Below are 57,671 nucleotides of genomic sequence, written 5' to 3' on the forward strand. Positions count from 1 at the left end.
CACCAGCCCGACACCCCCCACACCGTCGCCCTCACCTGGGACCACCACGGCCCGGCCCCGCTGTCCCAGACCGAACGCATCCTCACCGCCGACGACCGCCAGACCGAGATCGACCGCCGCTTCTTCGCCATCGCCACCGACCTCATCGGCACCCCCACCGAACTCATCGACGAAACCGGCCACACCGCCTGGCGCGCCCGCGCCACCCTCTGGGGCACCACCGCCTGGCCCCGCACCAGCACCACGTACACCCCCCTCCGCTTCCCCGGCCAGTACTACGACCCGGAATCCGGCCTCCACTACAACGTCTTCCGCCACTACGACCCGGAGACCGGCCGCTACGCCTCCCCGGACCCGCTGGGGCTGGCGCCGGCGCCCAACCCCGTCACATACGTGGACAACCCCTGCACCTGGGCCGACTCCTTGGGCTTGGCGCCGGACTACCCGGGCGACGGTCCGGCCGTTGGCGAGTACACATCCAAGGGTGAGGGACAGGACCTCAAACGCTCGGCGATGGTCGGCGACGACCAATGGCACTTCAATACCGGTCACGGCTATGCCCGTGAGCACACTGGGCCGGGCGGGATTACAAACACTCCGAGCTCCACCAACTTGGGCCCGGACCGGATCGAACGAGCGATCGTTTCCGATGTGTACGCGTACATGAGAGACGGCGGGAGCGTCCCTCGTCCCGGCACCCCCGAGTTCACCGGCCCGCTCGACAGGTCCGTGCAGTTGGACGGACACAACTTCGGCTATCGGGTCATTCACCGGCCCGACGGTGCCTATCAGCTGTCCACCTACTGGCTGAACCCGTAGTGAGCGGTTCATCGAGTTGCAAACTGACTGCTAAGGTCTGGGCGCCTGTCCCGCCAACGGACGCCGCCGCCGTCCGGAACATCGGTGAAACCCGTTAGGAGAAGCGCACAGTGCCCGACCCGACCCTCGCTGCCAGGAGCCTCAGCCGGGCCATCGACAGCGCCGACAGCCGGCAGATCAACGAAGCCACCCGCGATTTCGTCGAGAAGCTCACCTTCGCGACGGCCGACGAGATCCTCACCATGCTTCGAGAGCTCCTGGCCGAGGACTGGATGGCGCTGCCGCCCTGGGCGCGGAATCTCGCCTACCGCCTGGCCTGCCTGCAACGTCCCGATGACCCGCGACTGCTCCGGGAAGCGGCCGCCGACCTGCTGTGCTTCGGACCCGACTGGGACGCGTTCGCCGAGGAACTCAAGGAACGCGCGGCGGAACTGGAACAGTGACCGTCCCGCAGAGATCCCAGGGACTGTCCGTTGGGTGAGCGGGGAAGGCCCTGACGGCGCTGGAAGAAGCGATCGCGCTTCAAAGCAGGTCCCCGTCGGCCGAGGAGGGCTGCCGCCCGAGGTCTTCCGCGCAGCGCTCTGATTCGCACAAGAGGTGGGCCGAGTCGCGGCCTCGGGTCAGACCTTGATTACGCGGACGCTGGGGCCGCAGAGCATCAGGAGGTCTTCGGGATCCGATGTCAGGACGGTCGCAGGGGCCGCCGAGGTGAGTGCGGTGGCGGCCACGATGGCGTCGAGGGCGTACTTGTGGCCGTGCAGCCCGGCCGTGGCCAGGAGCTTGCTCGCATGGCGGGCGATGGCTTCGGTGGGCGGGATGATGTTCACGCGGGAGACTGCGTAGTCGAAGCGGGCCTGGTTGACCCTGGGGTCTTGTGCCTCGACGAGGGTGACGGAGCTGATGACGACGCGGATGTCCTCGGCTTCGGCCGCGGCCAGCCACTCGGTGATCTCGGGCGTGCGTCGAACCAGTCTGGACAGGCCTTCGCAGTCCAGGACGAGCGTGCCGTTCACGCAGCGTCCACCGAGCCCGCGGCGTCGCCGCGGAGAATGGCACGTTTGGCGTCGGCCGCCGCCTGATCGACCGGGCCGTGTTCCGCTTCAGCGTCTTCGATGAGCTCGCGGAGTCGGTCCCGTTCCAGTTGGCGCTGGATGAGGGTCTCGACGTAGGCGGACATGCCTCGTTTGCCCGTACGTGCCTTGAGGGCAGCGATGGTGCCTTCGTGGAGAGAGACCGATACGGGCCGGACGGGCCCTGCGCCGGGCGCCTGATAGGTAGCCATGGGGCCGAGTTTAATAAAACTCTTGTTAATGGATGGGGGTGATACTCCGAGCGGGTGTGCCGGAGGGGGTATCCATCGCTGCGCAAGTGTCGCCAACTTCAGGCCCTGACAGTGCTGGAAGAAGCGAACGCGCTGGTCAGGGCCTGTGCGGTCAGCACTCGATGATGTTCACCGCGAGCCCGCCGCGGGCGGTCTCCTTGTACTTGACGGACATGTCCGCCCCGGTCTCCTTCATGGTCTTGATGACCTTGTCGAGGGAGACCTTGTGGTTGCCGTCGCCGCGCAGCGCCATCTTCGCCGCGGTGACGGCCTTGACCGCGGCCATGCCGTTGCGCTCGATGCACGGGATCTGGACGAGGCCGCCGACCGGGTCGCAGGTCAGGCCCAGGTTGTGCTCCATACCGATCTCGGCGGCGTTCTCGACCTGCTCGGGGGAGCCGCCCAGGACCTCGGCGAGGGCGCCGGCGGCCATGGAGCAGGCGGAGCCGACCTCGCCCTGGCAGCCGACCTCGGCGCCGGAGATGGAGGCGTTCTCCTTGAACAGCATGCCGATCGCGCCGGCCGCCAGCAGGAAGCGGACGATGCCGTCCTCCTTCTCGGCCTCCGTGCAGCCGCCCGCGGCGAAGTTCATCCAGTAGTGCAGGACGGCCGGGATGATGCCGGCCGCGCCGTTCGTCGGGGCGGTGACCACACGGCCGCCCGCCGCGTTCTCCTCGTTGACCGCCATCGCGTAGAGGGTGATCCACTCCATGGCGTGCGTCTGCGGATCGCCCTCCGCGCGCAGCTGGCGGGCGGTCTTCGCGGCGCGGCGGTGGACCTTGAGGCCGCCGGGCAGGATGCCCTCGCGGGACATGCCGCGCGAGACGCACGCCTGCATGGCGCGCCAGATGTCCAGGAGGCCGGAGCGGATCTCGTCCTCGGTGCGCCAGGCGCGCTCGTTCTCCAGCATGAGCGAGGAGATCGACAGGCCGGTCTCGCGGGCGAGGCGCAGCAGCTCGTCACCGGTGCGGAAGGGGTGCTTGAGGACCGTGTCGTCGAGCACGATCCGGTCCTCGCCCACGGCGTCCTCGTCCACGACGAAGCCGCCGCCGACCGAGTAGTACGTCTTCTCCAGGAGCGGGGCGCCCTCGGCGTCGTACGCGAAGACGGTCATGCCGTTCGCGTGGTACGGGAGCGCCTTGCGGCGGTGCAGGATCAGCTGCTCGTCCGCGTCGAAGTCGATCTCGTGCATCCCGAGGAGGCTGAGCCGGCCGGTGGAACGGATCGCCTCGACCCGGGCGTCGGCCGTCTCGACGTCGACCGTACGGGGGGACTCGCCCTCCAGGCCGAGCAGGACCGCCTTGGGGGTGCCGTGGCCGTGGCCGGTGGCGCCGAGGGAGCCGAACAGCTCGGCGCGGACCGAGGCGGTGTGGGCGAGCAGGCCCTCGTTCTTCAGCCGGCGCGCGAACATACGGGCCGCGCGCATGGGGCCGACCGTATGGGAGCTGGACGGGCCGATGCCGATCGAGAACAGGTCGAAGACCGAGATGGCCACGGGTGACTCCTAAGGATGTGGTAGACGCCGTTGTCTGCCGGGTGGTGCGGTACGGGCCGGATCGCGGCTCGAAGAGCGGGGACAAGGGATGGGGCACCGCGCTCACTGTTCAGTGTGCGTGGTGCCCCTCCCGGACACGCAAATGTGCTGGTCCGGCTAGTTCAGACCGGGGTACAGCGGGAACTTCTCGGCGAGCTTCGCGACCCGCGCCTTCAGGTCGTCCGCGTCGTAGGACGGCTTGAGGGCGGAGGCGATGATCTCCGCGACCTCGGTGAAGTCCTCCGCCCGGAAACCGCGGGTGGCCAGGGCCGGGGTGCCGATCCGCAGGCCCGAGGTGACCATCGGCGGCCGCGGGTCGTTCGGGATGGCGTTCCGGTTGACCGTGATGCCCAGCTCGTGCAGCCGGTCCTCGGCCTGCTGGCCGTCCAGCTCGGAGTTGCGCAGGTCGACCAGGACCAGGTGCACGTCCGTGCCGCCGGAGAGCACGGAGACGCCCACCTCGGTGACGTCGGGCTGCACCAGGCGCTCGGCCAGGATGCGGGCGCCGTCCAGGGTGCGCTGCTGGCGCTCCTTGAACTCCTCGCCCGCCGCGACCTTGAACGAGACCGCCTTGGCCGCGATCACGTGCTCCAGCGGGCCGCCCTGCTGACCCGGGAAGACCGCCGAGTTGATCTTCTTGGCGAGCTCCTGGGTGGAGAGGATCACCCCGCCGCGCGGACCGCCGAGGGTCTTGTGCGTGGTGGTGGTGACGACGTGGGCGTGCGGCACCGGGTTGGGGTGCAGGCCCGCGGCGACCAGACCGGCGAAGTGCGCCATGTCGACCATCAGGTACGCGCCGACCTCGTCCGCGATGCGGCGGAAGGCGGCGAAGTCCAGCTGGCGCGGGTAGGCGGACCAGCCGGCGACGATCAGCCGCGGCTTGGACTCCTTGGCGAGGCGCTCGACCTCGGCCATGTCCACGACACCGGCGTCGTCCACGTGGTACGGGACCACGTTGTAGAGCTTGCCGGAGAAGTTGATCTTCATGCCGTGGGTCAGGTGACCGCCGTGCGCCAGGTTCAGGCCCATGATGGTGTCGCCCGGCTTGAGCAGCGCGAACATCGCGGCGGCGTTGGCCTGCGCACCGGAGTGCGGCTGGACGTTCGCGGCCTCGGCGCCGAAGAGCGCCTTGATGCGGTCGATCGCGATCTGCTCGACGACGTCGACGTGCTCGCAGCCGCCGTAGTAGCGGCGGCCGGGGTAGCCCTCGGCGTACTTGTTGGTCAGGACGGAGCCCTGCGCCTCCATGACGGCGACGGGAGCGAAGTTCTCCGAGGCGATCATTTCGAGCGTGGACTGCTGGCGGAGGAGCTCGGCGTCGACGGCGGCGGCGACGTCCGGGTCCAGCTCGTGGAGGGAGGAGTTGAGAAGCGACATCAGGTGGTCCCTTGGGGTCTTTAGTTGCCGGAGAACTCGGTGTACTCGTCGGCGGAGAGCAGGTCCTTCGGCTCCTCCGCGACGCGTACCTTGAACAGCCAGCCGCCTTCGAACGGAGCGGAGTTCACCAGCGACGGGTCGTCCACGACGTCCTGGTTGGAGGCCGTGACCTCACCGGTCACCGGCGAGTACAGGTCGCTGACCGACTTGGTCGACTCCAGCTCGCCGCAGGTCTCGCCCGCGGTCACCGTGTCACCGACCTCGGGGAGCTGGGCGAAGACGACGTCACCGAGCGCGTTGGCCGCGTGCTCCGTGATGCCGATCGTGGCCACACCGTCCTCGACGGCCGACAGCCACTCGTGCTCCTTGCTGTACCGCAGCTGCTGGGGGTTGCTCATGACCTGAATTCTCCTGTACGCGGGGGAGTGCTGATGAACGTGGTCTTACGGTGTGAGACGGGACTGCGTCACGTCGGGCGGCGCCCGGTGCGCGTCCTACGGTTCTACTTCTGGCGCTTGTAGAACGGGAGCGCCACGACCTCGTACGGCTCGTGGGTGCCCCGGATGTCCACGGCGACGCCCGCGGTGCCCGGTGCGGCGTGCGCGGCGTCGACGTACGCCATGGCGATCGGCTTGCCCAGGGTGGGCGACGGGGCGCCCGAGGTGACCTCGCCGACGACCTGGCCGTCCGCGACGACCGGGAAGCCGGCGCGCGGCACCCGGCGGCCCTCGGCGACCAGGCCGACGAGCTTGCGGGGCGGGGCGGTCTCGGCGCGCTCGGCGGCGGCCTCCAGCGCCTTGCGGCCGACGAAGTCGCCCTCCTTCTCGAACTTCACGACCCGGCCGAGCCCGGCGTCGAACGGGGTCAGCGAGGTCGTCAGCTCGTGCCCGTACAGCGGCATGCCCGCCTCCAGGCGCAGCGTGTCGCGGCAGGAGAGCCCGCACGGGATCAGACCGCGCGAGGCACCGGCCTCGGTGAGCGCCTTCCACAGCTCCTCGGCCTGGGCGGGGGCGACGAACAGCTCGAAGCCGTCCTCGCCGGTGTAGCCCGTCCGGGCGATCAGCGCGGGCACCCCGGCGACCGTGCCGGGCAGCCCGGCGTAGTACTTCAGGCCGTCCAGGTCCGCGTCGGTCACGGAGGCGAGGATCGCGGCGGACTCGGGGCCCTGGACGGCGAGCAGCGCGTACGCGTCGCGGTCGTCGCGCACCTCGGCGTCGAAGCCGGCGGCGCGCTCGGTGATCGTGTCGAGGACGAGCTGCGCGTTGCCGGCGTTGGCGACGACCATGTACTCCTCCTCCTGGAGGCGGTACACGATCAGGTCGTCCAGGATGCCGCCGTCCTCGGCGCAGATCATCGTGTAGCGGGCCCGGCCCACCGAGACGGTGCCGATGTTGCCGACCAGCGCGTGGTTCAGCAGCGCCACGGCGCCGGGCCCGGTGACCGTGATCTCGCCCATGTGGGAGAGGTCGAAGAGGCCGGCCCTCGTCCGCACGGCGTTGTGCTCGTCGCGCTCACTGGCGTAGCGCAGCGGCATGTCCCAGCCCGCGAAGTCGGTCATCGTGGCGCCCAGCGAGCGATGCAATACGTCGAGGGCGGTGAGGCGAGGGGTGGTGCTCATGGACGGGGCTCCCAGGGCATGACGACGAGGACGATCCTCCCCATCTGTCATCGGAACCTGAGAGGTTCGCCGAGAGACCCCACAGGGGTTCGGTTCGGCTTGCACCTTGGGTGGAGCCGCTGGGCGGCTCGCTTTTCAGATCTGCCTCATCCACGCGGTACGGGGCCTGAGAGATTCAAGGGAGGATCTTGCTCCTTCGGCGCCCGGCACGGTGACCGGGACTCTCCCGCGCGGATTCAAGCGGCCTGTATGCAGTTGGCGGGGTCATCATCGCACGCGTCCGGGAGGAACGGGGCGCCGGGACCGATGCCGTTTCCCGATGCCTTCCGGCGGGTCGCACGGTTGTGTCGCATTACCTTTTCTTTACACTTCCGGGGTAGGTACCGGCCGTGCACGCGTCGGCCGTTCGGCAGGGGGAGGCGATGACGTTGCGGTACGCGACGACCGCAGGGCTCACGGACGACGCGCTGCCCGCGCAGCCGGGCCCGCACACCCGCCGCGCGGCGGCGTTATGCGCCCCCGTCGTCCGTGATCTGCGCGGCCGGGCCGGGCGCGCCCCGCGCGGCCTGCGCTTTGCCGAAGGGGACATCGTGGTGGTCTCCGGACTGCCCGGCAGCGGCAAGACCACGCTGATCGCCCGCGCCGCCCCGGACCGCGCCGTCGACTCCCAGGACACCCGGGACCGCTGGGCGGCCCGGCTGCCCCGCGCGGTGCCCTACCTCCTCTACCGCCCGCTCGTCCGCCTCGCCCACTACTGGGGCCTGCGCCGGGTGCTGCGCTCGGGGGCATCCGTCGTGGTGCACGACTGCGGCACCCAGGCCTGGGTCCGTGCCCGGCTCGCCCGCCACGCCCGCCGGCGCGGCCGCGCCCTGCACCTGATCCTGCTCGACGTCACCCCGCAGACCGCCCGCGAGGGGCAGCGCGCGCGGGGACGCGGCGTCTCCGGATACGCCTTCGCCCGGCACCGCGGGGCGGTGGGCCGGCTGCTGCGGGACAGCGGGGCCGGTCTGCTGCCGCGCGGCTGCGCCTCCGTCGTGCTGCTGGACCGCGAAGCGGCCCGGCTCCTGACACGGATCACGTTCGCACCTGCACAGAGCGACGGCTGAGCGCGGACCGTCCAAAGGCCGGACAGTAGCCACCCGGCGGGGGGTACGGGACGGCGCGCCCCGGCACAGGCCCTAACCTCGTGCTGCACGGCATCGGGGCGAGAGAGGGAACCAGTGGACATTCCGGCACAGGCGGGGAGCCAGCCGCAGGGCGGATGGCCGGCCAATGAACTCGAAGAGGTCCTGGGCGCCTCGCTCGGCGTCCCGGAGGCGGGCGGCCGCCTCGTGGAGGTGCTCGGGCGCAGCAGCGTCTGGGTGCCCCTGCCGAGCGGCGGCGGGCCCGAATCCCGCGACCTCGACCTGCCCACGCTGGAGATCGACGGCGCCGCGTACGTCCCCGTGTTCAGCTCCGAGCAGCAGTTCCTCGCCTGCGTCGGCGCGCACATGTCGTTCGCCGTGGCCCCGGCCCGCGACTTCGCCCGCGGCCTGCCCCCGCAGCTCGGCATCGCGGTGAACCCGGGCGGCGCCGTCGGCATGCCACTGCCTCCACCCGCGGTCGCCGAACTCTGCAGGGCCGGACGAACCCCGCTCGACGGCCCGGCCGGCGGCGGCAGGGTCCGGCTGTACGAGCCGGACTGGAAGGAGGAGCCCGTCGACTTCCTGGCCGCGGCGGCCGGCGAGTTCGAGGAGAGCGGCGTCGTGCGCACCGCCCGCCGGGCCCTCGCCAGCATCGAGGGCGGCGACCCCGTCCTCTTCGTCGGCGTCGAGTTCTCCACCTGGGAGGGCGCCGGGCAGAGCGCCCCCATGGACGCGCTGGGCCGGGCGCTGGGCCGCGTCGAGGTGCCCTGGCCGGTCAACCTCGTGCTGCTCGACGTGGCGCAGGACCCGGTCGCCGACTGGATGCTCGAAAGGGTGCGGCCCTTCTACACCCGCGCCGGAGCGCCGGAGCCCGGCGCCTTCACGGGATGAGGGAGGGCACGCGGCCCGTGCCGTCAAGCCGGTGACAGTGCGGCCGCATAAGCTGGTTTGATGGCTGAAGGCCGATGTCCGGTGGCCGAGGGCCGGCGACACGGCACCGCGCCGTACCCGAGTGCCCCGGGACGGCAGGCCGAAACAGAGGATCTACGAGGGGCGGGACCCAGGGTGAGTGCGTCAGGCACCGCGGCGGCGGGCCAGTTGGAGCACATGCTGCGCCAAGTCACGCCCGGCCGCTACGACGCGTACGAGGCACTGCTCCAGGCGCTGGCGGCCGGCCGGGTCTGGATGCTCCTCTGGCACGGCCGCCCCGGCGCCCCCGACGCCCAGTACGGCAACATGGAGGTCGACGGCCTCGGCTACGCCCCCTGTGTCACCTCCGGCCAGGAGCTGTCCGCCAGTGGCTGGAACCGGGACCACGAGATCGTCGGCGGCCTCGACATCGCCCGCACTCTCTACCCCGACCACTGGGGCATCTGGCTCAACCCGCACGCACCCGGCGGCGGCGTCGGCATCCCCTGGCTGGACCTGCGCCGCATCGCCACCGGCCTCGACCGGATGCCCGCGGGGCCGCTGCGGATCAGCGAGCCCGCCGTCGAGATCCCGCAGTTCTACGCCCAGCTCGCGCAGAACGCCCACCACACCCCCGCGATCCGCTCGCTGCGCCGCGCCTGGGTGCAGCCCGCGCTCGGCGTCCCGTACCTCGCCATCGGCCTCGACCTGTACGACACGAGCCGGCCGTCCGTCGACGCGGTGCGCGCGATGATGCGGCAGTCGGTCGGCGCCGTCCCGGACGGGCTGCCCGTCTCCACGGTCGCCATGTCCGACGAGTACGACCCGGTCACGATGTGGCTGCGCGCCAACGCCCGGCCGTTCTACGACCGGGAGTCGCACGCGGCGCCCGGCTACGGATACCCCCAGGCCCCGGGCCCGGCCCCGCACGCCTACTGAGCGGCCTCCCGCCCCGTCACCACCCCCGCCTCCGCCCCGCCATGAGCGGACAAAGGCGGCCGCGACCGGACAAGTCACGTCCAGGACCGCCCAAATAGCCACCCCATCACGCCTGTTGGGCGTCATGTCCGTTCTGGTGGATTAGCGGCCGAGTGGTCCGCTCACTCGGCAGGGCTGTCCGGATAACGGAAGCCCGCTGACCGCATCACGGTTGAGCAAACATTCCCCGTCAGGTCTGGCGGGTGATCGCGACGGCATTGAAGACTCCCGGCTAGTGAGGATCGTCGGTCTTTTGTGCAGGGTTGCCCCTGCGGACATCTCGCGGACGAGTCAACGCGTTTACTACGACGCGTCCACCACACCGAACACTTCAGCCGCACCGAGCGCCGCGGCTGACACGCGCCAGGCCGTCACCGCGGCGAGTAGGGGCCGGCCACCGCCGGCGGGAGGGGTCAGAGGCACTGTGACCGCACCGATCGAGACCACCGGACCGGCTGCCGAGGCGCAGCCGGAGGCAGTACTCACGGGAGTCAAGCAGAGCCAGATCGAGGGCCGTTCGCTCGGACAGATCGCCTGGTCGCGCTTCAAGCGCGACAAGGTGGCGGTGGCCGGCGGCATCGTTGTCATCCTGCTGGTCCTGCTCGCCGTGCTCTCCAAGCCGATCCAGGCCCTCTTCGGTCTGGATCCCAACGAGTTCCACCAGGAACTCATCGACCCCGCGCTGCTCGCGCCCAAGGGCGACTGGGGCGGCATCAGCTGGAGCCACCCGCTGGGCGTCGAGCCGCAGTACGGGCGGGACATCATGACCCGCGTCATCGAGGGCTCCTGGGTCTCCCTGGTCGTCGCCGTCGGCGCGACCCTGCTCTCCGTCGTGATCGGCGTCTTCTTCGGCGTCGTCTCCGGCTTCTACGGCGGCTGGGTGGACACCCTCATCAGCCGCATGATGGACACCTTCCTCGCCTTCCCGCTGCTGCTCTTCGCGATCTCCATCTCGGCGGCGCTGCAGGACGGGGCGTTCGGCCTGGAAGGGCTGCCGCTGCGCATCGCGGTCCTCATCTTCGTGATCGGGTTCTTCAGCTGGCCGTACATGGGCCGCATCGTCCGCGCCCAGACCATGAGTCTGCGCAATCGCGAATTCGTGGAAGCGGCGCGGTCGTTGGGCGCCCGCGGGCCCTTCATCCTCTTCCGGGAGCTGCTGCCGAACCTGGTGGCGCCCATCCTCGTGTACTCCACGCTGCTCATCCCCTCGAACATCCTCTTCGAGGCGGGGCTCAGCTATCTCGGTGTCGGTATCGCGCCGCCGCAGGCCTCCTGGGGCGGGATGCTCACCAACGCGATCGACTTCTACCGGAACGACCCGATGTACATGATCGTGCCGGGCGTGGCCATCTTCGTCACGGTCCTGGCGTTCAACCTGCTGGGAGACGGGCTGCGTGATGCCCTCGACCCCCGTAGCAAGTAGGAGAGTCCGGGCGCTCGCCACCACGGCGGGCGACAAGTCACGGCAACCATCGATTGAGGGGAATGTCCTCAGGTGAAGACCAGAAAAACGACAGCGGTGGTCGCCACAGCTGTGGTCCTGATGCTGGGAGCGTCCGCGTGCAACGGCTCCAAGGACGACAACGGCGGCGGCAAGGGCGGCAACGGCGGCTCGGGTGCCACTGACGCCGCGCTGACGTCGATCGTCAACCCGTCGGACAAGGCGGGTGGCACCGTCAAGATCGAGATGTCGGACGAGCCCGACTCCCTCGACCCGGGCAACACGTACTACGGCTGGGTGCAGAACATCTCCCGCCTGTACGGCCGGACCCTGACGGCGTTCAAGCCGGCTGCCGGCAAGGACGGCCTGGAGATCGTCCCGGACCTCGCGGAGGGCCTCGGCAAGCCGAGCGCCGACGCGAAGACGTGGACGTACACGCTGAAGAAGGGGCTCAAGTTCGAGGACGGGACCCCGATCACCTCGAAGGACGTCAAGTACGCCGTCGAGCGCTCCAACTTCGCGCCGGAGGCCCTGTCCAACGGCCCGACGTACTTCAAGGCCCACCTCGCGGGCGGCGACAAGTACAAGGGCCCGTACAAGGACAAGAACCCGGACGGCATCGCCTCCATCGAGACGCCGGACGACTCCACGATCATCTTCAAGCTGAAGGACGCCTTCGCGGACTTCGACTACCTGGCGACCTACTCGCAGACGGCCCCCGTGCCGGCCGCGAAGGACAAGGGCGCCGACTACGTCAAGCACATCGTCTCCTCGGGCCCGTACAAGTTCGAGTCGTACGACGCCGGCCGCGGCGCGACCCTCGTGCGCAACCCGAACTGGGACAAGAAGACCGACCCGATCCGCCCGGCCCTGCCGGACAAGGTCACGCTCCGCTTCAAGGTCAAGCAGGAGACGGTCGACAGCAACCTCATCGCCGACAACATCACCGTCGACGGTGCCGGCACCGGTGTCGCCCCGGCGACCCAGCCGGACGTGCTGACCAAGCCGAACCTGAAGAAGCAGACCGACAACTCGTACGCGGGCGCCACCTCGTACCTCGGTCTGAACGTCAACGTGAAGCCGTTCGACAACATCCACTGCCGCAAGGCCGTGCAGTGGGGCATCGACAAGGCGTCGGTCCAGGCCGCGCAGGGTGGCGACCCCAAGGGTGACGTCGCCACCACGCTGCTGCCGCCGACCGTCAACGGCTACAGCAAGTTCGACCTGTACGAGTCCGCCGGCCACAAGGGCGACGAGGCGAAGGCCAAGGACGAGCTGAAGCAGTGCGGCCACCCGAACGGCTTCGACACCAAGATCTCGGCCCGCTCCGACCGCCCCGCCGAGATGGCCATGGTCACCGCGGTGCAGGCCTCGCTCAAGAAGATCGGCATCAACGCCGACATCAAGAGCTTCCCGGCCGGCAAGTACTTCCAGAACTTCGCGGGCAACCCCAGCTACGTGCACTCCAACAAGCTCGGCATGATCATGATGGCCTGGGGTGCGGACTGGCCGACCGGCTTCGGCTTCCTGGACCAGATCATCAACGGCTCGGCCATCAAGCCGTCCGGTGGTAACAACATCGCCGAACTGAACGACCCGAAGATCAACAAGATGCTCGACGAGGGCATCGCCAACACCGACGCCGCCGCCCGTGAGAAGACGTGGGGCGAGATCGACAAGGCGGTCGCCGAAGGCGCCACCGCGGTGCCGCTGATCTACCGCAAGAACCTGCTGCTGCGCCCGGTCTCCGCGACGAACGTCACGGTCACCCAGGCCTACCTCGGCATGTACGACTACGTGCTGATGGGCTCCGCCAAGTAGGAACGGTCCCGCTCCCCGGGCCGCGCGCACGCACGGCCCGGGGAGCGGCCCCGGACCCCCCAGATTTGTCCCGAAAGGCAGGTGAAGGCACCGTGTCCGACCGCCGGGGTCACCCCCGGCGAGCGGAGACCGGCGCCGGATAGCTGTGGCTGCGTACATCATCCGACGCGTCTTCGGCGCGGTGCTGCTGCTGCTGATCGTCAGCGCAGTCACCTTCGCGATCTTCTTCCTCGTCCCCCGGATCGCCGGGCAGACGATGGATCAACTGGCAGCCCAGTACGTGGGCAAGGACGCCAACCCGCTGTCCATCCAAGCGGTCAAGGAGAACCTCGGCCTGGATCAGCCGCTGTACCTCCAGTACTGGCACTTCCTCAAGCAGATCTTCGTCGGCGCCGACTTCACGTTCGGTCCCGAGGTCTCGCACTGCGGCGTGCCGTGCTTCGGCTACTCCTTCAAGAACCACATCGAGGTCTGGCCCGAGCTGACCGCGCGTATCCCGGTCACCTTCTCGCTGGCCGTCGGCGCGGCCGTGATCTGGCTGCTCAGCGGGGTGGCGATCGGTGTCGTCTCCGCGCTCAAGCGGGGTTCGCTCCTGGACCGCTTCTTCATGGGCGTCGCGCTCGCCGGTGTCTCCCTGCCGATCTTCTTCACCGGAATGCTGGCCCTGGGCGTGTTCACCGTGCAGTGGCCCGTCTGGGAGGGCATCAACTACGTCCCCTTCACGGACAGCCCGCTGGACTGGGCCTGGAACCTGATCGTCCCGTGGTGCTCGCTGGCCTTCCTCTACTCCGCGCTCTACGCCCGCATCACCAGAGCCGGGATGCTGGAGACGATGGGGGAGGACTACATCCGTACGGCCCGCGCCAAGGGCCTCAGGGAGAGCCGGGTCATCGGCAAGCACGGTCTGCGGGCCGCGCTCACCCCGATCGTGACCATCTTCGGCATGGACTTCGGCCTGCTGATCGGCGGCGCCGTCATCACCGAGACCGTGTTCTCCTTCCCCGGGATGGGCCAGTACGCCATCAAGAGCGTGCAGGAGAACGACCTCCCGATCGTCATGGGCGTGACGCTCGTCGCCGCCTTCTTCATCGTCATCTGCAATCTGCTGGTGGATCTGGTGTACGCCGCCATCGACCCCAGGGTGAGGCTCTCGTGACCGAGCTTTCCAAGACCGCGACGCCGGACGGGCAGCCGCCCGCGCCGAGCGCCGGCGACGACGAGGCCTTCCTCTCCGTACGGGATCTGCGCATCCACTTCCAGACCGACGACGGCCTGGTCAAGTCGGTCGACGGCGTCAGCTTCGACGTGAAGCCGGGCCGGACCCTGGGCATCGTCGGCGAGTCCGGCTCCGGCAAGTCCGTCACCTCGCTCGGCATCCTCGGCCTGCACCGCACCGCCCCCAACGCCCGCATCTCCGGCGAGGTCCTGCTGGACGGCGAGGAGCTGCTCGGCGCCTCCGACGACCGGGTGCGCGAGCTGCGCGGCCGCAAGATGGCCATGATCTTCCAGGACCCGCTGTCCGCGATGCACCCGTACTTCACGGTCGGCGCGCAGATCGTGGAGGCCTACCGGGTCCACAACAAGGTCAGCAGGAAGACCGCCCGCACCCGGGCCGTCGAGATGCTGGACCGGGTCGGCATCCCCGAGCCGCACAAGCGGGCCGACGCCTACCCGCACGAGTTCTCCGGCGGCATGCGCCAGCGCGCGATGATCGCGATGGCCCTGGTCAACAACCCGGAGCTGCTCATCGCCGACGAGCCGACCACCGCCCTGGACGTCACCGTCCAGGCGCAGATCCTGGACCTGATCCGGGACCTGCAGAAGGAGTTCGGCTCCGCCGTCATCATGATCACCCACGACCTGGGCGTCGTCGCCGAGATGGCAGACGACCTGCTCGTGATGTATGGCGGCCGGTGCGTGGAGCGCGGCCCGGCGGAGAAGGTCTTCTACGAGGCCCAGCACCCGTACACCTGGGGCCTGCTCACCTCGATGCCGCGCATCGACCGCGAGGAGACCGAGCGGCTGATCCCCGTCAAGGGCCAGCCGCCGTCGCTGATCAACGTCCCCGGCGGCTGCGCCTTCAACCCGCGCTGCCCGTACGCGGACATCCCCAAGGACAACCTCACCCGCACGACGCGTCCCGAGCTGGAGCCGGTCGGCGACGGCCACTTCTCGGCCTGCCACATGGCGCCGGAGGAGCGGACCCGGATCTGGACCGAAGAGATTGCGCCGAAGCTGTGAGCGAGGCGAGTGAGGTGAGCGATGTGAGCGAGAAGAAGGACGCCCCGGTGCTGCAGAAGGACGCGAAGATCCCGGAGCAGCCCACCGGCCCGCGCGAGCCGCTGCTCAGGGTCGAGGGGCTGGTCAAGCACTTCCCGATCCGCAAGGGCCTCTTCCAGCGGCAGACCGGGGCGGTCAAGGCCGTCGACGGCATCGACTTCGAGGTGTACCCGGGGGAGACCCTGGGCGTCGTCGGGGAGTCCGGCTGCGGCAAGTCCACGATGGGCCGGCTCATCACCCGGCTGATCGAACCGACCGGCGGCAAGGTCGAGTTCGAGGGCCGCGACATCACGCACCTGTCCATGGGGCAGATGCGGCCGATGCGCCGCGACGTCCAGATGATCTTCCAGGACCCGTACTCCTCGCTGAACCCGCGCCACACCATCGGCACGATCGTCAGCGCGCCCTTCCGGCTCCAGAAGGTCGAGCCCGAGGGCGGCCTCAAGAACCACGTGCAGGAGCTGCTGTCGCTGGTCGGGCTCAGCCCCGAGCACTACAACCGCTACCCGCACGAGTTCTCCGGCGGGCAGCGCCAGCGCATCGGCATCGCCCGCGCGCTCGCCCTGCGCCCCAAGCTGGTCGTCGCCGACGAGCCGGTCTCCGCGCTGGACGTGTCGATCCAGGCGCAGGTGGTGAACCTGCTGGACGACCTCCAGTCCGAGCTGGGGCTCACCTATGTGATCATCGCGCACGACCTCTCGGTCATCCGCCATGTCTCGGACCGGATCGCGGTGATGTACCTGGGCAAGGTGGTCGAGCTGGCCGACCGCAAGTCGCTGTACTCGGCGCCGATGCACCCGTACACCAAGGCCCTGATGTCCGCGGTGCCGGTGCCGGACCCGCGCCGCCGGGGGCTCAAGAGCGAGCGCATCCTGCTCAAGGGCGATGTGCCCTCGCCGATCTCGCCGCCCTCCGGCTGCCGGTTCCACACCCGGTGCTGGAAGGCCACGGACATCTGCAAGACGCAGGAGCCGCCGCTCCTCACGCTGGGGACCGGCCACCAGGTCGCCTGCCACCACCCGGAGAACGCGCCGGACCAGGCCCCCGGGCAGCAGGTGCTCGCCGAGGCCCCGGATTCGCCCCAGGACGGCCCGAAGGAGTAGTACGGGCACAATTGCCCGGTGCTCAACGAACTGTTCACGCCCTCCGTCCAGCATGCGCTCGACATCGCCGGGATCTTCGTCTTCGCGATCTCCGGCGCTCTGCTCGCCGTACGCAAGAACTTCGATGTCTTCGGCATCGCGGTGCTCGCCGAGGTGACCGCGCTGGGCGGAGGGCTGTTCCGTGATCTGGTCATCGGCGCGGTGCCGCCGGCCGCCTTCACGGACCTGGGTTACTTCACCACCCCGCTGCTCGCCGCCGGCCTGGTCTTCTTCCTGCACCCGCACGTGGAGCGCATCCAGGTCGGCGTCAATGTCTTCGACGCCGCCGGTCTCGGCCTGTTCTGCGTCACCGGCACGGTGAAGGCGTACGACTACGGCCTCGGCCTCACCTCGTCGGCGGCGCTGGGTCTAGCCACCGCGGTCGGCGGCGGCGTGCTGCGGGACGTGCTGGCCAACGAGGTGCCCTCGCTGCTGCGCTGGGACCGTGACCTGTACGCGGTGCCCGCCATCGTCGGGGCCGCCATGATCGCGCTCTGCATCCGCTTCGACACGCTCAACGCCCTGACCAGCGGTGCGGCGGTGATCACCGCGTTCGCGCTGCGGCTGCTGGCACTCCGCTTCCACTGGCGGGCCCCGCGCGCCTACAACCGGCGCTCGGCGCGGGCGGACGAGGCGTGACGACCTCCTGAAACAAAAAGCTACCGGCCGGTAATACAATCGGTGTACGGTGCTTTTCATGGCACAGGCAGCAGACCAGGCGGCGGCGCAGACCGCGCGGGCAACCATCGGGAACAGCGAGTTCGACCGGGACACCACCGTCACGCTTCGCGAAGAGGGCATCTACGACGCCGAGCTCTCGGCCGGCTGGACGATCATCCACGCCGTCAACGGCGGCTATCTGCTGGCGATGCTCGGCCGCGCCCTCGGCGAGGCCCTGCCGCACCCGGACCCCTTCACCGTCTCCGCGCACTACCTGACCGCGTCCGTGCCCGGCCCCGCCGTGATCCGCACCGAGACCGTCCGCACCGGCCGCACCCTGTCCACCGGGCAGGCGTCCCTCTTCCAGTACGCCGAGGACGGCACCGAGGTCGAACGCATCCGGGTCCTCGCCACCTACGGCGACCTGGACACGCTCACCGACGACGTCCGCACCGCCGCCAAGCCTCCGGCCATCCCGCCCCGCGAGCACTGCCTCGGCCCCAGCGACGGCCCCGCCCCCATCCCGGGCAGCTCCGCCATCACCGAGCGGCTCGACATCAAGCTCGACCCGGCGACCATCGGCTGGGCGATCGGGCAGCCCTCCGGCAAGGGCGAGATGCGCGGCTGGTTCGGCCTGGCCGACGGCCGTGACCCCGACCCGCTCTCCCTGCTGCTCACCGTGGACGCGCTGCCGCCGACCTCGTTCGAGCTGGGGCTCAAGGGCTGGACCCCGACCATCGAACTCACCACCCACATCCGCTGCCGCCCGGCCCCCGGACCGCTCCGCGTCTCCATCACCACCCGCAACCTGGCGGGCGGCTTCCTGGAGGAGGACGCGGACGTCTGGGACAGCGCCGACCGCCTGGTCGCCCAGTCGCGCCAGCTGGCCCGCGCCCCGCGCAGCTGACACGGCGGCCCCGCGCAGCCGACACGGCGGCGGTGGTCCGGGGGATGCTGGTGCGGTGAAATCCGACCGGCTGCTCTCGATCCTGCTGCTGCTCCGGACCCGCCGTCTGGTCCCCGCCACCGAGCTGGCCGAGCGCCTCGACGTCTCCGTACGCACCATCTACCGGGACGTCGAGGCGCTCTCCGCGTCAGGCGTCCCCGTGTACGCGGAACGCGGCCGGCACGGCGGCATCGCCCTGCTGCCGGGGTTCCGCACCGATGTGACCGGGCTGACCGCCGACGAGTCGCGCGCCCTGTTCGTGCTGGCCGCCGACGGGGTCCACGCCGCGCTCGGCCTCGACGAGGCGATCGGCTCGGCGCTGCGCAAGGTGATGGCCGCGCTGCCCGCCCCGCACCGGCCCGCCGCCGAACGGACCAGCCGCCGCATCCTGGTGGACCCGGTCCGCTGGCTGAGCGGCCCGCGCACCGCCGTGGACATCGCCGAGTTGTACGAGGCCGTGTTCGCGGACCGGCGCCTGCGGCTGGTCTACCGGCACAGCGGTACGCGGACCGGGCGCACCTACACCGTCGACCCGTACGGCCTGGTGGCGAAGGCCGGCACCTGGTATCTGATCGCCGACCACGAGGGCGAGCCCCGGCTCTACCGCGCCGACCGGGTGCGCGGCGCGACCCTCACCGACGAGCCGGTCGTGCGCAGGCCCGTGGAGCCGGCCCAGGTCTGGGCGGAGCTGCGCCGGCGGGTGGAGGACCGGCGGGGCGGGGTGACCCTGCGGGTCCGCGTGCACCGCTCCCGGCTCGACCTGTTCGTCCGGCTGAACGCGGCGGTGCTCACGGACGAACCGACGCCGGAGGGCGGTGGCGAGGGGGAGTGGCTGCGCGCGGAACTCGACGTGGAGTCGGTGGAGTGGGCCCGCTCCCTGCTCTCGTTCGGCCCGAACGTCGAGATCCTTCGGCCGCCGGAGGCCCGCGCGGTGCTGGCCGCCCACGCGGCGGCGGTCGTGGCGCTGTACGAAGGACGCTAGCTCTGCGGCGCGCGTTCGTCGTCCAGTTCGTCGTCCATCCAGTGCAGGGCGCCGAGCGTGACCAGGCGGAGGCGGCGCCGGGCGACGCGGGCGACCCGCGCGGCGCCGTCCGGGCCCGCGTCCAGCATCGCGGACGCGGTGAGCACCATGTGGTCCACGTACAGGCTGCCCAGCATCAGGAGGTCCTCGTCGGCCCAGCCCCGGGACTCCGGTTCCGTCGCGAGGGCCGCCGCCACCTCGTCGGCGAACAGCCGGAGCTGGGCCGCGATGGCCTCGCGGACCGGGCCGACCCCGCCGTGCTGCTCGCGGGCGATGAATCGGAAGTGGGCGGGCTGCTCCCGCACATGACGGGTGATCAGGTCCACGCTCCGGTCCAGCCGGACCTCGCTGTCGCCCGTCTCGGCGAGTATCGCGCCGATCATGCCGTGCAGGCTGCCCAGTGTCTGTTCGACCAGGGCCACGCCGAGGGCGGGGACGCTCTCGAAGTGCCGGTAGAAGGCGGTGGGGGTGATGCCCACCGCCCGGGTCACCTCACGCAGGCCCAGGCTGCTCAGGCTCTGGTGTTCCAGCAGGACGAGCGCGGCGTCCAGCAGCGCCTGGCGCGTCTTCAGCTTCTGGCTCTGGCGGGTGCCGACGGTGTGACTCACACCATTCAGTAAACAACTGTTCTCCGGGGCGGGGAAGGGTCGTGCGGGTTTAGACTCGTGAGTCAGTGAACACTTGTTCTCCGAAGTATCGCTCTCCGCATGGTCCGGCTCGCACGCGCACACGGAAAGGCCGCACATGATCGTCCTCGTCGCCGCCCTGCTCCTGCTGGGGATCGTGCTCGGCGCGGTGGCCCAGATCCCTCTCCCGCTGACCCTCGTCCTCGGGGCCCTGATCGGCTGCTGGCTGCTCGTCTTCGCCGTACGCGAGCGGACCCGCCGCTCACAGTGACGGCAGCCCCCGGCCCGTACCGCCCCGCACCGCCCCATGCCCGAAGGAGTCCGCAGCATGACGCACACCGCGTACGCCCGTCGCACCACGTCCGAGAACGGGACCGAGAGCGAGAACGGGACCGAGAGCGGGACCGGGACCGAGGGCGGGGCCGCGCCCGCGCAGCGCTCCACGCGGGACGCCGACGGGCTCGCCGTCGCCTCCTTCGTGCTGGGCCTCGTCGGGCTGCTGGTGATGAACATCCTGCTCGGCCCCGCGGCGATCGTCATGGCGCTCGTCGCCCTGGCCCGCTCCACCGCCCGGCGCGGCCGCGCCTTCCTCGGCCTCGCGCTCGGCGTCGCCGACCTGGTGGTCCTGGCCTTCCTGGTCACCGGAAACGGCGTCGTCGCCTGGGACTTCGGCGGCTGACCGGCGCCGCCGCGCCGGGGCGCGAGGCCCCTGGACCCCATGCGCCCGGCGTGCTCCCGCCGTGGGCTCGTAGAATCGAGCCCACCATGGCTTACCTCGACCACGCCGCGACCACGCCGATGCTCCCGGAGGCGATCGCGGCGCTGACCGCGCAGCTCGCCGTCACCGGCAACGCGTCCTCACTCCACGCCGCCGGGCGCCTGGCCCGCCGTACCGTCGAGGAGTCCCGGGAATCCCTCGCCGACGCCCTCGGCGCTCGCCCCAGCGAGGTGGTCTTCACCTCCGGCGGCACCGAGTCGGACAACCTCGCGGTGAAGGGCCTGTACTGGGCCCGCCGCGACGCCGACCCCCGCCGCACCCGGGTCCTGGCCAGCCCCGTCGAGCACCACGCGGTGCTCGACGCGGTCGACTGGCTCGCCACCCACGAGGGCGCGAACGTTGAATACCTTCCCGTGGACGCCTACGGGCGCGTCCACCCCGAGGTGCTGCGCGAGGCGGTCCTGCGCGACCCCGACGACGTCGCGCTGATCACCGTGATGTGGGCCAACAACGAGATCGGCACCGTCCTGCCGGTACGCGAACTGGCGGCGGTGGCCCGCGAGTTCGACGTGCCGATGCACGCGGACGCGGTGCAGGCCTTCGGGCAGCTCGATGTGGACTTCGCCGCCTCCGGGCTGGCCGCCATGACGGTGAGCGCGCACAAGATCGGCGGCCCGACCGGCGTCGGCGCGCTGCTGCTGGGCCGCGAGTACACCCCCGTGCCCGTCCTGCACGGCGGCGGGCAGGAGCGCCACGTCCGCTCCGGCACCCTGGACGTGCCCGGCATCACCGCGTTCGCCGTCGCCGGACGGCTCGCCGCCGACCGGCGCGAGGACTTCGCCCGGGAGATCGGCGGGCTCCGCGACCAGCTGGCCGACGCCGTCCTGGCACAGGTCCCCGACGCCCTGCTGGGCGGCGACCCGGCCCCCGGCGGGCGGCTGCCGGCCAACGCGCACTTCACCTTCCCCGGCTGCGAGGGCGACTCGCTCCTGCTGCTGCTCGACGCTCAGGGCATCGAGTGCTCGACCGGCTCCGCCTGCACCGCCGGGATCGCCCAGCCCAGCCACGTCCTGCTCGCCACCGGCACCGATCCGGACCTGGCCCGGGGCACCCTGCGCTTCTCGCTCGGCCACACCTCCACCAAGCAGGACGTCGAGGACGTGGCCCACGCGATCGGCCCGGCGGTCGCACGGGCCAGGACGGCAGGACTCAGCTAAGACCTGTTCACTCCACGCGCTCCGTCCGCTCCACGCGCTCCGTCCGGTCCACGCGCTCCGTCCGGGCCACGTCTTTTTGCCGGTCTACGCCTTCTCCGACGCCGGTGCCGTCGCCGCGCGCCGGACCAGCTTCAGATAGCGGTCCCAGTCCCAGCCCCGGCCCGGGTCCGTGTGGTCGGCCCCCGGGACCTCCACGTGCCCGATGATGTGCTCGCGGTCCACCGGGATCCCGTACCGCCCGCAGATCGCCGCCGTGAGCCGGGCGGACGCCCCGTACATCGCGGCGGTGAAGTCCTGGGGGCGCTCCACGAAGCCCTCGTGCTCGATGCCCACGCTGCGTTCGTTGTACGAGCGGTTGCCCGCGTGGAACGCCACGTCCAGCTCGCGGATCATCTGCGTCACATGGCCGTCCTTGCGCACCACGTAGTGGGCGGCCGCCCGGTGTCCCGGGTCCTGGAAGGCGCGGACCGCGCTGCTGAAACTGCCCTGCGTGACATGGATGACCACGCGGTCGATGCCGTAGTCGTCGGGGCGGTCGGCGCGACGCCAGTTGGCCTCGGAGGCGGCCGCCCACTCGGCCCGCGCGTAGTCCACGGCGCCGGGTGTGCGCGGCTTCTCCACGCCGGGCAGCCGCCACCAGGCCCGCTTCAGCTGATCCCGCGCCAGCGCCGCCGTACCGACGGCCGTGACGGCGCCGCCGATCAGCACCGAGCGCCGGCTGATGCCGGTCCCGGTGCCGGACCCCGCCGTCCCCTTGGTCCCCATGTCAGGGACAACGCTTATCCGCGAGCTTTCGGTTCCCGCCCCCACGTACCCTGGGGGAGCTATGACTGAGACTCCCCAGCGCCCCCTCCGTGTGCTCGCCGCCATGTCGGGCGGTGTCGACTCCGCCGTCGCCGCGGCCCGTGCCGCCGAGGCGGGCCACGACGTGACCGGTGTGCACCTCGCCCTCTCCGCGAACCCGCAGTCCTTCCGGACCGGCGCTCGCGGCTGTTGCACGATCGAGGACTCCCGGGACGCCCGCCGCGCCGCGGACGTCATCGGCATCCCCTTCTACGTCTGGGACCTGGCGGAACGCTTCCGCGAGGACGTCGTGGAGGATTTCGTCGCCGAGTACGAGGCGGGCCGTACCCCCAACCCGTGCCTGCGCTGCAACGAGAAGATCAAGTTCGCCGCGCTGCTGGACAAGGCCCTCGCGCTCGGCTTCGACGCGGTGTGCACCGGCCACTACGCCACGGTGGTCCCCGGCGCCGACGGCAGCCGCGAGCTGCACCGCGCGTCGGACATGGCCAAGGACCAGAGCTATGTGCTCGGCGTCCTGGACGAGCGCCAGCTCGCCCACGCGATGTTCCCGCTCGGCGACACCCTCACCACCAAGGACGAGATCCGCGCCGAGGCCGAGCGCCGGGGCCTCGCCGTCGCCAAGAAGCCCGACAGCCACGACATCTGCTTCATCGCCGACGGTGACACGCAGGGCTTCCTCGCGGACCGCCTCGGCGGCCGGGCCGAGGGCGACATCCTGGACGAGTCCGGTGCGAAGCTCGGCACCCACGAGGGCGCCTTCGGCTTCACCATCGGCCAGCGCAAGGGCCTGCGCATCGGCCACCCGGCCCCCGACGGCAAGCCGCGCTACGTCCTGGACATCTCCCCGGTGAACAACACGGTGACCGTGGGCCCGGTCGAGGCCCTCGACGTCACCGCGCTCACCGCGATCAAGCCCCGCTGGTGCGGCACCCCGCCCTCCGGCCCGGGGACGTACACCGCCCAGCTGCGCGCCCACGGCGGCGAGACCGAGGTGAGCGCCGAGCTGACCGACGGCACCCTGCACGTCACGTTCACCGAGCCGGTGCGGGGCGTGGCCCCCGGCCAGGCGGTCGTGCTCTACGACGGGACGCGCGTGGTCGGTTCCGCGACCATCGCGACGACGGTGCGACGGGAGACGGCGGGGGCACCCGCCTCCTGACCGGGCGGTCAGGAGGGAAGGCCGCAGGGGCGATGCCGGGGCTGCGGCGAAACGCGCGCCAGGCCCCCGGCTCGGCTGTACGTCGACGGCGGCACGGACGCCGCGATGCGCCCGACCGCCCAGCCCACCGGCCCTGTGCCCCTGACCCCGCGGGGTCCCGGCACGCCCGGACCCCGCACGGCCGCGCCCGACCCCAGTACGGGCGTGGCCGTGCGGGGAGCCCATGGCCCCCGGTCCCGCCGGCGCTCGTCAGGACGCCTGGCGGACGTACACCTCACGGCCGAAGAACTCCGCCAGCACCGGGGCGACCACCTGGGGTGCCGGCTCGCGGGTCTGGCCCGTCAGCGTGCGGTGGCGGCCCCGGGGCAGCGCGTCCGCCAGCTGCCGGGTCGCCGTCCACGGGGCCGCCGGACCGGCACCGCCGCAGACCACCAGGGTCCGCGTCCTGACCGGGGCGAACCGGGTGGCCGGCACCGAGCCGTCGCCCAGCACCGCGTCGTCGTAGGCCAGTGTGTGCGCCACGGATTCCAGGGTCCGCCACAGCGGCGCCCTCCGCATCCTGGCGACCAGGTCGGCCGGGACCCCGGTGGCCGTCAGGAACAGCTCCACCGCCCCGCCCCGGTCCCCGGCGGCCAGCAGCCGGTGCAGCCGGGCCGTGCGGTCGGCCTTGCGCGGCGGCCCGGCAGGACCCGGCGTGTACGGCGGCTCGTACACCGCGAGCCGGGCCGCACCCAGCCCGGCGGCCTGCGCCTCCAGGGCCAGCGCGCCGCCCGCCCCGACACCGAACACCGAGGGCGAGCCGCCCGTCACGGCGGCCAGCGCCGCCAGGTCCTCGATCTCGCGCTCCACCGCGTACCGCGCCCCGTCGCCGCTGGCGCCCCGGCCGCGCCGGTCGTACGTGACGACCTGGAAGCGCGGCGCGAGCAGCCGGGCGAGCGGGGCCTCGGTGTCCGCCGTGGCCAGCGCCCCGCCCACCAGGATCACCGGCGGCCCGTCGCCCCGGCGCCGGTAGGCGATGGGAGTGCCGTCGCGAGAGGGAATCATGTCCATGGGAGGGTGGACCGCCGGGCCGTCGGAAACTCATCGGCGCCCGGGGAAAGACTTATTGACGACCCGTCAGCGGGCGACCAGCTCGGTGTCGTAGAAGCAGAAGTGGTCCTTGACCGCCTCCACTTCGGCCTTCGGCTCCTCGTACGCCCAGACCAGATCGGCCGCGCCCGGCAGCGACCAGTACGAGGCGTCCCCCTTGAACGGGCAGTGCGTGCGGGTGTCCGAAGGCGTCAGCAGCTCCGTACGGACGTCCTCGGGCGGCAGGTAGTAGCGGACCGGACAGCCCGTCTCGCGCAGGACGAGCGGGCGCCGGCTCTCGGCGAGCAGCAGACCGTCGCGGACCACGCGCACATGCTCGGTGCCGGGCTCGACGGTGATGTGGTGTCCTCGGGTGGCAGTCATGTATCTCTCAGCCGTTCCCGGGGCGGGTTTCTTCCCCGGCTGCCGGTCCGCCGGCGGCGGGCTCTACCGTGGCAGCCATGAACATCTGCGTCTTCCTCTCCGCCGCCGACCTCCCCGACCGCTACACCGTGCCCGCCCGTGAATTCGCCGAGCTGATCGGCCGCGGCGGCCACACCCTGGTCTGGGGCGGCTCGGAGAGCGGGCTGATGAAGGTCGTCGCCGACGGCGTCGAGGAGGCGGGCGGGAAGCTCGTCGGCGTTTCGGTCGACTTCCTGGCGGCCAAGGCGCGGACCGGGGCCGACGAGATGGTCATCGCGCGCGACCTCGCCGAGCGCAAGGCCCTCCTCCTGGAGAAGGCCGACGCGGTCGTGATCATGGTCGGCGGCACCGGGACGCTGGACGAGGCCACCGAGATCCTGGAGCTGAAGAAGCATGGCAAGCACACCAAGCCGGTCGTCCTCCTCAACACCGCGGGCTTCTACGACGGGCTGCGCGAGCAGTTCCGGCGGATGGAGGACGAGGGCTTCCTGCCGCTGCCCCTGACCGAGCTGGTGTTCTTCGCCGAGGACGGGGTCGGCGCCATGGCCTACCTGGAGGAGTCGGCCGGCCTGCAGTGACCGGGGCGCCGGGTGCGACGATGGGGCCATGTCCACTCACCTCATCACCGGTGCCGGCTCCGGCATCGGCGCAGCGGTCGCCCGCCGTCTCACCGAGCGCGGGGACGATCTCCTCCTCCTGGCCCGCGACGCGGGCCGCGCCAAGGAGCTGGCCGCGCTCCACCCCGGCGCCCGCACCCTCGTCGGTGACCTGTCCAACCCGGACCGGCTCTCCTGGGCCTTCGCCCAGCAGCCGATGCCGGACCGGCTCGACTCGCTGCTGCACATCGCGGGCGTCGTCGCACTCGGCCCGGTCGGCGAACTCACGCCCAAGGCCTGGCACCTCCACCTCAACGCCAACCTCGTCTCGCCCGCCGAGCTGACCCGCCTCCTGCTGCCCCAGCTGCGCGTCGCCCAGGGGCACGTCCTGTTCGTCAACTCCGGTGCCGGGCTCTCCGCGAGCCCCGAGTGGAGCGCCTACGCCGCGAGCAAGCACGGGCTGAAGGCGCTCGCCGACTCGCTGCGCCACGAGGAGCACGGCAACGGTGTCCGGGTCACGTCCGTGTACCCCGGCCGCACCGCCAGCCCCATGCAGGCCAGGGTCCACCAGCAGGAGGGCAAGGAGTACGACCCCGCCCGCTGGATCGACCCCGAGTCCGTCGCCACCACGATCCTGATGGCGCTCGACCTGCCCCGCGACGCCGAGGTCAACGACCTCACCGTGCGCCCCGGCCGCTGACCCCCGGCGCACGCCCGTAGGCTTCCCGCGTGAGCGAGAAGAGCGAGTTCAGGGACTGCCCGGCCACCGGGATCGGTTCGATGCCCGGAGGGGACGCCCGGGAGGCGGCGAAGACCGTCACCGGCTCCTTCGCGGACGGCGGGGGCATGCCGCACCTGGCGGAACTTCCCGGACGCGGGCCCGGCGCGGACATGATCGGGCGGACCATCGGGCTGCTGGCCGAGATCTACGGGCACGTCGAGCCGAGCGGCTGGCGGATCAGCGACCGGCCGGGCCGCGACACCCGCCGGGCCAGGTCCTGGCTCGGTGAGGACCTGGACGCCCTGGAGGAGTTCACCCAGGGCTACGAGGGCCCGCTCAAGGTGCAGGCCGTCGGGCCCTGGACCCTGGCCGCCGCCCTGGAGCGCCGGGGCGGCGAGGCGTTCCTCGGCGACCCCGGCGCCTGCCGCGACCTGGCGGAGTCGCTCGCCGAGGGGCTGCGCGGCCACCTCGCCGAGGTCCGGCGCCGGGTGCCGGGCGCGCGCCTCGCCCTCCAGCTGGACGAACCCTCCCTCACCGCGGTGCTGCGCGGCCGGGTCAGGACCGCGAGCGGCTACCGCACCTACCGGGCCGTGGACCGCCAGGTCGTGGAGGACACCCTGCGCGAGGTGCTCGCCGTGGCCGGCGGGGCCGCGACGCTCGTGCACACCTGCGCCCCCGAGGTGCCGTTCGCGCTGCTGCGCCGGGCCGGGGCGGGCGGGATCTCGTTCGACTTCTCCCTTCTCACCGAGCGTGAGGAGGAGGCGGTCGGGGAAGCCGTCGAGGGCGGCACCCGGCTGTTCCTCGGGGTGGTGCCGGGCACCGACCCGGCCTCGGGCCAATTGTCAGACCCGGGCGGTAGCGTCATGGGTGTCAGGACGCTGTGGCGCAGGCTGGGGCTGAATCCGGGGACTCTGACCGAGTCCGTGACGGTCACCCCCTCGTGCGGTCTCGCGGGCGCGTCGCCCGCGTACGCACGGGCCGCGCTCGCCCATTGCGGCCGGGCCGCCAAATCGCTTGCGGACAACCCTGAGTAACGGGGCGTTGGGTAACGGGAGGACGGGACGATGGCCGGCGAAGAGCAGACAGCGGTGCCAGTGGAGGCGCGGGATCGGCACGATCTCCTCGCGGAACAGATCGAGGAGCACCGCTTCCGGTATTACGTGAACGACCAGCCGGTCGTCAGCGACGCCGAGTTCGACCGGCTGATGCGCGAGCTGGAGGGCCTGGAGGAGGCCCACCCCTCGCTGCGCTCGCCCGACTCGCCGACCCAGAAGGTCGCCGGCCCCTACCGCACGCAGTTCACCTCCGTCGAGCACCGCGAGCCGATGCTCTCCCTGGACAACGCCTTCGACGACGAGGAGCTGTCCGCCTGGGGCGAGCGCATCGCCCGTGACGTGGGCCGCCCCGGCTACCACTTCCTGTGCGAGCTGAAGATCGACGGCCTCGCCGTCAACCTCACCTACGAGAACGGCGTGCTGACCCGGGCGGCGACCCGGGGCGACGGCCGCACCGGCGAGGACATCACGCCCAACGTCCGCACCATCGCCGACATCCCGCACCGGCTGAAGGGCGACCGGGTCCCGCCGCTGGTCGAGATCCGCGGCGAGGTCTTCTTCCCGATGGAGGGGTTCGAGGAGCTGAACGCCCGGCTGGTCGAGGCCGACGACAAGCCCTTCGCCAACCCGCGCAACGCGGCGGCCGGTTCGCTGCGCCAGAAGGACCCCAAGGTCACCGCCACCCGCCCGCTGCACATGGTGGTGCACGGCATCGGCGCCCGCGAGGGCTTCGACATCGACTGCCTCTCGCACGCCTACGAGCTGCTGCGCGAGTGGGGCCTGCCCACCGCCAAGTACAACAAGGTGGTCGACTCCCTCGCCGGGGTACGGGAGTTCATCGCGTACTTCGGCGAGCACCGGCACTCCGTGGAACACGAGATCGACGGCGTCGTCGTCAAGCTGGACGAGATCCCGCTCCAGGGCCGGCTGGGCTCCACCTCGCGCGCCCCGCGCTGGGCCATCGCCTGGAAGTACGCCCCGGAGGAGGTCAACACCAAGCTGGTCAACATCCGCGTCGGCGTCGGCCGCACCGGCCGCGTCACCCCGTACGCCCAGGTCGAGCCGGTCGTGGTGGCGGGCTCCGAGGTCGAGTTCGCCACCCTCCACAACCAGAACGTGGTCCGTGCCAAGGGCGTGCTCATCGGCGACACGGTGGTGCTGCGCAAGGCCGGCGACGTCATCCCGGAGATCCTCGGGCCCGTCGTCGACCTCCGCGACGGCACGGAGCAGGCGTTCGTCATGCCGACGCACTGCCCCGAGTGCGGGACGGAGCTGAAGCCCATGAAGGAGGCGGACGTCGACGTCCGCTGCCCCAACGCCCGCTCCTGCCCGGCCCAGCTGCGCGAGCGCGTCGCCTACCTCGCCGGCCGCAAGTGCCTGGACATCGACCACTTCGGATACGTGGTCGCCGCGGCCCTCACCCGGCCGCTGGAGCCCGCCGAGCCGCCGCTGCGTGACGAGGGGGACATCTTCGGGCTGACCGTGGAGGAGCTGCTGCCGATCCGCGCCTACGTCCTCGACCAGGACAGCGGGCTGCCCAAGCGCGATCCGAAGACCGGCGAGGAGAAGACGGCCCTGGTCTTCGCCAACCAGCAGGGCGAGCCCAAGAAGAACGCCCTCGCCATGCTGGACGCCATCGCCGCCGCCAAGCAGGCCCCGCTGGCCCGCGTCCTCACCGGGCTCTCCATCCGCCACGTCGGCCCGGTCGCCGCCCGTGAGCTGGCCCGTCAGTTCCGGTCCATCGACCGCATCGAGGAGGCCACCGAGCAGGAGCTGGCCGACGCGGACGGGGTCGGGCCGATCATCGCCGCCTCGGTCAAGCAGTGGTTCGCCGAGGACTGGCACCGCGAGATCCTGCGCAAGTGGCGGGAGGCCGGAGTCCGGATGGAGGACGAGGGGGCCGGCGAGGACGAGGGGCCCCGGCCGCTCGAAGGGCTCACCGTCGTCGTCACGGGCACACTGACCGGCCACACCAGGGACGGTGCGAAAGAGGCCCTCCAGAGCCGGGGCGCGAAGGTCACCGGTTCCGTCTCGAAGAAGACCGCCTTCGTCGTGGTCGGCGACAACCCCGGCTCCAAGTACGACAAGGCGGTGCAGCTGAAGGTCCCCGTGCTGGACGAGACCGGCTTCGCCGTACTGCTCGACCAGGGCCCGGACGCGGCCCGCGAGGCAGCGGTCCCGGCCGAGGGCCGGGCCGCGGAGCCCGCGCCGGAGGAGGACGCCGCACCCGGAGAGTGAAGGGTCACCGACACACCGTCCACGTCACCCGATCAGCGCATAGCAGATGCTGACGAACAGTCGGTTCGCATTTGGGCAAGAGCGGCAGACCGCTGCCCGCAGAAGCCTTCCGCGGCCTACTGTTGGAAGATGCGCCACCGGGCGAGGACCGGGGCGTGGTGGCACGGGCACGGAATCATCGGGTGACATCGGCATCGCCGGCTGTGAGAGGGACGGAATGAAACCGACCGAGAGCGCCGCACCGGTGGCGCGGCTGCAGGGTTTCGCCGGCCTCACCCCCAAAGTGGGTGCCGTCGTCGTCGCGCTCGCGGCGGTCCAGCTCGCGACCGGCTTCTACCGTGCCCTGAGCCGGGGACACGCTCTCTTCCCCGACGGCAAGGCCGGCTGGTCGCTCGCCGTCCTCACCGGCATCGTCGTCGGCCACCTGGTCGCGCTCGGCCGCGACCGGTGGTGGGGCGGCACCGGCTCCGGCGCCGCCCTCACCCTGGCCGTCCTGCTGCTCTACGGCTGGGTGCCCGCCGGTCTGGTCAGCCTCGTCGTGGTCGTCCTCGTCGGCGTCGCCCGCCGGCACCGCTGGTGGCAGGGGCTGCTGCACGGAGCGGTGGACATCCTCGGGGTCGGTGCGGCGGCGCTGGTGCTCGCCGCGTTCGGCGAGGTGCAGTCCGTCGAGATGCCGTGGAAGCCACTCGACTGGGGCATCGCCGCCGTCCCCGAGGTGCTGCTCGCCGCCGCCACCTATCTGCTCGTCACCCGGGTCCTGCTGTGGTATTCCCGGGCCCAGCCGGGCGGCGGCCTGCCCACCGTCGCCCGCACCGCGATGCTCCGCCAGGGCCTCGTCGCCGTCGCCCTGCTCGGCATCGCCCCGCTGATCTGCGTCGTCGCGATGGCCAGACCCATCCTGCTGCCGCTCTTCGCGGTGCCGCTGATCGCGCTCGACTCCACGCTCTGGATCGCCCGTGCCCGAGCCGAGGAGCAGCTGAAGGACCCGCTGACCGGGCTGCCCAACCGGCAGTGGCTGCTGGAGCGGACCTGGACGGCGCTGGAGGAGGCCGAGAGCGTCGGCAGCCGGACCGGCCTGGTCCTGATCGACCTCGACCGCTTCCGGGCGGTCAACGACACCCTCGGCCATCTCGCGGGCGACCGGCTGCTGCTCCAGATAGCGGAGCGGCTGCGGCTCGCCCTGCCGCGCGGCGCGGAGGCGGCCCGGCTCGGCGGCGACGAGTTCGCCGTCCTGCTGCCCACCGCAGACTCCACCACCAGCGCCCAGCGCGTCGCCCGCCACCTGGTCGCCGAGCTGTCCTCGCCGCTCGACCTGGACGGGCTCACCCTGGTCCTGGAGGCCAGCGCGGGTGTCGCCGTCTTCCCGGACCACGCGCTGGACGCGGAGGGGCTGCTGCGCCGGGCGGACGTGGCGATGTACCAGGCCAAGCGCGACCGCACGGGCGTGGAGGTCTACGAGTCCAAGCGGGACAGCAACACCCCGGACCGGCTCGGCCTCCTCGGCGACCTGCGCCGCGCGCTGGACGCGGGCGAGGTGGAACTGCACTACCAGCCCAAGGTCCGCTTCGACGGCCAGGTGGCCGGGCTCGAAGCGCTGGTGCGCTGGGTGCACCCGGAGCGCGGCCGGGTCCCCCCGGACGAGTTCATCGCCATCGCCGAGTCCTCCGGGCTGATGCCGCACCTGACGGAGTACGTCCTGGAGACGGCGCTCGCCCAGGTCGCCCGGTGGCGCGCACAGGGCCTCTTCGTGCCCGTCGCGGTCAACGTCTCCCCGCGCGACGTGCACACCCCCGGGTTCGCGGGCGGCGTCGCGGCCCGGCTCGCCCGGCACGGGGTCCCCGCGGGAGCGCTCCAGCTGGAGATAACGGAGCACGTACTCCTGGAGGACCCGCAGCGGGCCGCCGACACCCTGGCCGGGCTGACCGGACACGGCGTGAAGATGTCCCTGGACGACTTCGGCACCGGGTACTCCTCCCTGGTCCATCTGCGCCGGCTGCCGGTCAGCGAGCTGAAGATCGACCGGTCCTTCGTGGCCCGGCTCGCCATCGACCACGAGGACGCGGAGATCGTCCGCTGCACGATCGACCTGGCCCACTCGCTGGGGCTGCTGGTCGTCGCCGAGGGCGTCGAGGACGACGAGACCTGGGAGCGGCTGCGGGATCTGCGCTGCGACGCGGTCCAGGGCTGGCTGGTGGCGGCCGCGATGCCGCCCCAGGAGACGACCGCGTGGCTGCGGGCCCGGGGCGAGCACGGCTGGCGCCGCCCGGCCGAGCTGGCTGCCGCGGCGGCAGCCGCCGCCGCGGCAGCGGCGAGTGTGGCCGCCGCCGCGCCGACGCCGGAGCTGGAGCAGCGCCCCTCGGGGCGGACGGCCGGCTCACGGCCCTCGACGCCGTAGGACCGTCCCGGGCGGCGAATCAGGCAGGTGGCCGTGGGCGGTGCCGGCGACCCCATAGGATTGGGCCAAAACCACACACCAACCCCTGAGGATCGCTGCATGCCTGGCATCACGCGCGAGGAGGTCGCCCACCTCGCCCGGCTGGCGCGTCTGGAGCTGAAGGGCGAAGAGCTCGATCACTTCGCCGGCCAGCTCGACGACATCATCGGCGCGGTCGCCCGCGTCTCCGAGGTCGCCGACCAAGACGTACCGCCGACCTCCCACCCGCTGCCGCTGACGAACGTCATGCGGGCGGACGTGGTCCGCCCGTCTCTCACCCCCGAGCAGGCGCTCTCCGGGGCCCCGGCCCAGGAGCAGCAGCGTTTCAAGGTGCCGCAGATCCTGGGGGAGGACTGACAGCCATGACGGACATCAGCAGCATCATCAAGCTCACCGCGGCCGAGACCGCCGCGAAGATCGCCTCCGGCGAGCTCACCGCCGTCGAGGTCACCGAGGCCCACCTGGCCCGGATCGAGGCCGTGGACGAGAAGGTCCACGCCTTCCTGCACGTCGACCGCGAGGGCGCGCTCGCGCAGGCCCGCGCCGTGGACGCCAAGAAGGCGGCCGGCGAGAAGCTCGGCCCGCTGGCCGGCGTCCCGCTCGCGCTGAAGGACATCTTCACCACGAAGGACATGCCGACCACCGTCGGCTCGAAGATCCTCGAGGGCTGGGTCCCGCCGTACGACGCGACCGTCACCCAGCGGCTGAAGGCCGCCGACGTCGTCATCCTCGGCAAGACCAACATGGACGAGTTCGCCATGGGGTCCTCCACCGAGAACAGCGCCTACGGCCCCACCGGCAACCCCTGGGACCTCACGCGCATCCCGGGCGGCTCCGGCGGCGGCTCGTCGGCCGCCCTCGCCTCCTTCGAGGCCCCCCTCGCCATCGGCACGGACACCGGCGGCTCCATCCGCCAGCCCGCCGCCGTCACCGGCACCGTCGGCGTCAAGCCCACCTACGGCGGGGTCTCCCGCTACGGCATGGTCGCCTTCTCCTCCTCCCTCGACCAGGGCGGCCCCTGCGCCCGCACGGTCCTGGACGCGGCCCTGCTGCACGAGGCCATCGCCGGGCACGACCCGATGGACTCCACGTCGATCGACGCCCCGGTCCCGCCGGTCGTCGAGGCCGCGCGGAGCGGCTCCGTACAGGGCATGCGCGTCGGTGTCGTCAAGCAGTTCTCCGGCAAGGGCTACCAGGCCGGTGTCGTCCAGCGCTTCGAGGAATCGGTCGAGCTGCTGAAGTCGCTCGGCGCCACGGTGGTCGAGCTGGACTGCCCGACGTTCGACCTCGCCCTTTCGGCGTACTACCTCATCGCTCCCTCCGAGTGCTCCTCGAACCTCGCCCGGTTCGACGCCATGCGCTACGGCCTGCGGGTCGGCGACGACGGCACCAAGTCCGCCGAGGACGTCACCGCGCTCACCCGCGAGGCCGGCTTCGGCGACGAGGTCAAGCGCCGCGTCATCCTCGGCACGTACGCGCTCAGCTCCGGCTACTACGACGCGTACTACGGCTCGGCGCAGAAGGTCCGCACCCTGATCACGCGGGAGTTCGAGCAGGCCTTCGAGCAGGTCGACGTGATCGTCTCCCCGACGACGCCCACCACCGCCTTCCCGATCGGCGAGCGCGCCGACGACCCGATGGCGATGTACCTGGCCGACCTGTGCACCATTCCGACCAACCTGGCGGGCAACGCCGCCATGTCGCTGCCCTGCGGCCTGGCGCCCGAGGACGGTCTGCCGGTCGGACTGCAGATCATCGCTCCCGCCATGAAGGACGACCGGCTGTACAAGGTCGGAGCCGCCGTCGAGGCCGCATTCGTGGAAAAGTGGGGGCACCCACTGCTTGAGGAGGCTCCGTCGCTGTGAGTGCCATGGCTAAGCAGGCCAAGAACTTCAAGAAGTCGAAGACCGGGCTGTACATCTCGCTCGGCTCGACCGCGTTCGGCGCGATCAGCGTCGCCAAGCAGGCGAAGCTCGCGCGCAACGACAACGACATGCTGCGGCTCGTCGACGCCGCGGTGTCCGCCGCCGCCATCGTCACGGGCCTCGCGATCCTCTATCGCGAACTGAAGCGTCTCGGCGACGACGACGTTCTGCTGGGCTGAGAGGGAAAGTTTTCACCGTGACTGTCATCGACCTGGAGTCGTACGAGGACGCCCTCGCGACGTACGACCCCGTCATGGGCCTTGAGGTCCATGTGGAGCTCGGCACCAAGACGAAGATGTTCTGCGGCTGCTCCACCGAGCTGAAGCAGGACGCCAACTCGCAGACCTGCCCGGTCTGCCTCGGGCTGCCCGGCGCGCTGCCGGTCGTCAACGAGATCGGCGTCGAGTCCGCCATCAAGATCGGCCTCGCGCTGAACTGCGAGATCGCCGAGTGGTGCCGCTTCGCCCGGAAGAACTACTTCTATCCGGACATGCCGAAGAACTTCCAGACCTCCCAGTACGACGAGCCGATCGCCTTCGACGGCTATCTGGACGTCCAGCTGGAGGACGGCGAGATCTTCCGGGTGCAGATCGAGCGCGCCCACATGGAGGAGGACACCGGCAAGTCGACGCACGTCGGCGGCGCCACCGGCCGTATCCACGGCGCGTCCCACTCCCTGCTCGACTACAACCGCGCGGGCATCCCGCTCATCGAGATCGTCACCAAGCCGATCGAGGGAGCGGGCGCACGCGCCCCCGAGGTCGCCAAGGCGTACGTCGCCGAGCTGCGCGAGCTGATCAAGGCGCTCGGCGTCTCGGAGGCCCGCATGGAGATGGGCCAGATGCGCTGCGACGTCAACCTGTCGCTGCGCCCGAACGGCACCGAGAAGTTCGGTACGCGCTCCGAGACGAAGAACGTGAACTCGCTGCGTTCCGTCGAGCGGGCCGCCCGCTTCGAGATCCAGCGCCACGCCGCGGTGCTGAACTCCGGCGGCACGATCGTGCAGGAGACCCGGCACTTCCACGAGGAGGACGGCTCCACCACGGCCGGCCGCATCAAGGACAACGCCGAGGACTACCGCTACTTCCCCGAGCCCGACCTCGTGCCGGTCGCCCCGGCCCGCGAGTGGGTCGAGGAGCTGCGCAGGGGGCTCCCCGAGCTGCCGCGGCTGCGCCGCGCCCGGCTCAAGGAGGAGTGGGGCGTCTCCGAGCACGACATGCAGTCCATCCTCAACGCGGGCGCGGTCGAGCTGATCGTGGCCACGACCGAGGCGGGCGCCCCGTCGGACCAGGCCCGCAAGTGGTGGATGGGCGAGCTGGCGCGTAATGCCAACGAGACCGGCCGCGGTCTGGACGAGCTGCCCGTCACCCCGGCGCAGGTCGCCCGGGTCGCCGAGCTCGTCGCCTCGGGCGACCTCAACGACAAGCTGGCCCGCCAGGTCCTGGAGGGTGTCCTCGCGGGCGAGGGCGACCCGGACACCGTCGTCGAGAAGCGCGGCCTGAAGGTCGTCTCCGACGAGGGCGCGCTGTCCACGGCCGTGGACGAGGCCATCGCGGGCAACGCCGCCATCGCGGACAAGATCCGCGGCGGCAAGGTCGCGGCGGCCGGTGCGCTGGTCGGCGCGGTCATGAAGGCGACCCGTGGCCAGGCGGACGCGGCCCGGGTGCGCGAGCTGATCCTGGAGAAGCTCGGCGTCGAGGGCTGAGCCCTTCCCAGCCCCGAGGGGCGGTGCTTCCGGTACGGACCGGTGGCGCCGCCCCTTCGCCGTGCCGGGTCCCTCGTACGGGGGTGCCGATGTCGCCCATAGCGTGATCCGCACCCTGTGACCCTCCCCACGAAACGGGCAAATGATCACAGATGGCTGCAAGAGTGGCCGTTCTCAGGTCATGCGTTTTCCTGCGGTCGGCTCGTCGAGCCCCCGGGGAGGCACGAACCCGCAGGGAGTACGTCCCTTGGCTGCCATCGCCCGCTGGTGCGTCACGCACCGCCTCCTCGCCGTCCTCATCTGGCTGTTCGCCCTCGGGGGCACGGCCGCAGCCGCGGGGTTCGCGGGGTCGGCCTACTCCAACGACTACGAGGCGCCAGGCACCGAGTCCGGCCGGGCCGCCGAACTGCTGAAGAGCGGCTTCACCGATCTGGGCGGCGACACCGACACCATCGTCTGGCACACCGACGACTCCACCGTGCGCGCCGGCGACGTAGAGCAGAAGATGACCCGGACCCTGCACGCCGTCGAGCGGCTGCCGGGCGTCGGCGCGGTCGAAGGACCGTACACGGAGACCGGCGCCGCGCAGATCAGCGCGGACGGGCGCACCGCCTACGCCACCGTCACCTTCCACCAGCGCGCCGACGACGTCCCCGTGGGGCAGGCCCAGGCGGTCGTGGACACCGCGAAGGCCGCCGAGAGCCCGCACCTGCGTGTCGAACTGGGCGGCTCGGCCGTCGCCCTCACCGAGGCACCGGCCGTGCACCTCAGCGAGGCCATCGGGGTCGCCGTCGCGGCCGTCGTCCTCTTCCTCGCCTTCGGCTCGCTCGCCGCGAGCATGCTGCCCATCGCCACCGCGCTCGTCTCTGTCGGCACCGCCTACGCGGGCATCGTGCTGCTCGGCCACATCATGACCGTCGCCGACTTCGCGCCGATGCTGGGCATGCTGATAGGGCTCGGCGTCGGCATCGACTACGCGCTGTTCATCGTCACCCGGCACCGCAGAGGGCTGCGGCGCGGGCTGACCGTTCCCGAGGCCGCGCAGCACGCGGTCGCGACGACCGGGCGGGCCGTCGTCTTCGCCGGAGCCACCGTCTGCATCGCGCTGCTCGGCATGCTGATCCTGCGGCTGAGCTTCCTCAACGGCGTCGCCGTCGCCGCGTCCGTCACCGTCGTCCTGACCGTCGCCGCTTCGGTGACCCTGCTGCCGGCCCTGCTGTCGCTCATCGGGCTGCGGGCGCTGAGCCGACGCGAACGCGCCCGGCTGGCCGCCCACGGGCCGCAGCCCGAATCGCCCACCGGCCTCGCCGCCCGCTGGTCCGCCTTCGTGGAACGGCACCCCAAACTGCTGGGCTCCCTCGCCGTCGTCGTGATGCTGGTCCTCGCCCTGCCCACCTTCTCGCTCCACCTCGGCAGCTCCGACCAGGGCAACAACGCCCGGTCCTCCACCACCCGGCAGGCGTACGACCTGCTCGCCGACGGCTTCGGCCCCGGTGTCAACGGGCCGCTGACCATCGCCGCGCACCTGGACGGCGCCGACGACCGGCTCGCGATGGACGCCCTGCCCGCCACCCTGCGGGCCGTCGACGGGGTGGCCCGGGTCCACCCCGTCACGTACAACGCGGGCGGCGACACGGCGTACGTCACCGTCGTCCCCGACTCCTCGCCGCAGTCCCGCGAGACCAGCGTCCTGGTCGAGCGGCTGCGCACGGACGTGCTCCCGAAGGCGGCGGACAACACCTCGCTGGAGACCCATGTGGGCGGGGTGACCGCCAGCTACGACGACTTCGCGCAGATCATCATCGGCAAACTGCCGCTCTTCATCGGCGTCGTCATAGGGCTCGGCTGCCTGCTCCTGCTGATGGCCTTCCGGTCCATCGGCATTCCGCTCAAGGCGGCCGCGATGAACGTCGCGGCGGTCGCCTCGTCGTTCGGTGTCGTCGTCGCGATCTTCCAGTGGGGCTGGGGCAGCGAACTGCTGGGCCTCGGCAGCGCGGGCCCCATCGAGCCCTTCCTCCCGGTCATCATGGTCTCGGTGCTCTTCGGCCTCTCCATGGACTACCAGGTCTTCCTGGTCGGCCGGATGTACGAGGAGTGGCTGGAGACCGGCGACAACCGGCGCGCGGTCCGGGTGGGCCTCGCCGAGACCGGCCGGGTGATCAACTCGGCCGCGGTGATCATGATCTCGGTGTTCCTCGCCTTCGTCCTGAGCGGCGACCGGGTCATCGCGATGTTCGGCATCGCCCTGGCGGCGGCCGTGGCCCTGGACGCCTTCGTCCTGCGCACCCTGCTCGTCCCGGCGCTGATGCACCTGCTGGGCGGGGCGAACTGGTGGCTGCCCGGCTGGCTGGAGCGGCGGCTGCCCCGCCTGAGCGTCGAACCGCCCGACCGCGCCGTGCCGCGCGTACCGGCCCCGGGGGCGCCGGCCCGCGAGGAGGCCATCGCCGAGCGCGTCCATTGACCGCGCGCCGGGACGCCGACGTCCGTTAAGCGGCCTCTCATCTGCGCCACCTAGCGTGCGTCCCATGAACCCCACGACTCCCACCACTCCCGCAGCCCCCGTCGCCGAGGGCGACGGCGAGAAGACGACCGAGAACGTCACCGACACCGCGGCGAAGGACGCGGACCAGCAGGACACCGACGAGGCGGGCCGGGGGGCCGAGGCGGGCGCGGAACTCGAAGCCGACGAGCAGGACACCGACGAGCACGACACCGACAACGAGGAGTCCTCCGGGCTCGTCGCCGGCGCGGCGGCCGTCGTCTCCGCGGGACTCGGCGTCGTCTCGCTCACGGGCGGCTGGACCAGCCGGGTCGCCGCCGAGCGCGAGACCCTGATCGGCCAGATCAAGACGTCGTCCGGCGGCTCGGCCGCCCAGCAGATCTCCGAGATATACGGCGACGCCTGGCACGCCACCGCCCTGGTCAACGGCCTGTTCGGCCTGCTCGCCCTGCTGGTCGGCTGCTACGTCCTGGTCCGGCCCGCGTTCGGCGCCCCGACCACGCACCCGCAGGCCGGCTGGGTCCGCTCGGTGGCCAAGGGCGGCATCGCGCTCGGCACCCTCGGCGTGCTGATCTCCGTGGCGATGTACTTCGACCTCATCGTGGCCCTTCCCACGGCGGGATAGGTAACGCCCTTCCCACGGCGGGATAGGTAACGCCCTTCCCACGGTGGGATAGGGGACCCCGGTCACGGCCCTAAGGCATGGCGGGGCGGATCGACCGGGCCTCTGCGGTGGTACGGACCCGCGCCTAAGGCCCCCGCACCCCACAGATGCGGAACTCGCCCGATGTGGCGCCCCCCCTGGGGGACGAGAGTGGTGGCACGGCGGATGAACTGCCGCCGCCGAGGCCCTGACGGGCCCGTCATCCAGGGGGACATCCCATGTACGAGCTCGAACTCCACAAGATCATGCAGGCCGAACTGGTCCGCCGCGCCGACCACCAGCGGCTCGTCAGGGAGGCCCGGTCCGCCCGCCGGTCCGCCCGCGGTTCCGCACGCCAGGACGGCGAGAGGCCGGTGAGTACGGCCGGCGCCTGGGAACGGTTCACCCACGCCGCGTAGGGCGGGCCCGATGGACCGGGACCGCACGGCATGAGCGCCCGGGAAATTCCGGCCGCGTTGTCGGACCCGTGTGCGATGCTCGGCCACGTGGAGACCAGGTCAGTCAGCCCCGTGTTCGTCGGCCGCACCGGCGAACTCACCTCGCTCACCGGCGCGCTCACCCGAGCCACCGCCGAACCCTCCGGCGCCGCCGGGGGGTTCGGCGGCGAACCGCAGGCACTGCTCATCGGCGGCGAGGCAGGGGTCGGCAAGACCCGCCTGGTCGAGGAGTTCCTCGCCGTGGCCGTCCGCCGCGAGGCCGTCGTCGCCGTCGGCGGCTGCGTCGAGATCGGCGCCGACGGCCTGCCGTACGCCCCCTTCTCCACCGCCCTGCGCGCCCTGCTGCGCGCGCTGCCCGAGGAGATGGCCGCCGCCTGCGCCGGCCAGGAGGGCGAGCTGGCCCGGCTCCTGCCCGAGCTGGGCGAGACGGGCCGGGACGGCTTCGACGAGCTCGGCACCGCCCGCCTCTTCGAACTCACCGTCCGGCTGCTGGAGCGCATCTCCGCCGACCGGGCCGTCGTCCTCGTCCTGGAGGACCTGCACTGGGCGGACTCCTCCACCCGCCACCTCCTCGCCTACCTCTTCCGCACCCTGAGCAGCGGCCGCCTCGTCGTCGTCGGCACCTACCGCGCCGACGACATCCACCGCCGCCACCCGCTGCGCCCCCTCCTCGCCGAACTGGACCGGCTGCGCACCGTCCGCCGCATCGAACTCGCCCGGTTCACCCGGTCCGAGGTCCGCCGCCAACTCGCCGGCATCCTCGCCGACACCCCCGAACCGGCCCTCGTGGACGAGATATTCGAGCGCTCCGACGGCAACGCCTTCTTCGTCGAGGAGCTGGCCTGCACCCTGGAGTGCGGGGACGGGGCCGGCCTGCCCGACTCGCTGCGCGACCTCCTCCTCGTCCGCGTCGAAGCGCTCTCCGACGACGCCCAGAAGATCGCCAGGATCGTCGCCGAGGGCGGCTCCGCCGTCGAGTACGAGCTGCTCGCCGCCGTTGCCGGGCTTGCCGAGGACGACCTCATCGAGGCCCTGCGCACCGCCGTCGGCGCCAACCTGCTGCTCACGACCCCGGAGGGCAACGGCTACCGCTTCCGCCACTCCCTGGTCCGCGAGGCCGTCAGCGACGACCTGCTCCCCGGCGAACGCTCACGGCTCAACCGCCGCTACGCCGAGGCCCTGGAGGCCGACCCCGGCCTGGTGGCCGGCGGCGAGCGCGCCACCCGCCTGGCCAGCTACTGGTACGGGGCGCACGACCCGGCCAAGGCGCTGCCCGCCGTCCTGAGGGCCTCCGTCGAAGCCCGCCACCGCAACGCCTACGCCGAACAACTGCGGCTGCTGGAAAGGGCGCTGGAGCTGTGGGACGACGCCCCCGAGGCGGTACGCGCCACCCTGCGCCCGATCGACTACGCCGAGGTCTACCCCGCCTGCGGGCGGGACGGCGGCACCCCGCTGCGCTATCTCGACCTGATGGCCGAGGCAACCGTCGCCGCCCGCCTCGGCGGAGAGCGCGAACGGGCCTTCGCCATCTGCAAGAAGGCGCTGCGCATCCTGGAGAGCGAGGACGACGCCCTGCGCGCCGCCTGGTTCTGGGTGCAGCGCTCCCGCCTGGTCCAGGACCTCACCCGCGGCGACGGCTGGGAGGAGCTGGCCACGGCCGAACGGCTGGTGCGGGGCCTGCCCCCGTCGGCGGTGCACGCGGACGTCCTGATGATGGTGGCGGGCTGGGGCGCCCTGCACCTCCCCGGCGCCGACACCCTGGCCGCCGCCGACCGGGCCGTGGAGTACGCGCAACTGGTCGGCGACGAGTACATCGAGCTGCACGCCCGGCTCACCCGCGGCTGGCTCAACGCGGACGCCGGGGCCGTCGACGAGGGCATCGCCGAGATGTACGCCGTCCGCGACCGGGCCGACGAGCTGGGCCTCATCGACATCATGGGCCGCGCCAGCATCAACCTCCCCTCCACCCTGGAGGCCATGGGCCGCTCCCTGGAAGCGGTGACCGCCGCCGACCACGGCATCGGGATCTGCCACGAGCACGGCGTCGCGGACATGGAGGCCTGGGTCCGCACCAACCAGGCGATGTCCCTGTTCGCGCTGGGGCGCTGGGACGAGGCGGTGGCCACCACCGACGCGGCCGCCCGCAAGTCGCTGTCCCGCAAGTCGCAGGGGCTCGTCGCCGCCCGCCGCACCGAAGTGGCCGTCGCGCGCGGCGACCTCGTCGAGGCGGAGCGCCAACTCGCTCTGACCCGAAGGTGTTTCGGCTCCAGCGACCCACAGCCGCAGCACTTCATCAACCCCGTGCGGCACGCCATCCAGCTCGCCGTGCAACAGGGCCGGCTGCCCGAGGCCCGCGCCGCCTTCCGGGCCCAGGCCGCCGAGGGCTTCCCCACCGGCACCCAGCGGTACGCCTTCCCGATGCTGCACGTCGTCGCCGCCGCGGAGGCCGACGCCCGGGGGCTGCCCGCCACCGAGCCCGACCGGCCCGCCATCCTCGACCTGGTCCGCACCCACCTCAAGCGGCTGCCGGCCCTCGTCCCGGTGTGGGCCGCCCATGTGCTGCTGATCGACGCGGAGCTGGCCAGGGCTGAGGGCACCGACACCCCCGACCACTGGGCCCGCGCCGCGCGGGCCTTCGCCCCGCTGCACCGCCCGTACGAACTGGCGCAGATCCGCCACCGCTGGGCGGAGGCCCTGCTCGTCGCCTCCGGTGACCGGGCCACCGCCACCGGACTGCTGCGCGAGGCCCATGACACCGCCGTGGGCCTCCGCGCCCGCCCGCTCACCGAGACCATCGAGCTGCTGGCGGGCCGCGCCCGCATCACCCTCACCGCCGCCGGGGAGGCGGCGGCCGAGGAGATACCGGCGGCGGTCGTCGTCCCGGACGAGACCGGCGCCACCGGGCCGCCCCCGGTCCGGGACCCGTCCGAGGAGCAGCTGCGGGCCGCGGCCGCCGCCGTGGAGTCCTTCGGCCTGACCCCGCGCGAGCAGGACGTGCACCGGCTGGTCGCGGCGGGCCTCACCAACCGCAGGATCGCCGAGCAGCTGTACATCTCGCCCAAGACCGCCAGCGTCCACGTCTCCAACATTCTCGCCAAGCTGGGCGTGACCGGCCGGGGCGAGGCGGCGGCCCTGGCCCACCGGCTGCGTCTGTACCGCATGCCGGAGAATCCGTGAGCCTGCCGCCGCCGGGCCCTACTCCACCTCGATCAGCAGGATCCTGTCGTCGCCGGCCTTCGGGGTGCCCCGGGTGTCGGTCTCGCTGGTGACCAGCCAGAGCTTGTCGCCGCCCGCCGCCAGCACGGTCCGCAGCCGGCCGTACTCGCCCTCCAGGAACGCCTGCGGGTCCGCCAGGGGCTCCTTGTCCGCCCCGTCCTCACGGGACAGCGGAATCCGCCACAGCCGCTCGCCGCGCAGCCCGGCCATCCAGATCGAACCCTTGGCGTAGGCGATCCCGCTCGGGGACGCCTCGGAGGTCTTCCACTGCGCCACGGGGTCGCGGAACCCCTTCTCGTGCGCCGTGCCCTCGACGTCCGGCCAGCCGTAGTTGCCGCCCGGCTCGATCAGGTTCAGCTCGTCCCAGGTGTCCTGGCCGAACTCCGAGGCCCACAGCCGCTTCTCCGCGTCCCAGGCCAGACCCTGCACATTGCGGTGCCCGTACGAATACACCACGGAGTCCGCCTCCGGGTTGCCGTGCAGCGGCTCGCCGTCGGGTGTCATCCGCAGGATCTTGCCGGCCAGGGACTCCTTGTCCTGGGCGCGCCCGTCGTCGCCGGTCTCGCCGGTGCCCGCGTACAGCATGCGGTCGGGGCCGAAGGCGATCCGGCCCCCGTTGTGGATGGTGCCCTTGGGGATGCCGCGCAGGATGGTGTCGGGGGCGCCGAGCTGCTGGCCGGGGGTGGAGCCGTTCTCGTCGTAGAGCATGCGGGCGATGCGGTTGTCCGACGCCGTGGTGAAGTACGCGTACACGAGGTGGTCCGTGCCGAAGTCCGGGGACACGGCGATGCCCAGCAGCCCGCCCTCACCGGCCGGGGCCACCCCGGGGACGGTGCCGAGCAGCGTCTGCTTCCCGCTCTTCGCGTCGATCCGGGTGATCGTCCCCTCGTCGCGGGAACCGACCAGGAGGTCACCGCCGGGCAGCTCCGCGAGGCCCCACGGCGACTTCAGCCCCTTGGTGAGCGTCGACACCACCGTCACCGAGCCCTTGGCGGGCGGCTGATCGGCCGGGGTGCGCGAGGCGGACGGCGACGGCGAGGCGGACGTCCCGGACGGGGCCGAGGGCGAGCCGGCCGGTGAACCGGTGCCCCGGCCCGCCGGACTCTCCGCGTCGTCCTGCGAGGTGCACCCCGCTGCGAGCAGCAGAGCACCGGCCGCCAGCACGGCCACCGCGCCCCGCCGCGCCCCGCGGCCACCCCCGCCGGGCCCCGTACGACGCCCTACCGGGTCCTGCACTGATCCGAACACCGCACCGATCCCTTCGACGGCCGCTTGTCTATGTGTTCTTACACCGCGGCAGCCCTCGGGGTTGCCGACCCGGGCACTTTCCGGCCCGGGTCGTCGGGGGCTTTCCCCCGTCGGCTCAGTCCCAGGAATCGCGCGCCGCCGGGAGCCGGTCGATCTCCGCGAGGTCCCGGTCGGTCAGCGCGAGGCCGGCCGCCCTCGCGTTCTCGACGGCCCATTCCTCCCGCTTGGTGCCCGGCACCGGAACGACTTGGGGCCCCTGGCGCAGGACCCAGGCAAGGGCCACCTGCGCGGGTGTCGCCCCGTGCCGCTCGGCTGTCCGCCGCAGCCCCGCCACCACGGGCTGGTTCGCCGCCATCATCTCCGCCGTGAAGCGGGGATGCCTGGCCCGCAGATCCTCCGGCTCGAAACCCTGCCCAGGTGTCAGCGTCCCCGTCAGGAAGCCGTTGCCCAGCGGCATCGCGGCCAGGAAGCCCACGCCCCGGGCGGCACACCACGGCAGCAGCGACTCCAGCGCCTGCGGCGACCACACCGACAGCTCCGCCTGCACCGCGCTGACCGGGAAGACCTGCTGAACCCGCTCCAGCTGCCGGATCGTTCCGTCATGCGTCCGCGCACCCGGCCGCCGCGCGGCCCGCGCCCCGACCGCGCACAGCCCCAGCGCCCGGACCTTGCCCGCGGCCACCAGCTCCGCCATCGCGCCCCAGGTCTCCTCGACGGGCACCTCGGGGTCGGCCCGGTGCAGCTGGTACAGGTCGATCACATCGGTCTGGAGCCGCCTGAGCGAGGCGTCACAGGCCCGTCGGACATAGCCGGGCCTGCCGTTGGCCACGATGTGCTGATCGCCCACGAGCAGCCCGCACTTGGTGGAGACGAACGCGTCCGCCCGGCGCCCCTTCAGTGCCCGCCCCACCAGCAGTTCATTGGTGAACGGGCCGTACATGTCAGCGGTGTCGAGCAGATCGACGCCCGCGTCGAGTGCCGCGTGCACCGCCCGCAGCGCACGGTCGCCCCGCTGCTGCGAGGCGCTGTACGCCCAGCTCATCGGCATGCAGCCGAGACCGACCGCACCCACGGCGAGCGCCGCCGCACCCAGACTCCTGCGCTCCAACTCCCCGAACCTCCCTCGGCCGTGTCGTAAAGTCCCGCCTGGCCCGCGGGCGTGCGACGGGACCTCACGGACACGACCTCGCACCACCCCCCAAAGCTAACCTCTGCCTCCCGCCCGGCTTCGCATAGCCTCCTGACCATGACTTCCACCACGCACTCCGCCCCCGGGCCCGACGTCTGGATGCCCTTCGCCGCCGACGAGATCGAGGGGCTTCCCGAGGGCCTCACGTACCACTTCTGGGACGGCGGGCAGGACTACCCGGCCGACCCCGCCGACTGCGCCTACTACGTCGTCCCCTACATGAAGGGCCTGGACGTCGCGGTCCGGCCGCTCGGCGCGATGAGCGGCGTCCGGGTCGTGCAGACGCTGTCGGCGGGCATCGACCACGTCGAGCCCGGTCTCGCCGGACTGCCCGCGGGCGTACGGCTGTGCAACGCCAAGGGCGTCCACGAGGCGTCCACCGCCGAGCTGACCCTCGCGCTGGTCCTCGCCTCGCTGCGCGGCATCCCCGGCTTCGTGCACGGCCAGGACAAGGAGGAGTGGCGGTCCGGCTTCTACCCGTCGCTCGCCGACAAGTCCGTGCTGATCGTGGGGTACGGCTCGATCGGCTCGGCCATCGAGGACCGGCTCGCGCCGTTCGAGTGCGCGCGGGTCGCACGCGTCGCGCGCTCCGCGCGGACAACCGCACGCGGACCCGTACACACGCTCGACGACCTGCCCGCGCTGCTGCCCGAGGCCGATGTCGTCATCCTCTCCACCCCGCTGAACCCCTCCACACAGGGGCTGGTGGGCCCGGAGTTCCTCGCCGCGATGCGGGACGGGGCGCTGCTGGTCAACGTCGCCCGGGGCCCGGTCGTCAACACCGAGGCCCTGCTGTCCGAACTGGAATCCGGCCGGCTGCGCGCCGCTCTCGACGTCACCGACCCGGAACCGCTGCCGTCGGGCCACCCCCTCTGGCATGCTCCCCACGTCCTGATCACCCCGCATGTCGGCGGCAGTACCTCGGCGTTCCTGCCGCGCGCCAAGCGGCTGATCGCCGGACAGCTCACGCGGTTCGCCGCGGGCGAGCCGCTGGACAACGTCGTACGCACCACCGGCTGAGCACGCACCGAGCACGTCCGGCTCCGCTCCGTGGCCGCAACACCACAGGTCGTCACGGAGAGTAGAGGAACTATGTCCCTGAGTGACGAGTCTGGTGTATCGTCCCGAAAGGGGGGCTGCGCCGTGGCAGGGACGGCGCCGGGGAGCCAGCCACACGCGAGGGGGGCGACGGGCGATGGACGGCCGATGGGCGAACGATCCGACACCGCGGGGCCGGCGACCGGCCAGGGGGCCGGTGTACCGGCGCCGCAGCCGGCCGGGCACCTCGGGGGCACCGCGGTGAGCGCCCCGGCGGGCACCCGCGGAGCGCTCACCGCCGGGCAGTCCGGGGTGGGCCGCGCGTCCGCGCTGCTCGCGCAGCTCGTCCTCGGCCTCGTCTGCGGGGGATACGCGGTGGGTGCGGCCACCGGCTGGGGCTCGGTCCAGGTCGCCCTGTTCATGGGCGACTTCGGCCTCAGTGCCGCCGCGCTCGCCGCCGCCGTCTCCTGCTTCCTGTTCGCCCGCGCCGCGGACAACAGGCTCCGGCCCGCCTGGCTGCTCTTCTCGCTCTCCTCACTGATGGCGTCGGGCGGCAACGCCGTATGGGGCTGGTACGAGTTCGTGCGCGGGGTGCCGGTGCCGAGCCCCTCCCTCGCCGACCTCTTCTACCTCTGCTTCGCGCCGCCCGCCATCGTCGGCCTCCTCGTCCTCGCCAAGCGGCCCGTCACCCGGGCCGGCTGGGTCTGCCTGGCCCTCGACTCCTGGCTGATCGGCGGCTCGCTCCTGACCCTCTCCTGGAGCCTCGCTCTCGCCCACACCGCGCACGTCGCGGACGTGGAGGGCGACAGCGTGGCCCGCGCCGCCCTCTCGCTGGCCTACCCGCTGCTGGACATCGTGCTGGTCTCCATGGTGCTCGCACTGCACTTCCGCCGCTCCAGCGTCAACCGCGCCGCGGTCAACACCGCCATCGCCGCGCTCGCCCTGACCGTCCTGTGCGACGCCCTGTTCACCTCGCCGCTGCTGCGCCAGACCTACCACTCGGGGCAGTTGCTCGACGCCGGCTGGTTCGCCGGCTCGCTGCTCCTCGCGTACGCCCCCTGGGGCGCCGCCCGTGAGGCGGACGACGCCGTCCAGGACCCGGCGGCCACCGGAGCGCGCACCACCAGCCGCCCCATCGCCGGCTCGCTGGCCGCGCTGACCCCGTATCTCGCCGCCGCCGTCTGCACGCTGGGCATCCTGTACAACGTCATCGAGGGCCGCCGCGTCGACCGCGTCGTCGTCTTCACCGGGTGCACGGTGGTGCTCGCGCTCGTCGTCCGCCAGGGCATCATGCTCGTCGACAACATCGCCCTCACCCAGGAACTGGCCCAGAAGGAGAACCACTTCCGCTCCCTGGTCCAGGGCTCCAGCGACGTCATCATGATCGCCGCCCCCAGCGGCGTCCTGCGCTACGTCAGCCCCGCGGCCGTCGGCGTCTACGGGCGGGACCCGGACGAGCTGGTCGGCGCGGAGCTCTCCTCGATCATCCACCCCGACGATCTGGGCCGGGTGGTCCACGAGGTGCGCCGCTTCCTCGCAGCCCCGCCCGCCGATGAGCCCACCACCCGCATCGAGTGCCGCTTCCGCTCCGGCTCCGGCGACTGGCTGAACGTCGAGTCCACCGTCAACCGCCACCAGGGCGGCCTGATCCTCAACAGCCGGGACGTCACCGAACGGGTCCGCCTCCAGGCCCAGTTGCAGCACAACGCCGAGCACGACCCGCTCACCGACCTGCCCAACCGCGCGCTGTTCACCACCCGGGTCCGCCAGGCGCTGGGCGGGCGCCGGGCCGGGGACGCGGGCACCGCCGTGCTCTTCATCGACCTGGACGGCTTCAAGGCGGCCAACGACCGGCTCGGCCACCAGGCGGGCGACGAACTGCTCATCCAGGCCGCCCGCCGCCTCCAGGACGCAGTCCGGGCCGGGGACACCGCCGCCCGCCTCGGCGGCGACGAGTTCGCCGCCCTCATCGTCGGCGACGCGGGCCGCGAGCAGGACGCCCGCGAGTGCCAGGTCCACGAGATCGCCGACCGGCTGCGCCTCACGCTCTCCGAGCCCTACCGCATCGGGGCCGGCGAGGTCCGGGTCACCGCCTCCATCGGCGTCGCCTTCGCCGAGCCCGGCATCACCCCCAACGACCTCATGCGCAACGCGGACCTCGCCATGTACCGCGCCAAGGCCGGCGGCAAGAACCGCGTCGAGCTGTACGCCCCGCAGATGCAGGCCGATGTCGTGCGCCGCTCCGAGCTGGCGACCCGGCTGCGCAGCGCCCTGCGGGACGGCGAGTTCGCGCTCCTGCACCAGCCCGTGGTGCACCTGGCCAGCGGCACGGTCGCGGCCGTCGCCGCCCAGGCCCGCTGGCGCTCGGCCCAGGGCATCCTGTTCACCCCCGCCGAGTTCCTCCGGATCTCCGAGGACGGCGACCGCACCGCGGAGCTCGGCCGCTGGCTCCTCGAAGAGGCCGTCGAGCAGGCCGCCGACCGGGCCAGGGCCGGCCACCAGGTCTCCGTCGCCGTCCGCCTCCCGGCCCGCCGGCTGCTCGACCGGGCCCTGCCGGCCGGCTCCGTCGAGGCGCTGCTCACGCGGTACGGGCTGCCCTCCGAGGCGCTCATGATCGAGGTCGCGGACAGCGACCCACGGGTCTCCTTCGAGGACCTGGAGCAGCGCCTCGCCGCCCTGCGCCGCCTCGGCGTGCGCATCGCGCTCGACGGCTTCGGCAGCGGCTACGCGGCGATCAACGCCCTGCGCCGGCTCCCCATCGACGTGCTCAAGCTGGACCGCGGCCTGGTCGAGGGCGTGGTCGAGTCCGCCCGGCTGCACAAGATCACCAGCGGTCTGCTGCGGATCGCCTGCGACCTCGGCATGCAGTCCGTCGCCGACGGCGTGGACGTCCCCGAGCAGGTTCTCGCGCTCCGCGCCATGGGCTGTACGCACGGCCAGGGCATGGCCTTCTCCGGGCCGCTCGACGAGTACCGGCTGCGCCGCGCCCTGGTCCGAGGTACGTTCCCGGTCCCGGGCACGGTGCCCGCGCAGCCGGTCCTGACGAGCGGCTGGGTCCCCTCTCTCACCGGCTCACATGGTGAGACACCCGTCCCACCCACTTGACACTCCGCGGGCGTCGGAGAGAGGGTCAATGCCATGCGCACCCGAATTCTCGTACTTGGAAAGCGCGTCGGCTGAAGCAGAGTCCCTCATGACACTCTGCAGACCGCACCGGCGCGCTCCCCTCGCTTGCCTCACGGCACGAGGGGTTTTTTGTTGCACCGAACCTCGCAAAACGTCGTAAAACACTCGCAGAAACCTCAGCTTCGAGAAGAGAATGCCGATGACCGAGCAGGCCACCGGGGCCCACCATCCCCAGCCGCGGGCCCGTAACGGCGGATCGCCCGCCGCCTCCGTTGAGAACCTCACGGGCGCGCAGTCCCTCATCCGTTCTCTCGAGGAAGTCGGGGCCGACACGGTATTCGGCCTCCCCGGCGGCTGCATCCTCCCGGCGTACGACCCGCTGATGGACTCCACCCGGGTCCGCCACATCCTCGTCCGCCACGAGCAGGGCGCGGGCCACGCGGCCACCGGCTACGCGCAGGCCACCGGCAAGGTCGGCGTCTGCATGGTCACCTCGGGTCCCGGTGCGACCAACCTCGTCACCCCGATCGCCGACGCCGCCATGGACTCCGTGCCCATGGTCGCGATCACCGGCCAGGTGGCCTCCGGCGCCATCGGCACGGACGCCTTCCAGGAAGCCGACATCTGCGGCATCACCATGCCGATCACGAAGCACAACTTCCTGGTCACCCGCGCCGAGGACATCGCGCACACGATCGCCGAGGCCTTCCACATCGCCTCCACCGGCCGTCCGGGGCCCGTCCTCGTCGACATCGCCAAGGACGCGCTCCAGTCGAAGACAGCCTTCAGCTGGCCGCCGGTCATGGACCTGCCCGGCTACCGCCCGGTCACCAAGCCGCACGCCAAGCAGATCCGCGAGGCCGCCCGGCTCATCACCCAGGCCAGGCGCCCGGTGCTGTACGTCGGCGGCGGCGTCATGAAGGCCGGCGCCACCGCCGAGCTGAAGGTCCTGGCCGAGCTGACCGGGGCGCCCGTCACCACCACCCTGATGGCGCTCGGCTCCTTCCCCGACAGCCACCCGCTGCACGTGGGAATGCCCGGCATGCACGGTTCGGTCACCGCCGTCACCGCGCTCCAGAAGGCCGACCTGATCGTCGCGCTCGGGGCCCGGTTCGACGACCGCGTCACCGGCAAGCTGGACAGCTTCGCCCCGTACGCCAAGATCGTCCACGCGGACATCGACCCGGCGGAGATCGGCAAGAACCGCGCGGCCGACGTCCCGATCGTCGGTGACGCCCGCGAGGTCATCGCCGACCTCGTCCAGGCGGTCCAGGCGGAGCACACCGAGGGCAACGCCGGCGACTACACCGCCTGGTGGAAGGACCTCGACCGCTGGCGCGAGACCTACCCGCTCGGCTACGACCTCCCCGAGGACGGCAGCCTCTCCCCGCAGCAGGTCATCCAGCGCATCGGCGAACTCGCCCCGCCGGACACGATCTTCGCCGCGGGAGTCGGCCAGCACCAGATGTGGGCCTCGCACTTCATCCAGTACGAGCAGCCCTCCACCTGGCTGAACTCCGGCGGCGCCGGGACGATGGGCTACGCGGTCCCCGCCGCGATGGGCGCCAAGGCCGGCATGCCCGACCGCACGGTCTGGGCGATCGACGGCGACGGCTGCTTCCAGATGACCAATCAGGAGCTCACCACCTGCGCCCTGAACAACATCCCGGTCAAGGTCGCCGTCATCAACAACGGCGCGCTCGGGATGGTCCGCCAGTGGCAGACCCTCTTCTACAACCAGCGGTACTCCAACACCGTGCTGCACTCCGGCGCCGACACGGACGGCAACGCGGCGAAGGGCACCCGGGTGCCCGACTTCGTCAAGCTCTCCGAGGCCATGGGCTGCTACGCGATCCGCTGCGAGGACCCGGCCGACCTGGACAAGGTCATCGCCGAGGCCAACGCGATCAACGACCGCCCGGTCGTCATCGACTTCATCGTCCACGAGGACGCCATGGTGTGGCCGATGGTCGCCGCCGGCACCTCCAACGACGAGGTCATGGCCGCCCGCGGTGTCCGCCCCGACTTCGGCGACAACGAAGACGACTGAGAGACAGAGAGAGAACGACTCCCATGTCCACCAAGCACACGCTCTCCGTCCTGGTCGAGAACAAGCCCGGCGTCCTGGCCCGGATCACCGCCCTGTTCTCCCGCCGCGGCTTCAACATCGACTCGCTCGCGGTCGGAACCACCGAACACCCCGACATCTCCCGCATCACCATCGTCGTGAATGTCGAGGACCTGCCCCTGGAGCAGGTGACCAAGCAGCTCAACAAGCTGGTCAACGTCCTGAAGATCGTCGAACTCGAGCCGTCCGCTGCGATCCAGCGTGAGCTCGTCCTGGTGAAGGTCCGCGCCGACAACGAGACCCGCTCCCAGATCGTCGAGATCGTCCAGCTGTTCCGCGCCAAGACCGTCGACGTCTCGCCCGAGGCCGTCACGATCGAGGCGACCGGCGGCGCCGACAAGCTGGAGGCGATGCTCAAGATGCTGGAGCAGTACGGCATCAAGGAGCTCGTCCAGTCCGGCACCATCGCCATAGGCCGTGGCGCGCGCTCGATCACCGACCGGTCCCTGCGCGCCCTGGACCGCACGGCGTAACCATCAGGGGCCCCGCCGCGCCGCTCGTATGGCGAGACCCGAAAACGTATCTGACGCACCCCGCCGTACGGTGGGACGCAACACCTGCACACCAAGGAGAAGACCCAGTGGCCGAGCTGTTCTACGACGACGATGCCGACCTGTCCATCATCCAGGGCCGCAAGGTCGCGGTCATCGGCTACGGCAGCCAGGGCCACGCCCACGCGCTGTCGCTGCGTGACTCGGGTGTCGACGTCCGTGTCGGTCTGCACGAGGGCTCCAAGTCCAAGGCCAAGGCCGAGGAGCAGGGCCTGCGCGTGGTGACCCCGTCCGAGGCCGCCGCCGAGGCCGACGTCATCATGATCCTCGTCCCGGACCCGATCCAGGCCCAGGTCTACGAGGAGTCCATCAAGGACAACCTCAAGGACGGCGACGCGCTGTTCTTCGGCCACGGCCTGAACATCCGCTTCGACTTCATCAAGCCGCCGGCGGGCGTCGACGTCTGCATGGTCGCCCCGAAGGGACCGGGCCACCTGGTCCGCCGTCAGTACGAGGAGGGCCGCGGCGTCCCGTGCATCGTGGCCGTCGAGCAGGACGCCTCCGGCAACGGCCTGGCGCTCGCCCTGTCGTACGCCAAGGGCATCGGCGGCACCCGTGCCGGCGTCATCAAGACGACCTTCACCGAGGAGACCGAGACCGACCTCTTCGGCGAGCAGGCCGTTCTCTGCGGCGGCACCGCCGCCCTGGTCAAGGCCGGTTTCGAGACCCTGACCGAGGCCGGTTACCAGCCGGAGATCGCCTACTTCGAGTGCCTGCACGAGCTGAAGCTCATCGTCGACCTCATGTACGAGGGCGGCCTGGAGAAGATGCGCTGGTCCATCTCGGAGACCGCCGAGTGGGGCGACTACGTCACCGGCCCCCGCATCATCACGGACGCCACCAAGGCCGAGATGAAGAAGGTTCTGGCCGAGATCCAGGACGGCACCTTCGCCAAGAACTGGATGGCCGAGTACCACAACGGCCTGCCCAAGTACAACGAGTACAAGAAGGCCGACGGCGACCACCTGCTGGAGACCACCGGCCGTGAGCTGCGCAAGCTCATGAGCTGGGTCAACGACGAGGACGCGTAGCACCGCCGCCCCGGGGGCGGGCCACGGCCCGCCCCCGGGGTCACTCCACCGCTGGAAGAGGCGGCGTCGTACGGGTGTACAAGTCGACCGGCCTCATGAGGGTGATCCTTCCAACGGGGCGGCGGAATGCGTCCTCGCGCATGACTACACTTCTCCCCATACACGCGTCAGGCCCACAGTGTCGTGCGTCTTCCACGCGGCAAGCCCCTCCACGCCTGCGGCCGTCGGGACGGCCGTCCGCCATGGATCTGTGAGGACTCACGTGAGCTCGAAACCTGTCGTACTCATCGCTGAAGAGCTGTCGCCCGCCACGGTGGACGCCCTGGGCCCGGACTTCGAGATCCGGCACTGCAACGGCGCGGACCGCGCCGAGCTCCTCCCCGCGATCGCCGATGTCGACGCCATCCTGGTGCGCTCCGCCACCAAGGTCGACGCCGAGGCCATCGCCGCCGCGAAGAAGCTGAGGGTCGTCGCCCGCGCGGGCGTCGGTCTGGACAACGTCGACGTCTCCGCGGCCACCAAGGCCGGGGTGATGGTCGTGAACGCGCCGACCTCCAACATCGTCACCGCCGCCGAGCTGGCCTGCGGTCTGCTCGTGGCCACCGCGCGCCACATCCCGCAGGCCAACACCGCGCTGAAGATCGGCGAGTGGAAGCGCTCGAAGTACACCGGCGTCGAGCTGAGCGAGAAGACCCTCGGCGTCGTCGGCCTCGGCCGCATCGGCGTCCTGGTCGCCCAGCGCATGTCGGCCTTCGGCATGAAGATCGTCGCCTACGACCCCTACGTGCAGCCCGCGCGCGCCGCGCAGATGGGCGTCAAGCTCCTCTCGCTGGACGAGCTGCTGGAGGTCTCCGACTTCATCACCGTGCACCTGCCCAAGACCCCGGAGACGCTCGGCCTGATCGGCGACGAGGCCCTGCACAAGGTGAAGCCCACCGTGCGCATCGTCAACGCCGCGCGCGGCGGCATCGTGGACGAGGAGGCGCTGGCCTCCGCGCTCAAGGAGGGCCGCGTCGCCGGCGCCGGCCTCGACGTGTACGCGAAGGAGCCCTGCACGGACTCCCCGCTGTTCCAGTTCGACCAGGTCGTCTGCACCCCGCACCTCGGCGCCTCCACCGACGAGGCCCAGGAGAAGGCGGGCATCGCGGTCGCCAAGTCCGTGCGCCTCGCGCTCGCCGGTGAGCTCGTGCCCGACGCGGTCAACGTCCAGGGCGGCATCATCGCCGAGGACGTGCGCCCCGGCCTGCCGCTCGCCGAGAAGCTCGGCCGGATCTTCACGGCGCTCGCCGGTGAGGTCGCCGCCCGCCTCGACGTCGAGGTCTACGGCGAGATCACCCAGCACGACGTCAAGGTGCTCGAACTCTCCGCGCTCAAGGGCGTCTTCGAGGACGTCGTGGACGAGACCGTGTCCTACGTCAACGCCCCGCTGTTCGCGCAGGAGCGCGGCGTCGAGGTCCGCCTGACGACCAGCTCCGAGTCGCCCGACCACCGCAACGTGGTCACCGTCCGCGGCACGCTGTCCGACGGCCAGGAGGTCGCGGTCTCCGGCACGCTGGCCGGTCCCAAGCACCTCCAGAAGATCGTCGCCATCGGTGAGCACGACGTGGACCTGGCGCTCGCCGACCACATGATCGTGCTGCGCTACGAGGACCGCCCCGGCGTCGTCGGCGCGGTCGGCAAGATCCTCGGCGAGGCCGGGCTGAACATCGCGGGCATGCAGGTCTCCCGCGCCGACGTGGGCGGCGAGGCGCTGGTCGTCCTCACCGTCGACGACGACGTCCCGCCGTCGGTGCTGACCGAGATCTCCTCGGAGATCGGCGCGGCCTCGGCCCGCTCGGTGAACCTCACCGACTGAGCCCCGGCCCTCCGGCCCCGGCAGTACCTTCCGCACCCGGCATTCGGACGCGCGTCGTGCGCGACGTCCGCATGCCGGGTGCGCTGCTGTCATGGGACACCGGGAGCCCGTCCGCCGGGCGGGCGGGTCCGATGATCAGAGCCGTGCCGCCTTCAGTGCCATGTGCAGCAGCAGCCGGTCCTCGCCGTCGTTCAGGTCGAGGCCGGTGAGCTGCTGGACCCGGGAGAGGCGGTAGTACAGCGTCTGGCGGTGGATGCCCAGCTCGGCGGCGGTCCGCGAGGCCTGGCCGGCGCAGTCGAGGAACACCTCTGCGGTGCGGGCGAGGTCCCGGTGGGGCGGGGTGAGCAGCGGGCGCACCGCATGGTCGGGCGGCGCGCCCCGGGCGAGCGTGGTCAGCGTCCGGTACGGGCCGATGGCCGGCCACTCGGCGACCGGGCCGTACCGGCTCTCCGCCGCCGCCGCGCGGGCCGCCGCCGACGCCTCGTGCCAGGAGTCGGCCAGCTCCGCGAGGCCCCGGCGCGGGACCGCGATCCCGGCGGTGGCGGCCGTCCCCGCCTCGGCGCGCAGCCGGCCGGCCGCGGTGAGCGCGGGGTCCAGCACATCGGGGGAGCGCAGCCGGATCAGGGCGGCCAGCGCGGGCGGCCCGGACCCGCCCGGGAGCGGGGCGCCCGTCAGCGCCGCCGCCGAGGGGACCGTGCGCACCGCGGGCGTCTCGTCCGGCCACGGCGCCACGCACACCACGGTGTGCAGCCCCTCCGCGTCCGGGCCGAGCGCCTCGCCGAGCGCGGCCACCGCCATGTCCCGCTGCCAGCCGCGCCCGGCGGTGAGGGCCGCACCGAACTCCCGGGACAGGCCGGTGCCCGCCCGCTCCTCGTCGAAGAGCAGCGCCCCGATCCGTGCCGCCACCTCCATGGCCGCGTCCAACTGCCGGTCGGTCGGCCCGGGGTCCGCGTCCAGCAGCCATACGTAGCCGAGCACGACACCCCGATGGCGTACCGGCAGGCAGATCCGGTCCCGGTTGACACCGGCCTCGGGGGCGGCGGGGATGCGGACGGGGCCGGTGGCGCGGGTGATGCCGAAGTTCTCGAACCAGGCGCGGACCGCCGGGGTGGAGCGGCGGGTCAGGATCGACCGGGTGCGGACCGGGTCCATGGCCGTGGTGTCGTCGCTGTCGTGGGCCCCGAAGGCGACCAGGCCGAAGTCGCGGTTCTCCAGCGTCGCCGGGACGCCGAGCAGCGCGGAGATCTCGTCCACCAGCTCCTGGTAATCGCCCTTCACCCGGCCATTCTCGCACCCCTTCAGACATATGTCTGAGATCCAGGGCACGGATGCGTGACAGCTGTCGATGGCCGAGGATCGGAGCAATCCTTAGATTTCACGGTGGTTCTCCGTGCTGTACCGCTTATGTTCCCTACCGGGCTTATGCGGCGGTGCGGCCTCGTTCGTTCTTTCCGTGGAGGTGCCCCGTGCTGGGTCCCGTGATTCTCGCCGCGTCCCGCAGCGACAAGATGCGTCGGTTCGTCTCGGCCGCGCCCGGCACCAAGCAGGTCGTGGACCGCTTCATCGCCGGTGAGACGCTCGACCAGGTCGTCACGGTCATCGAGGACGCCGCGGGCAGGGGCCTGGAGCTCACCCTCGACGTGGTCGGCGAGGACATCACCACGCCCGAGCAGGCCGCCGCCGCGCGCGACGCCTATCTGGAGCTGATCGACCGGCTGAAGGACCTCGGTCTGGGCACCCGGGCGGAGATGTCCGTCAAGCTCTCGATGTTCGGCCAGGCCCTTCCGTCGTCCACAGCCTCCCTCGACGGAGATGCCTCCGGCTCCGCCGACACCTTCCCCGGCGGCCACGACCTGGCCCTCGCCAACGTGCGCCCGGTCGTCGAGGCCGCCGCCGCGATCGGCACCACGGTCACCCTGGACGCCGAGGACCACACCACCCTGGACTCGATGTTCGCCATCCACGAGGAGCTGCGGAAGGACCACCCGGAGACCGGGTGCGTCATCCAGGCGTACCTGTTCCGCACCGAGGAGGACGCCCGCCGCCTCGCCGCGGCCGGCAGCCGGGTGCGGATCGTGAAGGGCGCCTACAAGGAGCCCGCCTCCGTCGCGTACCAGGACAAGGCCGAGATCGACAAGGCGTACGTCCGTATCCTGCGGACCCTGATGGAGGGCGAGGGCTACCCGATGATCGGGTCCCACGACCCCCGTCTCATCGCCATCGCCCAGGAACTGGGCCGCAAGGCCGGGCGCAAGCCCGACGAGTACGAGTTCCAGATGCTGTACGGAATCCGCACCGACGAGCAGACCCGGCTCGCCGCGGAGGGCCACCGGATGCGTGTCTACACCGCGTACGGCACCGACTGGTACGGCTACTTCATGCGCCGTCTCGCGGAGAAGCCGGCCAACCTGCTGTTCTTCGGCCGCTCCATCCTCACCAAGGGCTGAGCCCCTTCCATCCCTCTACCTGAAGGAGCAAAGGAACCATGGACGCTGTGACCCAGGTCCCCGTGCCGGTCAACGAGCCGGTCCACTCCTACGCCCCGGGCTCCCCGGAGCGTGCCCGGCTGGAGGCGAAGCTCAAGGAGCTCGCCGAGAATCCGGTCGACCTGCCGATGACCATCGGCGGTGAGAAGCGGATGGGCGGCGGCGAGCGCGTCGACGTCGTGCAGCCCCACAACCACAAGGCCGTCATCGGCACCTTCGCCGGCGCCACCGAGCAGGACGCCCAGGACGCGATCGACGCCGCCCTGGCCGCCGCCCCGGCCTGGCGCGCGATGTCCTTCGACGACCGCGCCGCCATCATCCTGCGCGCCGCCGAGCTGCTCTCCGGCCCCTGGCGCGAGACGCTGGCCGCCTCCACGATGCTCGGCCAGGGCAAGACCGCCCAGCAGGCCGAGATCGACTGTCCCTGCGAGCTGATCGACTTCTGGCGCTTCAACGTGCACTACGCGCGCCAGATCCTCGCCGAGCAGCCCCCGGCGAACTCCCCGGGCGTGTGGAACCGCA

The 57,671-nt window shown here is 71.7% G+C and carries 51 protein-coding genes and 1 riboswitch (1 of these 52 running past the window's edge); of the genes, 38 read left to right on the forward strand and 13 right to left on the reverse strand.

Features of this window, described 5'->3' with window-relative positions; all coding sequences use genetic code 11:
* Both B082_RS40405 and B082_RS39905 read left to right on the forward strand, forming a co-directional pair.
* Positions 1–819, forward strand: an 819-nt coding sequence (locus tag B082_RS40405; protein ID WP_037710410.1) for an RHS repeat-associated core domain-containing protein, incomplete at its 5' end; no start/stop codon positions are given.
* Between the two features lie 110 nt (positions 820–929).
* Complete coding sequence (locus B082_RS39905; protein WP_018553179.1) at positions 930–1,262, forward strand: hypothetical protein; 333 nt, start codon at positions 930–932, stop codon at positions 1,260–1,262.
* 177 nt (positions 1,263–1,439) lie between these two features.
* Here the strand turns inward: B082_RS39905 and B082_RS0117850 are convergent, their stop codons facing one another.
* The 6 genes from B082_RS0117850 to gcvT form a co-directional block, all read right to left on the reverse strand.
* Positions 1,440–1,832 (reverse strand): type II toxin-antitoxin system VapC family toxin, encoded by a 393-nt coding sequence (locus B082_RS0117850; protein ID WP_018553180.1) that lies wholly within the window; start codon positions 1,830–1,832, stop codon positions 1,440–1,442.
* Positions 1,829–2,101: a hypothetical protein gene (locus B082_RS39215; protein ID WP_026249911.1), complete on the reverse strand. Its 273-nt coding sequence runs from the start codon at positions 2,099–2,101 to the stop codon at positions 1,829–1,831. The genes B082_RS0117850 and B082_RS39215 overlap by 4 nt, the downstream gene beginning before the upstream one ends.
* A gap of 151 nt (positions 2,102–2,252) precedes the next feature.
* Complete coding sequence (locus tag B082_RS0117860; RefSeq protein ID WP_018553182.1) at positions 2,253–3,635, reverse strand: L-serine ammonia-lyase; 1,383 nt, start codon at positions 3,633–3,635, stop codon at positions 2,253–2,255.
* Positions 3,636–3,791: 156 nt separating this feature from the next.
* Positions 3,792–5,051: a serine hydroxymethyltransferase gene (gene glyA / locus B082_RS0117865; RefSeq protein ID WP_018553183.1), complete on the reverse strand. Its 1,260-nt coding sequence runs from the start codon at positions 5,049–5,051 to the stop codon at positions 3,792–3,794.
* Positions 5,052–5,071: 20 nt separating this feature from the next.
* Positions 5,072–5,449, reverse strand: coding sequence for a glycine cleavage system protein GcvH (gene gcvH / locus B082_RS0117870; protein WP_018553184.1), 378 nt, complete (start codon positions 5,447–5,449; stop codon positions 5,072–5,074).
* Positions 5,450–5,553: 104 nt separating this feature from the next.
* Entirely contained in the window at positions 5,554–6,669 is a 1,116-nt protein-coding gene (gene gcvT, locus B082_RS0117875) for a glycine cleavage system aminomethyltransferase GcvT (protein ID WP_018553185.1), read from the reverse strand.
* Between the two features lie 145 nt (positions 6,670–6,814).
* Positions 6,815–6,908: riboswitch (glycine riboswitch) on the reverse strand.
* A gap of 183 nt (positions 6,909–7,091) precedes the next feature.
* Here gcvT and B082_RS0117880 point away from each other — a divergent pair.
* The 11 genes from B082_RS0117880 to B082_RS0117930 all read left to right on the forward strand — a co-directional run bounded on the left by B082_RS0117880 (position 7,092) and on the right by B082_RS0117930 (position 18,952).
* Entirely contained in the window at positions 7,092–7,775 is a 684-nt protein-coding gene (locus tag B082_RS0117880; protein ID WP_018553186.1) for an AAA family ATPase, read from the forward strand.
* Between the two features lie 114 nt (positions 7,776–7,889).
* The gene (locus B082_RS0117885) at positions 7,890–8,684 is read left to right on the forward strand and encodes an enhanced serine sensitivity protein SseB (RefSeq protein WP_018553187.1); all 795 of its coding nucleotides are present in this window, start codon (positions 7,890–7,892) and stop codon (positions 8,682–8,684) included.
* Between the two features lie 174 nt (positions 8,685–8,858).
* Complete coding sequence (locus B082_RS0117890; protein WP_026249912.1) at positions 8,859–9,641, forward strand: enhanced serine sensitivity protein SseB C-terminal domain-containing protein; 783 nt, start codon at positions 8,859–8,861, stop codon at positions 9,639–9,641.
* A 463-nt stretch (positions 9,642–10,104) separates the two neighbouring features.
* The gene (locus B082_RS0117895; protein ID WP_018553189.1) at positions 10,105–11,103 is read left to right on the forward strand and encodes an ABC transporter permease; all 999 of its coding nucleotides are present in this window, start codon (positions 10,105–10,107) and stop codon (positions 11,101–11,103) included.
* Between the two features lie 120 nt (positions 11,104–11,223).
* The gene (locus B082_RS0117900) at positions 11,224–12,942 is read left to right on the forward strand and encodes an ABC transporter substrate-binding protein (RefSeq protein ID WP_199783818.1); all 1,719 of its coding nucleotides are present in this window, start codon (positions 11,224–11,226) and stop codon (positions 12,940–12,942) included.
* Positions 12,943–13,087: 145 nt separating this feature from the next.
* Positions 13,088–14,098 (forward strand): ABC transporter permease, encoded by a 1,011-nt coding sequence (locus B082_RS0117905; RefSeq protein WP_018553191.1) that lies wholly within the window; start codon positions 13,088–13,090, stop codon positions 14,096–14,098.
* Positions 14,095–15,183: an ABC transporter ATP-binding protein gene (locus tag B082_RS0117910; RefSeq protein WP_018553192.1), complete on the forward strand. Its 1,089-nt coding sequence runs from the start codon at positions 14,095–14,097 to the stop codon at positions 15,181–15,183. Before B082_RS0117905 ends, B082_RS0117910 begins: the two co-directional genes overlap by 4 nt.
* A gap of 47 nt (positions 15,184–15,230) precedes the next feature.
* On the forward strand, positions 15,231–16,325 hold the full coding sequence (locus B082_RS36275) for a dipeptide ABC transporter ATP-binding protein (protein ID WP_324608502.1): 1,095 nt from the start codon (positions 15,231–15,233) through the stop codon (positions 16,323–16,325).
* A gap of 18 nt (positions 16,326–16,343) precedes the next feature.
* Positions 16,344–17,003, forward strand: coding sequence for a trimeric intracellular cation channel family protein (locus B082_RS0117920; protein ID WP_018553194.1), 660 nt, complete (start codon positions 16,344–16,346; stop codon positions 17,001–17,003).
* Between the two features lie 58 nt (positions 17,004–17,061).
* Positions 17,062–17,931 (forward strand): thioesterase family protein, encoded by an 870-nt coding sequence (locus tag B082_RS0117925; protein WP_018553195.1) that lies wholly within the window; start codon positions 17,062–17,064, stop codon positions 17,929–17,931.
* A 55-nt stretch (positions 17,932–17,986) separates the two neighbouring features.
* Positions 17,987–18,952 (forward strand): helix-turn-helix transcriptional regulator, encoded by a 966-nt coding sequence (locus B082_RS0117930; RefSeq protein ID WP_018553196.1) that lies wholly within the window; start codon positions 17,987–17,989, stop codon positions 18,950–18,952.
* On the opposite strand, the gene B082_RS0117935 is transcribed toward B082_RS0117930, so the two are convergent.
* Positions 18,949–19,599 (reverse strand): TetR family transcriptional regulator, encoded by a 651-nt coding sequence (locus tag B082_RS0117935; protein ID WP_018553197.1) that lies wholly within the window; start codon positions 19,597–19,599, stop codon positions 18,949–18,951. The two genes, B082_RS0117930 and B082_RS0117935, sit on opposite strands and share 4 nt — an antisense overlap.
* Positions 19,600–19,735: 136 nt before the next feature.
* Here B082_RS0117935 and B082_RS39510 point away from each other — a divergent pair, with 136 nt between their 5' ends.
* The 3 genes from B082_RS39510 to B082_RS0117950 all read left to right on the forward strand — a co-directional run bounded on the left by B082_RS39510 (position 19,736) and on the right by B082_RS0117950 (position 21,552).
* The gene (locus tag B082_RS39510) at positions 19,736–19,888 is read left to right on the forward strand and encodes a hypothetical protein (RefSeq protein ID WP_018553198.1); all 153 of its coding nucleotides are present in this window, start codon (positions 19,736–19,738) and stop codon (positions 19,886–19,888) included.
* A gap of 57 nt (positions 19,889–19,945) precedes the next feature.
* A complete protein-coding gene (locus tag B082_RS39910; RefSeq protein WP_018553199.1) occupies positions 19,946–20,296 on the forward strand; it encodes a hypothetical protein in 351 nt (116 codons plus the stop codon).
* An 86-nt stretch (positions 20,297–20,382) separates the two neighbouring features.
* Positions 20,383–21,552 carry a cysteine desulfurase family protein gene (locus B082_RS0117950; RefSeq protein WP_018553200.1) on the forward strand — a complete coding sequence of 390 codons (1,170 nt, stop codon included), beginning with the start codon at positions 20,383–20,385 and terminating at the stop codon, positions 21,550–21,552.
* A gap of 84 nt (positions 21,553–21,636) precedes the next feature.
* Here B082_RS0117950 and B082_RS0117955 read toward each other — a convergent pair whose 3' ends face one another.
* Positions 21,637–22,317 carry an N-acetylmuramoyl-L-alanine amidase gene (locus tag B082_RS0117955; RefSeq protein ID WP_018553201.1) on the reverse strand — a complete coding sequence of 227 codons (681 nt, stop codon included), beginning with the start codon at positions 22,315–22,317 and terminating at the stop codon, positions 21,637–21,639.
* Positions 22,318–22,378: 61 nt separating this feature from the next.
* Here B082_RS0117955 and mnmA point away from each other — a divergent pair, with 61 nt between their 5' ends.
* Complete coding sequence (mnmA, locus tag B082_RS0117960; protein WP_026249913.1) at positions 22,379–23,515, forward strand: tRNA 2-thiouridine(34) synthase MnmA; 1,137 nt, start codon at positions 22,379–22,381, stop codon at positions 23,513–23,515.
* A gap of 249 nt (positions 23,516–23,764) precedes the next feature.
* On the opposite strand, the gene B082_RS0117965 is transcribed toward mnmA, so the two are convergent.
* Positions 23,765–24,565 carry an alpha/beta fold hydrolase gene (locus B082_RS0117965; protein ID WP_018553203.1) on the reverse strand — a complete coding sequence of 267 codons (801 nt, stop codon included), beginning with the start codon at positions 24,563–24,565 and terminating at the stop codon, positions 23,765–23,767.
* A gap of 66 nt (positions 24,566–24,631) precedes the next feature.
* On the reverse strand, positions 24,632–24,967 hold the full coding sequence (locus B082_RS0117970; RefSeq protein WP_018553204.1) for a DUF427 domain-containing protein: 336 nt from the start codon (positions 24,965–24,967) through the stop codon (positions 24,632–24,634).
* Between the two features lie 77 nt (positions 24,968–25,044).
* Here B082_RS0117970 and B082_RS0117975 point away from each other — a divergent pair, with 77 nt between their 5' ends.
* From B082_RS0117975 to B082_RS0118035, 13 genes are all read left to right on the forward strand, one after another.
* Positions 25,045–25,584 carry a TIGR00730 family Rossman fold protein gene (locus B082_RS0117975; protein WP_018553205.1) on the forward strand — a complete coding sequence of 180 codons (540 nt, stop codon included), beginning with the start codon at positions 25,045–25,047 and terminating at the stop codon, positions 25,582–25,584.
* A 28-nt stretch (positions 25,585–25,612) separates the two neighbouring features.
* Positions 25,613–26,302, forward strand: coding sequence for an SDR family oxidoreductase (locus B082_RS0117980; RefSeq protein ID WP_018553206.1), 690 nt, complete (start codon positions 25,613–25,615; stop codon positions 26,300–26,302).
* Between the two features lie 29 nt (positions 26,303–26,331).
* Entirely contained in the window at positions 26,332–27,357 is a 1,026-nt protein-coding gene (locus B082_RS0117985; RefSeq protein WP_026249914.1) for a methionine synthase, read from the forward strand.
* Positions 27,358–27,387: 30 nt separating this feature from the next.
* Positions 27,388–29,616: an NAD-dependent DNA ligase LigA gene (ligA, locus tag B082_RS0117990; protein WP_018553209.1), complete on the forward strand. Its 2,229-nt coding sequence runs from the start codon at positions 27,388–27,390 to the stop codon at positions 29,614–29,616.
* A 217-nt stretch (positions 29,617–29,833) separates the two neighbouring features.
* Positions 29,834–32,011 (forward strand): putative bifunctional diguanylate cyclase/phosphodiesterase, encoded by a 2,178-nt coding sequence (locus B082_RS0117995; RefSeq protein ID WP_018553210.1) that lies wholly within the window; start codon positions 29,834–29,836, stop codon positions 32,009–32,011.
* Between the two features lie 99 nt (positions 32,012–32,110).
* Positions 32,111–32,407 (forward strand): Asp-tRNA(Asn)/Glu-tRNA(Gln) amidotransferase subunit GatC, encoded by a 297-nt coding sequence (gene gatC, locus B082_RS0118000; RefSeq protein WP_018102521.1) that lies wholly within the window; start codon positions 32,111–32,113, stop codon positions 32,405–32,407.
* Positions 32,408–32,412: 5 nt separating this feature from the next.
* Positions 32,413–33,915 carry an Asp-tRNA(Asn)/Glu-tRNA(Gln) amidotransferase subunit GatA gene (gene gatA, locus B082_RS0118005; RefSeq protein WP_018553211.1) on the forward strand — a complete coding sequence of 501 codons (1,503 nt, stop codon included), beginning with the start codon at positions 32,413–32,415 and terminating at the stop codon, positions 33,913–33,915.
* A gap of 5 nt (positions 33,916–33,920) precedes the next feature.
* A complete protein-coding gene (locus B082_RS0118010) occupies positions 33,921–34,154 on the forward strand; it encodes a hypothetical protein (RefSeq protein ID WP_018553212.1) in 234 nt (77 codons plus the stop codon).
* 17 nt (positions 34,155–34,171) lie between these two features.
* Entirely contained in the window at positions 34,172–35,680 is a 1,509-nt protein-coding gene (gene gatB, locus B082_RS0118015; RefSeq protein WP_018553213.1) for an Asp-tRNA(Asn)/Glu-tRNA(Gln) amidotransferase subunit GatB, read from the forward strand.
* A gap of 247 nt (positions 35,681–35,927) precedes the next feature.
* The gene (locus B082_RS0118020; protein ID WP_018553214.1) at positions 35,928–38,141 is read left to right on the forward strand and encodes an MMPL family transporter; all 2,214 of its coding nucleotides are present in this window, start codon (positions 35,928–35,930) and stop codon (positions 38,139–38,141) included.
* A 64-nt stretch (positions 38,142–38,205) separates the two neighbouring features.
* Entirely contained in the window at positions 38,206–38,805 is a 600-nt protein-coding gene (locus B082_RS0118025) for a hypothetical protein (RefSeq protein WP_018553215.1), read from the forward strand.
* A 257-nt stretch (positions 38,806–39,062) separates the two neighbouring features.
* A complete protein-coding gene (locus B082_RS0118030; RefSeq protein ID WP_018553216.1) occupies positions 39,063–39,242 on the forward strand; it encodes a hypothetical protein in 180 nt (59 codons plus the stop codon).
* Positions 39,243–39,317: 75 nt separating this feature from the next.
* A complete protein-coding gene (locus B082_RS0118035) occupies positions 39,318–42,458 on the forward strand; it encodes a helix-turn-helix transcriptional regulator (protein WP_018553217.1) in 3,141 nt (1,046 codons plus the stop codon).
* Positions 42,459–42,476: 18 nt separating this feature from the next.
* Here B082_RS0118035 and B082_RS0118040 read toward each other — a convergent pair whose 3' ends face one another.
* Positions 42,477–43,667 (reverse strand): PQQ-dependent sugar dehydrogenase, encoded by a 1,191-nt coding sequence (locus B082_RS0118040; RefSeq protein WP_018553218.1) that lies wholly within the window; start codon positions 43,665–43,667, stop codon positions 42,477–42,479.
* Positions 43,668–43,860: 193 nt separating this feature from the next.
* Positions 43,861–44,817, reverse strand: coding sequence for an aldo/keto reductase (locus B082_RS0118045; RefSeq protein WP_018553219.1), 957 nt, complete (start codon positions 44,815–44,817; stop codon positions 43,861–43,863).
* 174 nt (positions 44,818–44,991) lie between these two features.
* Between B082_RS0118045 and B082_RS0118050 the strand changes: the two genes are divergently transcribed.
* The 6 genes from B082_RS0118050 (at position 44,992) to serA (ending at position 54,663) form a co-directional block, all read left to right on the forward strand.
* Positions 44,992–45,954, forward strand: coding sequence for a 2-hydroxyacid dehydrogenase (locus B082_RS0118050; protein ID WP_018553220.1), 963 nt, complete (start codon positions 44,992–44,994; stop codon positions 45,952–45,954).
* A gap of 279 nt (positions 45,955–46,233) precedes the next feature.
* Entirely contained in the window at positions 46,234–49,077 is a 2,844-nt protein-coding gene (locus B082_RS0118055) for a putative bifunctional diguanylate cyclase/phosphodiesterase (RefSeq protein WP_026249918.1), read from the forward strand.
* A 214-nt stretch (positions 49,078–49,291) separates the two neighbouring features.
* The gene (locus B082_RS0118060) at positions 49,292–51,148 is read left to right on the forward strand and encodes an acetolactate synthase large subunit (RefSeq protein WP_026249919.1); all 1,857 of its coding nucleotides are present in this window, start codon (positions 49,292–49,294) and stop codon (positions 51,146–51,148) included.
* 23 nt (positions 51,149–51,171) lie between these two features.
* Positions 51,172–51,699 carry an acetolactate synthase small subunit gene (gene ilvN, locus B082_RS0118065; RefSeq protein ID WP_018553223.1) on the forward strand — a complete coding sequence of 176 codons (528 nt, stop codon included), beginning with the start codon at positions 51,172–51,174 and terminating at the stop codon, positions 51,697–51,699.
* A gap of 107 nt (positions 51,700–51,806) precedes the next feature.
* Positions 51,807–52,808: a ketol-acid reductoisomerase gene (ilvC, locus tag B082_RS0118070; protein WP_018553224.1), complete on the forward strand. Its 1,002-nt coding sequence runs from the start codon at positions 51,807–51,809 to the stop codon at positions 52,806–52,808.
* Positions 52,809–53,070: 262 nt separating this feature from the next.
* Positions 53,071–54,663: a phosphoglycerate dehydrogenase gene (serA, locus tag B082_RS0118075; RefSeq protein ID WP_018553225.1), complete on the forward strand. Its 1,593-nt coding sequence runs from the start codon at positions 53,071–53,073 to the stop codon at positions 54,661–54,663.
* Positions 54,664–54,798: 135 nt separating this feature from the next.
* Here the strand turns inward: serA and B082_RS0118080 are convergent, their stop codons facing one another.
* Positions 54,799–55,941 carry a PucR family transcriptional regulator gene (locus B082_RS0118080; protein WP_018553226.1) on the reverse strand — a complete coding sequence of 381 codons (1,143 nt, stop codon included), beginning with the start codon at positions 55,939–55,941 and terminating at the stop codon, positions 54,799–54,801.
* Between the two features lie 188 nt (positions 55,942–56,129).
* Here B082_RS0118080 and B082_RS0118085 point away from each other — a divergent pair, with 188 nt between their 5' ends.
* Positions 56,130–57,110, forward strand: a complete 981-nt coding sequence (locus tag B082_RS0118085) for a proline dehydrogenase family protein (RefSeq protein ID WP_018553227.1) — start codon at positions 56,130–56,132, stop codon at positions 57,108–57,110.
* Between the two features lie 38 nt (positions 57,111–57,148).
* Positions 57,149–57,671: the 5' end (the start) of an L-glutamate gamma-semialdehyde dehydrogenase gene (pruA, locus tag B082_RS0118090; RefSeq protein ID WP_018553228.1), read on the forward strand. 1,109 nt of this gene lie beyond the right edge of the window; only the first 523 of its 1,632 coding nucleotides appear in the window; the start codon lies at positions 57,149–57,151; its stop codon lies off the right edge, out of view.

Origin of the sequence: Streptomyces sp. ATexAB-D23, from assembly GCF_000373645.1 — a bacterium.
GTDB lineage: Bacteria > Actinomycetota > Actinomycetes > Streptomycetales > Streptomycetaceae > Streptomyces > Streptomyces castrisilvae.

What these genes read in the sequence shown, in the direction of transcription:
- glyA (WP_018553183.1), bottom strand. Translation starts at nt 5,051, where the DNA reads ATGTCGCTTCTCAACTCCTCCCTCCACGAGCTGGACCCGGACGTCGCC.
- B082_RS0118010 (WP_018553212.1), top strand. Translation starts at nt 33,921, where the DNA reads ATGGCTAAGCAGGCCAAGAACTTCAAGAAGTCGAAGACCGGGCTGTAC.
- B082_RS0117970 (WP_018553204.1), bottom strand. Translation starts at nt 24,967, where the DNA reads ATGACTGCCACCCGAGGACACCACATCACCGTCGAGCCCGGCACCGAG.
- gatC (WP_018102521.1), top strand. Translation starts at nt 32,111, where the DNA reads ATGCCTGGCATCACGCGCGAGGAGGTCGCCCACCTCGCCCGGCTGGCG.
- B082_RS0117950 (WP_018553200.1), top strand. Translation starts at nt 20,383, where the DNA reads ATGGCTTACCTCGACCACGCCGCGACCACGCCGATGCTCCCGGAGGCG.
- ligA (WP_018553209.1), top strand. Translation starts at nt 27,388, where the DNA reads ATGGCCGGCGAAGAGCAGACAGCGGTGCCAGTGGAGGCGCGGGATCGG.
- gcvT (WP_018553185.1), bottom strand. Translation starts at nt 6,669, where the DNA reads ATGAGCACCACCCCTCGCCTCACCGCCCTCGACGTATTGCATCGCTCG.
- gatA (WP_018553211.1), top strand. Translation starts at nt 32,413, where the DNA reads ATGACGGACATCAGCAGCATCATCAAGCTCACCGCGGCCGAGACCGCC.
- B082_RS0118030 (WP_018553216.1), top strand. Translation starts at nt 39,063, where the DNA reads ATGTACGAGCTCGAACTCCACAAGATCATGCAGGCCGAACTGGTCCGC.
- B082_RS0117925 (WP_018553195.1), top strand. Translation starts at nt 17,062, where the DNA reads ATGGCACAGGCAGCAGACCAGGCGGCGGCGCAGACCGCGCGGGCAACC.
- B082_RS0117900 (WP_199783818.1), top strand. Translation starts at nt 11,224, where the DNA reads ATGCTGGGAGCGTCCGCGTGCAACGGCTCCAAGGACGACAACGGCGGC.
- B082_RS0117880 (WP_018553186.1), top strand. Translation starts at nt 7,092, where the DNA reads ATGACGTTGCGGTACGCGACGACCGCAGGGCTCACGGACGACGCGCTG.
- B082_RS39510 (WP_018553198.1), top strand. Translation starts at nt 19,736, where the DNA reads ATGATCGTCCTCGTCGCCGCCCTGCTCCTGCTGGGGATCGTGCTCGGC.
- B082_RS39215 (WP_026249911.1), bottom strand. Translation starts at nt 2,101, where the DNA reads ATGGCTACCTATCAGGCGCCCGGCGCAGGGCCCGTCCGGCCCGTATCG.
- B082_RS0118035 (WP_018553217.1), top strand. Translation starts at nt 39,318, where the DNA reads ATGCTCGGCCACGTGGAGACCAGGTCAGTCAGCCCCGTGTTCGTCGGC.
- B082_RS0118050 (WP_018553220.1), top strand. Translation starts at nt 44,992, where the DNA reads ATGACTTCCACCACGCACTCCGCCCCCGGGCCCGACGTCTGGATGCCC.
- B082_RS0117955 (WP_018553201.1), bottom strand. Translation starts at nt 22,317, where the DNA reads ATGGGGACCAAGGGGACGGCGGGGTCCGGCACCGGGACCGGCATCAGC.
- B082_RS39910 (WP_018553199.1), top strand. Translation starts at nt 19,946, where the DNA reads ATGACGCACACCGCGTACGCCCGTCGCACCACGTCCGAGAACGGGACC.
- ilvN (WP_018553223.1), top strand. Translation starts at nt 51,172, where the DNA reads ATGTCCACCAAGCACACGCTCTCCGTCCTGGTCGAGAACAAGCCCGGC.
- mnmA (WP_026249913.1), top strand. Translation starts at nt 22,379, where the DNA reads ATGACTGAGACTCCCCAGCGCCCCCTCCGTGTGCTCGCCGCCATGTCG.
- gcvH (WP_018553184.1), bottom strand. Translation starts at nt 5,449, where the DNA reads ATGAGCAACCCCCAGCAGCTGCGGTACAGCAAGGAGCACGAGTGGCTG.
- B082_RS0117995 (WP_018553210.1), top strand. Translation starts at nt 29,834, where the DNA reads ATGAAACCGACCGAGAGCGCCGCACCGGTGGCGCGGCTGCAGGGTTTC.
- B082_RS0117965 (WP_018553203.1), bottom strand. Translation starts at nt 24,565, where the DNA reads ATGGACATGATTCCCTCTCGCGACGGCACTCCCATCGCCTACCGGCGC.
- B082_RS0117980 (WP_018553206.1), top strand. Translation starts at nt 25,613, where the DNA reads ATGTCCACTCACCTCATCACCGGTGCCGGCTCCGGCATCGGCGCAGCG.
- B082_RS0118060 (WP_026249919.1), top strand. Translation starts at nt 49,292, where the DNA reads ATGCCGATGACCGAGCAGGCCACCGGGGCCCACCATCCCCAGCCGCGG.
- B082_RS0117975 (WP_018553205.1), top strand. Translation starts at nt 25,045, where the DNA reads ATGAACATCTGCGTCTTCCTCTCCGCCGCCGACCTCCCCGACCGCTAC.
- B082_RS0118025 (WP_018553215.1), top strand. Translation starts at nt 38,206, where the DNA reads ATGAACCCCACGACTCCCACCACTCCCGCAGCCCCCGTCGCCGAGGGC.